We start from the raw sequence: 56,254 nt of genomic DNA, 5'->3' as shown, positions 1-56,254 counted from the left end.
AGTGCGAAGCAAACGCTGGCGCAGGTGCTGGAAGACCGCATCGACGCCTCCGGCCCCGACGACGACCCGCTCGGCCTGCCGATCACCGTGCTCGATTCCGAGCCGAAGTTCGACACCATGGCGATCATCTATTCTGGTGACGGGGGATGGCGCGACATCGACAGGCAGATCGGCGGGGTGTTGCAGGCGCATGGCATTCCCGTGATCGGCATCGATTCGCTGCGCTATTTCTGGTCCGAACGCCAGCCACAGGAAACGGCCGACGATCTTGCCCGCATCATCGACACCTATCGCATGAAGTGGGGCGCCAAGCATGTCCTGCTCGTCGGCTACTCGTTCGGGGCGGATGTCCTCCCCCGCACCTATACCCTGCTGTCGCAGAAGGACAAGGCGCGCGTGCCTCAGATCACTCTCCTTGCCCTGTCACGGCAGGTGGACTACGAGGTTTCCGTCGAAGGCTGGCTCGGTGTTGCCGGAGCGGCGCAGTCCGGCGACCCGGTGGAGGACATCGGCAAGATCGACCCTCGCCTGGTGCAATGCATCTACGGCAAGGAGGAAGACCAGGATCCTTGCCCGATGCTCGCGGCCAAGGGTGTGGAATCCATCGGCATCGATGGCGGCCACCACTTCGACGGCGACTACGAGGCCATTGCCGGTCGCATCATCCAGTCGCTGCGGGTGCGGCTGGCAAAGTCGCAGTGACGACCGAAAGAGGCGAGATCTAAGTTCCCATCTATTTGAATAGCCTCCGAAGATAGGTGCAGGAGCGACGCCCTCCAAATGCGACCTGCACGGTAAACGCGATTGCACATCGCCGACTACCGCGATAGGTGAACACCGACCTCGGCCATGTCGATCACACGCCCTGGCATCCCTTTGCAGCGCCTCCCGGAGACAGAAATAGATGGCCGCCTTCCGACGTCGCCTCCACATAGCCGCGATCGTCAAACGGCTGATCGGCCTTGCCGTCCTGGCCTTCGCCGCCATTGCCCTTCTCGTCGGCTTGTTGTCGTACCAGTTCTGGCCGGCGGACCTGCTGACCTTCGCCTGGAGCTACGTCCTCGCCACGGGTCTGGCTATCCTGATTCTCACGCTGTGGACGCGACGGCCCGTCCTGATCGCGATCGCGGTCGCGGGGATCGCCATTTCCGCCTGGCCGATCTATGCGCTGCCGACAGCAACGGAGGCGAGCGGGCCGACAAATCTCAAGATCGTCACCGCCAATCTCTTCGTGGAGAACGCGCGGCCGCCCGCCGAGTTCGTCGCCTTCCTGCGCAGCGAAAACCCGGACATCGTCGTGCTGCAGGAAACGACGGGCGCCTGGCAGGACGCGATCGTGACGTCCGGCCTCTTCCCATATGAAAGCAGTCGCATCCTGCCGGCCCGCGACCATATGAAGGTTTTCTCCAGGCGTCCGATCCTGAGCGAAACATCGCTGACGCCCACGTCCGTGAAGGGGCGGCGCCTCAAACAGCCGCTTCGTCTGACGATAGACACGGGTGCGCGACCGCTCGTGCTCTACGCCATCCACCCCGATACGCCGCGGACGCTACGGCAATGGCACGACCGAAACGACTACCTCGCCCTGACGGCCGATTCGATCCGCAACGATCCGAAAACGTCCGACATCATTGTCGCCGGAGACTGGAACACGCCGCTCTGGTCTCCCTACTTTCGCAATTTCCTCCGCGATAGCGCTCTGGTGTCGACGGCTCGCACGCTGCTGCCGGCAATCACACGCTTTAGTCTCCGGCTGCGCAGCTATCTCTTCATCGGCGCTCCGATTGATCACGTCACCGTCTCGCCCGGCGTCGCCCTGCGATCGTGGCGAACCGGCCCCGAATTCGGATCGAACCATCTGCCGGTGTTGGTTGAGCTGGAGATCGGCCGGTAACTGCCCGGATGAGCCCGTGAGGACAAAACGCCGCCATGTGGGACTGGGCCAAATCGACATCCGAAAAGCGGTCTCTACGGAAAAATGCCTATTGCGGTCGTTATTGTCTTTTGAAACGGTTGATCCGACTGTTTCATAAAAGTATTTCTTTTGTCGACAAGAGGATTGCCGATGACTGATACCGATACTGCCACCGCTCCCGAACGCAAACGCGGCTCCGGCGTGAAGATGGTTTACGACCTTCTGCGTGACGAAATTCTGGATCTCGTTCTGCCTCCGGGCAGCCCGATCGACGAGGTTCAACTGGCGGAAAGGTTTGGAATGTCGCGCACTCCGATCCGCGAAGCGCTGGTCCGGCTTTCGGGCGAGGGATTGATCGAGACCCTGCCGAACCGCTCGACCATGGTGTCCAACATCGATTTCCTCAACCTCAACACGCTCTTCGATGCCCTGGTGCTGATGTATCGCGTCACCACGCGTCTGGCCGCGCAGTACCATCGCCCCGAGGACCTGGTGATTATTCGCGGCTTTCACGAGGACTATGCGGCCGCGGTCCAATCCCGCGACACGCTCGCGATGATCGCCACGAACGCCGCCTTCCATGCCGCGATCGCGGATGCCGGCCGCAATCCCTATTTTACCGGTCTCTTCCGCCGGCTCCTCGACGAGGCCCGGCGCATCCTGCGTCTCTACTACCAGTCCTACGAAGAGCAATTCCCGCAGCGCTTCGTGGAAGAACATGCCGAAATCATCGCCGCGATCGAGGCCCGGGACGTGGAGGCTGCGGACCGGATCGGCAAGGCGCACGCCGAACAGATCGTGCTGCAGGTCCAGAAACTTTTCAGCCGCGATGGCAGGCTCGACATCAGCCTGTGACAGTTTGTATTTTTCTTGTCGACAAATAAAATACAGAATGGTAAAACCGCTCTAGATAGTGGGGAGGCTACGTGCACCGTGCCGGCCGCCTGCCCGACTTAGAACGGCCGAAAGGAGACAGACGTGAAGGCCAAGATTTTTTCCGGTGTCATTCCCGCCCTGATGACCCCCTGCAAGGACGACCGCACGCCCGACTTCGACGCGCTGGTGCGCAAGGGCAAGGAACTGATCGAGAAGGGCATGTCCGCCGTCGTCTACTGCGGCTCGATGGGTGACTGGCCGCTCCTGACCGACGCACAGCGCATGGAAGGCGTGGAACGTCTGGTGAAGGCCGGTGTTCCGGTCATCGTCGGCACCGGCGCCGTCAACACCGCCTCCGCCGTAGCCCACGCCGCGCATGCCCAGAAGGTCGGCGCGCAGGGTCTGATGGTCATCCCGCGCGTTCTGTCCCGCGGCTCGGTCGTGGCCGCCCAGAAGAACCACTTCAAGGCGATCCTCTCGGCCGCCCCTGACCTGCCGGCCGTCATCTACAACAGCCCCTACTACGGCTTCGCCACCCGCGCTGACCTCTTCTTCGCGCTGCGCGCCGAACATCCGAACCTTGTCGGCTTCAAGGAATTCGGCGGCGCTGCCGACATGCGCTATGCGGCCGAAAACATCACCAGCCGTGATGACGGCGTCTCGCTGATGATCGGCGTCGACACCTGCGTCTTCACCGGCTTCGTCGATTGCGGCGCCGTCGGCGCCATCACCGGCATCGGCTGCGTGCTGCCGAAGGAAGTCATCCACATGTGCAACCTGGCCCAGGCTGCCGCTAAGGGCGACCCGGATGCCCGCCAGCGCGCGCTGGAACTGGAATCGGCGCTTGCCGTCCTCTCCTCCTTCGATGAAGGCCCGGACCTCGTTCTCTACTTCAAGCACATGATGGTGCTAAAGGGCGACAAGGAATACACGCTGCACTTCAACGAGACCGACGTCCTCTCCGACAGCCAGCGCGGCTATGTCGAGGCGCAGCTCAAGCTGTTCGACACCTGGTACGCCGAGTGGAGCAAGCTGCCGGGCGCCGTACAGACGTACAAGGCCTGAGCGCTGTCCAGACTTTGATCTCCTGACGAGGCCCTCCTTCGCGAGGGCCTTTTCTTTTGCCGGCGCGGACCGAAGGGGAGGGGCGTTGCCGCCCCTCCTTGTGTTCAGGCGACCGCATCAAGCCCGAGCGCCTCCAGGCGTTCGAGCTGCGCCATTTCTGCCGCCGTCAGTTCGATGCCGTCGCTCTCGGATTTCGCGCGTGCGACGTAACGGCGCTGCGAGGGTAGCCGCGCGCCTTGGCCGACGATGGCCTCGAACAGCACTTCGGCGCGCCCGAAGGGATCACCCGGCCGGCCGGCGGCGAAGGCTTCCGGCGAGAAGGCCAGAATCAATTCGCCGTGGAACGGTGCAAGCGTCGTGGTGCCGAGATAGTCGAGAACTTCGGGGCTGGTCAGGTCGCCGATCATGATGCCCGCCAGAAGCTCGATCATGGTGCCGATCGCAGACCCCTTATGGCCGCCGAAAGGCAGCATGGCGCCGGCAAGCGCGGCCTCCGGCTCGGTCGTCGGATTGCCGTCCGCGTCGATCGCCCAGCCTTCAGGCAGTTGCTTGCCGGCGCGACGATGCAGCTCGATCTCGCCGCGCGCGGCAACCGAGGTCGCGAAATCGAACACGTAGGGAGACTTTCCCGGGCGCGGCCAGCCGAATGCGAAGGGGTTGGTACCCAGCAGCGGCTTGTTGCCGCCCGTGGGCGCAACCGTCGCATAGCTCGGGCACATTACGAGCCCGGCCAGGCCCTGGTCGGTCAACGCCTCCACTTCGGGCCAGAGCGCCGAGAAATGCGTGCAGTCGTTGACCACAAGCGCCGCCAGGCCGCAACTGCGCGCCCGCTCCGCAAGGACGGGTACGCCGAGTTCGAAGGCGGGGTTCGCAAAGCCACCATTCGCATTGACCCGCACGATGGCCGACCCCGCCTGCTCGACGAGTTCGGGAATGGCATCCGCCTTCACCTTGCCCGCCTTCACGGTGCGCAACGCGCCCTCGATCCGATAGACGCCATGCGACTTGCAGGCGTCGCGCTCGCCAGCGACGATCACCCTGGCCAGTGCCCCGGCTTGCACGGCATTCAGGCCGGCCTTGCAGAAGATCGCCTCGACGCGCGCCTGCAACGCCGAGATCGTCATTTTGGTTGTCTCGCTCATCATTTGCCTCTACTGGCTGGAACCTGACCGGGGAGGGCAGGATGGTTGATGTTCTGCATACATAGAGTATACAAACTTCTGACGCGTGCAATTCGGCTTTGATACGATTCTCGCTCAAGTGCACCCGGGTACCCAAGAAAGGATCGGCATAATGGTCTTCACCCCCAAAGGAAAACATCTCGTCGCTGGCGAATGGCTCGACGGCGCGGGAACCTTCGATTCCGCACCCGCGCACGGCCCCTCCTATCCGTTCGCCGTCGGCACCGTGGATCTCGTGAACCGCGCCTGCGAAGCGGCCGAGGAAGCCTTCTGGAGCTATGGCTACTCCACGCGCGCCGAGCGCGCCGCCTTCCTGCGCGCGATCGCCGACGAGATCGAGGCACGCGCTGAGGAAATCACCGAAATCGGTAGCCAGGAGACCGGCCTTCCGGAAGCGCGCCTTCAGGGCGAGCGTGGCCGCACGACGGGGCAGTTGCGCCTGTTCGCCGACCACATCGAGAAGGGCGATTACCTCGACCGTCGCTTCGATGCGGCACTTCCCGATCGTCAGCCGGCCCCGCGCCAGGAAATCCGTCTGGTTCAGCGTCCGATCGGCCCTGTGGCCGTCTTCGGCGCGTCGAACTTCCCGCTCGCGTTCTCGACCGCTGGCGGCGATACCGCCGCGGCCCTTGCCGCCGGCTGCCCCGTGGTCGTGAAGGGCCACTCCGCCCATCCCGGTACCGGCGAGATCGTTGCCCAGGCCATCGAGGCCGCCATTCGCAAGACGGGCGTACACCCGGGCGTCTTTTCGCTCATCCAGGGCGGCAAGCGCGACGTCGGTCACGCCGTCGTCCAGCACCCGCTGATCAAGGCGGTCGGCTTCACCGGCTCGCTCGCCGGCGGTCGCGCCCTCTTCGACCTCTGCGCCGCGCGCCCGGAGCCGATCCCCTTCTTCGGCGAACTCGGATCCGTCAATCCGATGTTCCTTCTGCCTGAAGCGATGAAGGCACGCGCCGAGACGCTGGGCCAGGGCTGGGCCGGTTCGCTGACCATGGGCGCAGGCCAGTTCTGCACCAATCCCGGCATCGCTGTCGTTCTCGATGGCGCCGACGCGGACCGTTTCACCGCGGCAACCGTGGAGGCACTTGGCAAGGTCGCCCCGCAGACCATGCTGACCGATGGCATCGCCCAGGCCTACCGTGACGGGCAGGAGAGGTTCTCCACCCGTAACGCCGTGAAGCCGCTGCTGACCACGAAGTCGACCGATCGGTCCGCTTCGCCGAACCTGTTCGAGACGACGGGCGACCAGTTCCTGGCCGACCATGCGCTTGGCGAAGAGGTGTTCGGGCCGCTCGGTCTCGTCGTTCGCGTTTCCTCGGTCGACGAGATGGAGACGCTCGCCCGCGGCTTCGAAGGCCAGTTGACGGCGACCATTCATATGGACGCCGGCGACCTTGAAGACGCACGCCGTCTGCGCCCGGTTCTGGAGCGCAAGGCCGGCCGCGTGCTGGTCAACGGCTTCCCGACCGGCGTCGAGGTTGTCGATTCCATGGTTCACGGCGGCCCGTATCCGGCATCGACCAATTTCGGCGCCACGAGCGTGGGAACGATGTCGATCCGCCGCTTCCTGCGCCCGGTCTCGTACCAGAACATGCCGGAAGGGCTTCTGCCCGAGGATTTCCTCGCCTGATTCCGGTCCCGGGCCTAATATGCGAGGGCTTCCCACAAGGGGAGCCCTCGTTCATTTTCAGGCAGTTGCGCGTTTATAGAATACTTTTTGTATACTACTTGTATTTTTGAATTGATTTGTGCTCAGCAAAGCGGAATAGTGTGATCGCATGAATTGACAGACCAACTCTGGGAGAGTGAAAAATGAAAGCCTCGGTGATCGCCCTCGGCCTGCTGGCCGCAACCGCCCTGACCAGCCAGGCCCACGCCGACAAGCTGGACGACATCATCGCATCGGGTACGCTGCGCTGCGCCGTCGTTCTCGACTTCCCGCCGATGGGATCGCGCGATGAAAGCAACAACCCGATCGGCTTCGACGTAGACTACTGCAACGATCTGGCAAAGGCCCTCGGCGTCACCGCCGAAATCGTCGAGACCCCGTTCCCCGAGCGTATTCCCGCGCTGATGTCCGGCCGCGTCGATGTCGGCGTCGCCTCCACCTCCGACACGCTCGAGCGCGCCAAGACCGTGGGCATGTCGGTTCCCTACTTCGCCTTCGAGATGGCGGTGACCGCTAACGACAAGTCCGGCATCAAGTCCTTCGAGGACATGAAGGGCAAGATCGTCGGCGCCACCGCAGGCACCTTCGAGGCCATCGCGCTCGAAAAGCAGGTCAAGGAATGGGGCACGGGCGAGTTCCGTCCCTACCAGACCCAGGCAGACGTCTTCCTCGCCCTGAGCCAGGGCCAGATCGACGCCACCGTCTCCACCTCGACGGTCGCTCAGGCGAACGTCAAGACCGGCAAGTTCGCCGGCATTTCGGTCGTCGGCAAGGCACCGTTCGACGTCGATTACGTTTCCCTCTTCACGAACCGTGAAGAATACGGCCTGATCAACTACCTCAACCTGTTCATCAACCAGCAGGTTCGCACCGGCCGTTATGCCGAACTCTACGAAAAGTGGGTTGGCGGCGAACTGCCGGACCTGACGGTGAACGGCGTCTATCGCTGATCTGACCGCTTCTCCGATGGCGCGAGGCTTCTGCCTCGCGCCATTGTTCGTTTCCGAGGGGTGAAACAGCAATGTTCAACTACACCTTCCATTGGAACCAGGCCCTGCGGTCCCTGCCGCAAATGCTGGATGGCGCGCTGGTCACGCTGCAAATCGCAATCCTGTCCATGGCCATCGGCCTGGCGATCGCCATCGCGCTGACGCTGTTCCGCCTGTCCGGCAACCGCATCCTCAGCGGCTTCGCCACGACATGGGTCGAGGTCGCGCGCAACACACCGGCGCTGTTCCAGATCTACATGGCCCACTTCGGGCTCGGCAATTTCGGCATTCACCTGAGCCCGTACACGGCGCTTCTGGTCGGCATCGCCTTCAACAATGCAGGCTATCTCGCCGAAAACTTCCGCGGCGCGCTCAAGGCGATCCCGGATACGCAGACGCGCGCGGGGCGCTCGCTCGGCATGACGTCGCTGCAGGCTTTCCGCTGGATCATCATGCCGCAGATGCTGCGCATCGCCTTCCTGCCGGCAACAAACCAGATGGTCTGGGCGATCCTGATGACCTCGCTGGGCGTCACCGTCGGCATGAACACCGACCTGGCCGGCGTCACCCAGGAACTGAATGCACGCTCGTTCCGTACCTTCGAGTTCTTCGCCCTGGCCGCGGTGATATACTACGTCATTGCCAAGGCCGTCACCCTCGCTGCGCGCGCCTTCGCCTGGCGCATGTTCCGTTACTAAGGAGAGGTGAGAGATGTTCAACACCGCCCTCACCTGGAATGACCTCCTCTTCCTCGCGCAAGGCGCAGGGATGACGCTCATGGTCACCGCCGTTTCCGTGGCCGCGGGCACCGTGCTCGGGATCGTCTTCGGGCTGATCCGCGTCCAGTGCGGACCGTACTGGTCGGCACCGCTGACGTTTGCGCTCGACGTGTTCCGCTCCGTGCCGCTGCTGATCCAGCTTGTGCTCGGCAATGCGTTGCAGTCGATCATGAAGCTCGGCTGGCCACCGTTTACGACCTCCTGCGTCGTACTTTCGCTCTATACTGCGGCGTACTGCACCGAGATCGTGCGTGGCGGCATCGGCGCCGTGCCTCCCACCACACGCCGTGCGGCGCGCTCGCTCGGCATGACCTGGTGGCAAGACATGCGCTACATCGTGGCACCGCTCGCCACCCGCGTCTCGCTGCCTTCCTGGATCGGCCTGACGCTCGGCGTCATGAAGGATTCCGCGCTCGTGCTCTGGCTCGGCCTGATCGAGCTCTTGCGCGCCTCGCAGATCCTGGTCACCCGCCTGCAGGAGCCGCTTTTCATCCTGCTGATCTGCGGCGCCATCTACTTCATCATCAGCTTCCCCATCGCCCGGCTTGGCGGGTATCTCGAAAAACGGTGGTCCCCCAATGATTGAGATTGAAAACGTTCACAAATCCTTCGGCGAGTTGAAGGTTCTCAAGGGAATCGACCTCACCGTCAGCAAAGGCGAGGTGCTTACCGTCATCGGCGGTTCGGGGTCGGGCAAGTCGACCCTGCTCACCTGCATCAACGGACTGGAGCCAATCGATTCCGGGCGCATCGTCGTCGATGGCACCGATGTCCATGCCCGCGGTACCGACCTCAACAAGCTGCGGCGCAAGATCGGCATCGTGTTCCAACAGTGGAACGCCTTCCCGCACCTGACCGTACTCGAAAACGTCATGCTGGCCCCACGCAAGGTGCTCGGCCTTTCCAAGGCCGAGGCCGAGGAAACCGCCGTCAAGCAGCTGACCCATGTCGGCCTCGCCGAGAAGCTCTCGGTCTATCCGAGCCGCATGTCCGGGGGTCAGCAGCAGCGGATGGCGATCGCCCGCGCGCTAGCGATGTCGCCGGAATACATGCTGTTCGACGAGGTCACCTCGGCGCTCGATCCGATGCTCGTTGGCGAGGTCCTCGATACGTTGCGGATGCTCGCGTCGGAAGGCATGACGATGATCTGCGTCACCCACGAGATGAAGTTCGCCCGCGAGGTCTCCGACCGCGTCGCCTTCTTCCATCAGGGAATCATGGCCGAGATCGCAGCACCCGAACAGCTCTTCGACGCGCCGCAGCATCCCGAAACTAAGAAGTTCCTGGCTGCAACGCACTGAGGGCATGATGAAAGAGCAGGCTCAGACCGATGTCATCGTCATCGGTGCCGGCGTCGTGGGGCTTTCCGTGGCGATCGCAGCGCAAGCACGCGGCCTGACGGTCGTCGTTATCGACCGGGAGGGGCCGGCCGCGGGCGCATCGGCGGGGAATGCCGGTGCGTTTGCCTTCACCGACATCCTGCCGCTGGCATCGCCCGGCATCCTGAAGAAGGCGCCGAAGTGGCTGCTCGATCCGCTGGGACCGCTGACGGTGCCGCCGGCCTATGCCCTGCAGATCGCACCGTGGATGTTCCGTTTCTGGCGGGCCTGCTCGCCGCGGCGTGTTGCCCAGTCGACGACGGCACAGACCACGCTGATGGATCTGTCCAGGTCAGAACTAGAGCCGTTCCTGGCGCAGACCGGCACGATGAAGATGCTGCAGAAGAACGGCAACCTTCAGGTCTATGAAGGAGAAGGTGAGTTCAAGGCCTCCCTTCCGGGATGGAAGGCCCGCGCCGCCCACGGCATCGAGTTCCATCACCTCGACGCTGCGGGCATGGCGGAGATCCAGCCGGGCCTCGCGCCGCGCTTTACGCACGGCACCTTCACCCCCGGCTGGTATTCCATCGCCGATCCCAAGCTTTACACCCTTGCGCTGGCGGATCATTTCCAGGCCAGCGGCGGCATGATCGAGCGGGCCGAGGTGGCGGCCTTGCGGCCTTTCGACGGCGGCGTCGAAGTGAATACGGCGGATGGGCGGCTCTTGCGCGCCGCAAACGTCGTGCTTGCCGCAGGCGCATTCTCGCACCGGATCGCCCGCACAATCGGCGACATCATTCCGCTTGAGACCGAGCGCGGCTACAACACGACGCTGCCAGCAGAGGCCGTCGATCTTCGTACCCAGGTGACGTTCGGTGGCCACGGTTTCGTAGTCAGCCGCCTCTCGACCGGAATCCGGGTGGGCGGTGCGGTGGAGCTCGGCGGGTTGAAGTTGCCGCCAAACTTCCGCAGATCCGAGGCGATGCTGACCAAGGCGCAGGCTTTCCTGCCGGGACTGAAGCCGCAGGGCGGGGTCCAGTGGATGGGCTTTCGCCCGTCCTTGCCCGACAGCCTCCCGGCGATCGGGCGCGCCCGTGCCACGCCAAGGGTCGTCTATGCCTTCGGCCACGGCCATCTCGGCCTTACCCAGTCGGCAGGAACAGCGCGACTGGTCGCGGAGCTGCTGACGGGACAAAAGCCCGCCATCGATCTATCGCCCTTCTCGCCGCAGCGCTTCTGACGGAGGCGCTGCGACGGGACACTCCGCCACACAGAGGCCGCCCCGCGGCCAAAGCGTCAACTCAAGCAAGGTCGACTGACATGAGCCATTCCGGACCCGCCCGCAGCATTCTCCCCGGCACGGCCGAGGGAGAGGTGATCAGCACGCAGGAAGCGCTGAGCTTCTGGGGTGGTGTCGATCCGGCAACGGGCGCGGTGATCGATGTGCATCATCCGTTGCACGGGGTCTGTCTTACCGGCAGCATTCTCATGATGCCGTCGAGCCGCGGCTCCTGCACCGGCTCCGGCGTGCTGCTCGACCTCATCCTGACCGGCAGATCACCCGCGGCGCTGGTGTTTTCGGAAGCCGAGGACGTGCTCACGCTCGGCGCACTGATCGCGGCGGAGATGTTCGACCGGGCGATCCCGGTCCTGCGGCTTTCACCGGAGGCATTTGCAGCACTTTCTCAGGCACGGACTGCGCGGATCGGCGCCACGGCCATCGAGAGCGAGGGGCTGGTTATTCCGGTAGAGCCTCCTGCGACTGCGGCACTTGACCTCAGCGACTCCGACCGGTCCATGCTCGAGGGCGGAGAGGGTGTCGCAGTGCGCCAGGCGATGCGGATCATCTGCGCCATGGCGGCCCAGCAGGGGGCAGCCGGGCTGATCGACGTGACGCAGGGCCACATCGACGGATGCATCTATGCAAGCCCCGCCAACCTGACCTTCGCCGAAAAAATGGCCGACCTCGGCGCGCGCGTGCGCGTTCCAACGACAATGAACGCGATCTCGGTCGATCGGGCAAACTGGCAAGCTCAGGGTGTCCCGTTCGGCTTTGGCGATCCCGCGGCACGGCTGGCCGATGCCTATGTCCGCATGGGCTGTCGCCCGACCTTCACCTGTTCTCCCTACCTGCTCGACAGCGCACCGCGCGCCGGCGAAGCCATCGCCTGGGCCGAGTCAAACGCCGTGATCTTCGCCAATACCGTGCTCGGCGCGCGCACGGCGAAGCACCCGGATTTTCTAGACCTGTGCATCGCGCTGACGGGACGCGCGCCTTTGTCCGGTGTCTATCTGGACCGCCATCGCAAGGCCCGGCGTGTGATCGATGTGGAACTGCCGGAAAATGTCGACGACGCATTCTGGCCGCTGGTCGGCTATCTCGCCGGGCGGGCGGCACCGGATCGCATTCCCCTGCTTCGGGGCCTGTCGGCCGGAGGCCCCTCACGCGACGACCTCAAGGCTCTTTGCGCTGCGTTCGGCACCACATCGGCAGCACCCATGCTGCATATCGAAGGCGTCACCCCGGAAGCGGAAGCAAGTGCCGCCGAAGATGCCGACCGCGTCAGCATCACCCGCGCGGACATGGCAGCTGCCTGGTCGCTTCTGAACGAGGGGCCGGATCAGGTGGAACTCGTTGCGATCGGCAGCCCGCACGCCTCGCTCGAGGAATGTCGTGACCTTGCGGATTGTCTCGCCGGGCGAAGGCGCGCGCAAGACGTCGCCGTGATCGTGACGGCCGGCAACGACGTGATCGCAAAGGCCGAGCAGGATGGCACACTCGGCCGGCTTGCCGCGTCCGGTGTCCAGGTCTTGCCCGACCTTTGCTGGTGCTCGATCTCCGAGCCCGTCTTCCCCACGCAGACGCGCGCCGTGATGACGAATTCCGGCAAGTATGCCCACTACGGTCCAGGTCTTTCGGGACGCGCGGTCCGCTTCGGCAGCCTTGCCGATTGCGTCACCGCCGCACTGACCGGTCGCGTACCGGCGAAGCTTCCGGCCTGGCTTTCCTGAGGAGATAGAAATGCGCAGCAGCAAAACCATCCATGTCGTTTCCGCCCATGCGGAAGGCGAAGTCGGCGACGTCATCGTCGGCGGCGTTACCCCGCCGCCCGGCGACACGATCTGGGAACAGAGCCGCTGGATCGCGCGCGACCAGACGCTGCGCAATTTTGTCCTGAACGAGCCGCGTGGCGGCGTGTTCCGCCACGTCAACCTTCTGGTGCCGCCAAAGCATCCGGAGGCGGATGCCGCCTTCATCATCATGGAGCCCGAAGACACGCCGCCGATGTCCGGCTCCAACTCGATCTGCGTATCGACCGTGCTGCTCGACAGCGGGATCCTCCCGATGCAGGAACCCGTGACGGAGATCACGCTCGAGGCTCCCGGCGGCCTCGTGCGCGTCCGGGCCGAATGCAGGGACGGCAAGGCGGAGCGCATTTTCGTGCAGAACCTGCCAAGCTTCGCCGAACGGCTGGACGCCAGGCTCGAGGTAGAGGGGCTCGGCACGCTGACCATCGATACCGCCTATGGCGGCGACAGCTTCGTCATCGTCGATGCGGCCAGCATGGGCTTCGCGCTTAAGCCAGACGAGGCGCACGACATTGCCCGGCTCGGTGTGCGGATCACGAACGCGGCCAATGCCGCACTCGGCTTCAACCACCCGGAAAATCCGGACTGGAAGCATTTTTCCTTCTGCCTCTTCGCCGGCCCGGTGGAACGGACCGCGGAAGGGCTGCGCGCGGGTGCGGCCGTTGCCATCCAGCCTGGCAAGGTCGACCGGTCGCCCACCGGGACTGCGCTTTCGGCGCGAATGGCGGTGCTGCACGCCCGCGGGCAGATGGGTCTCGAAGATCGGCTGACAGCCGTCTCGCTGATCGGCTCGACCTTCTCCGGCCGCATCCTCGGCACGACCACCGTTGGCGACCGCCCGGCCGTGTTGCCGGAAATCTCCGGCCGTGCCTGGATCACCGGCACCCATCAGCACATGCTCGATCCCAGCGACCCCTGGCCGGAAGGCTACCGCCTGACCGACACCTGGGGCGCGCGATAGAGAGCTGACCGGCGGGCCCGTTCGACCTGGATAATCGCCGCTTCCGGCAGCGGTCCCGGGCCGGTCACGCGCGATCGCGCGGTAAACGTCGCGCGCTGCAAGGCAAACGACGCACGCCTCAGCTTGAGGACGCTGGATGGCCCTGCCTCCAGCCTCTTGTCCGCGCGACGGCCTCGGCGTAACGCGCATGCTCTTGTGCGCCCACGGAGCCGTCCGGCGCAAAGATCGTGGCTGCGGCGCGTGCCGCCTCGACGTGGATCCCGCAAAGTTCAGCCAGGCCCAGCGCCGTCAGTTCGTGCATCTGCGGGACACGGATCGTGCGATTGCTTGCCGCCGCCAGGAAGGCTGCGAAATAGTCGCTCTGCGAAAGCCCGCCGTCTATCGAGATGCTGGCGCCGAGCGGAGTGACCGAGGAAGCCGCTTCGACGAGGCTCGCCGTCATCATCGCGATCCCTTCCAGGACGGCGCGCGCGAGATCGCGCTTGTCCGTCGCGTGGTCCATGCCGATGAAGAGCGGCGCGGCCTGCCGATCCCAGTACGGCGCCGCCAGTCCGGAAAGCGCGGGAACGAAGACGATGCCCCGGCTCAGTGCCGACGGTCCTTCGAAAGCGCTGAGTTCCGTCGGATCGGTGAAAAGGCCGAGCCTGCCGGCCCACTCCACAGCGGAACCGGCATCGTAGACACCCCCCTCGATGGCAAAGACCGGCCGCTCCCCCTCCCGCTGCCAGGCGACGGTCGGCAGCAGGTCAGACGCGGGCGGGCGATCGCTACCCGATACGGCCAGGAGAAACGCACCCGTACCGAAAGTGATCTTGCAATCGCCGGCCTTGCGGCAGCCATGACCATGGAGGGCCGCCTGCTGATCGACGATCGAGACCTTGACGGGCACGCCGTCGACTGCCCCGAAACCGGCGTCGACGGGACGGATCTGCGGGAGGCATTCCATCGGCACGCCATGGAGCGCGCACATCTCCTTGCTCCATCCGCCCGTTGACAGATCGAGCAGTCCGGTGCGTGACGCGGTCGCAAGATCGGTTGCAAAGGTTCCCGTCAGCCGATCCAGGAAGAAGGCGTCCGTCGTCCCGAGCCGCAAGCGACCCCGCCCATGCGCCTCGGCGACCGATGGAATGTTCTTCAACAGCCAGGCGAGCTTGCTGGCGGAGAAATAGGGATCGAGCGGAAGCCCCGAGACTTCCTTGGAACGCTGCACGGCCGAGCGATCGAGCGCTGCAAGCGCGTCGCCGGTCCGTGCGTCCTGCCAGACGATGACGGGGGAAAGGGGTTTTCCGGTTTCACCGTCCCAGGCAAGGCAGCTTTCCCCCTGGTTGGCGATCGCGATGCCATCGACCCGGCCTGCCGCCTGCAGCACGGCCTTGACGTTGGCGAGAAGTTCTTCCGCGTCGTGCTCGACCCAGCCCGGCGAAGGATGATGCTGACCGTGCCGCACGCTTGCCGCGACGTGCCAGGCGCCGCCGTCCTCCACGACGAGGCATCGCGTGGACGTAGTGCCCTGATCGATGGCGGCGACGCGCATTCAGGTCTCCTCCTGGAAGCCGAAGTGGACATGGGCGGCGAGCAGCGCGCGCGGCGGCAGCGGTGCGAGCACGCGCCGCTCCGGCTGCCAGCGCCCACGGCGGGACCAGATCGCCTGTCCGTCGAGTTCCAGCGACAGGCGGCCGACCGCACGCCTGCGAAACCGCAGCTGGAAATGCCGGAACGCACCCTCGCGCAGGTGACTGGGCCGCAGCAGGGAAGGGACCGTCAATTTCACCGGATCGTCGTAGGTGACGGGGACGAACTCCCGCGCCGCCGGATCGCGTCTCAGGTCCGCCGCCACGACGGCGCCGACCGAACGTCCTTCGCGAAAGGCCCATCCTCCCGATTCGACCGCCCTCAACACATTGCCGCCGGCGAAAAGCAGCGGATTGGCAGAGCGGCCATCCTGGTCGACCGCTGGTCCGGCGCTGCCCGCATCCACGCCGGTGTTCGACTGTAGAAAAAGCGAGGCCTCCGGGGTGAAATGTCCCGTCAGCAGAACGCCGTCGCATTCGAGCGTCCCGATTTCGCCCGCATGGCGAATCTGGACGGCCTCGACTCGTTCGCGGCCACGAATGTCCACAATTTCGGCACCGCGAAGAAAGGGAATGCCGGCAAGCGACGGAAGCCATGTGAGCGGCGCCCGCGCCAGCGCATGCGGCCCCTGCTCGAGCATCGCGACGGGACGCGCACCGTGCGCCAAACATGTCAGTATAGCCGACAGGGATACGAGTTCCGAACCGACCACGACCGGGCGGCGGAAGGGCATCAGCCCGTGAAAGGCGACATAGGACTGCAGCGTACCGGTCGTGACGACGCCGATCGGCCGGTCTCCGGAGATCAGCCGTGCCGAGCGGGGCTGCTCTCGCGCTCCGGTGCTGGTGATGACCCGGCGCGCGCGCAGGGTTTCGACGCCGTCAGGCGCGGTGACGAGCACCGAACCATCTTCTCCGAGGCGAACGACGGAATGACCGTACCGCACGTCGACTCCGGCCTGTTGCGCCTCGTGCTCCAGCCTGCGGCCATAGCCGGCACCGAAATAGACCCGGCCGAATTCGCGCATACCGAACGGGGAATGGCTGCAATGGCGTGTCGCGCCTCCGAGATGGCCCTCGCGCTCGAGGAGGATGACCTTCTCCACGCCACGACGACGCAATTCCAGCGCGGCGGCGACGCCTGCCGGTCCGCCGCCGACGACCAGAACATCTGCAAGCGTAGTCATGGTTTTCGTCCCTCGTCCACGGCGAGCGGTGTTGCGAGTCGGCCCCTTGTCATCTCCGCCAGACGCGCATTGCAGTAGAAGCCCTGGCAGCGCCCCATCCCGGCGCGTGTGCGCCGTCTCAGACCACCGAAATCGCCGGGCGGAACCGGGCTCGCCAGCGCAGCCTCGATCTCGCGTCGCGTCACAAGCTCGCAATGGCAAACGATTTCGCCATGTCCGGGCTGCTGCCAATCACGCCGGCAGGTTTCCGTCAGGTTCGGAACGCTGACCGCCGGCAACGGAGCGGGCGGAGCGAACGTGGCGCCGAAACCTTCATGCAGTCGGAGCGCATGCCGGGCCAGCCCCAGCGCGGCGCTCAGCCCCGTCGAGCGAATGCCGCCAAGCGTGATCGCGCGCTTCTCCGGCCGAGTGATCACGCGATAGGCCTTTTTCTCGGTGGCGGGGCGCAAGCCGGCATAGATGGCGGTAACGGGAATGCCGGCAAGGGCCGGAACGATCTCCGCACCGCGAGCCAGCAGCGCCTCCAGCGTCTGCATCTCGACGGTGGCGCGAACACGATCGTCCTGCTCTTCCGCCGTCGGACCGATCAGAACATTGCCAAAGGCCGTGGGGCAGACGACGACACCCTTGGTGATCTCCGTCGGGACCGGCAGGACGATACGCGGAACGTGGCGAAACGCCGCCTTGTCGAGAACGACGAACTGCCCTTTGCGCGGCTTGATCCGAAATTCGGGACCAAGGCCCAATCTCTCGTCGACGGTGTCACCGTAAAGGCCTGCTGCGTTGACGACCGCTGCAGCCTCCAGGGCGCCGGCCGACGTTTCCAATCTCCATCGCCCGTCGAATTCCCCGCGCAAGACTTCCGTCCCGCGCAAGAACACGCAGCCCAGCCCGACGGCCTGCGTAAGATAGGCGAGGGGCGCCGACCAGGGATCGATGATATGCTCGCCCGCCACTTCCAGGGCTGCCACCAGCCCGTTCGACAGCGTCGGCATAGTGGCACGGGCAGCCGCGGCGGTCATCAGGCCGAGTTCGGAGATCCCGTTCTCGCGTCCCTGTCGCGCGATATCTTCGAGCTTGTCCGCCTCACGTTCGCTCCAGGCGCAAACAAGTGCTCCGGTCCGGACCAGCGACAAGCCAAGCTGCTTGTAGATCTCAAGATATTCTTCCCGCCCGGCACGCACGAGTTCCAGCTCCAGGCTCGAAGCGGGCGCATCAAAGCCCGTGTGCAAAATCGCGCTGTTGGCCTTGGAGGCACCGGAGAGGATGTCCGCTCCCTTCTCCACCAGCGCCACCTTGGCGCCCGCCAGAGTAAACCGGCGCGCCACCGCACAGCCAACCACGCCTGCGCCGATTACGGCGACGTCGAATGACGCGTGTCCCGGCGTCGATTGAAGGGGCATCGCATCCTCATAAAATCAGGGCATGGCTGAACGTATCTCAGATATGACCGTATTTCAAATATTTTGTGCATATTATTGCCCGTTCGGTCATGCTTAGATGTGCAATCGTGCAAAATGGCAAGCAAGTTTTCCCGATCGGTCTGCGCCGCGCGGCGTCCGACAACGGTGGACCGATCCTCTACCGGCCTTCATGACGCAGGAGCAGACGCGCGGTCTGAACGACTTCGCGCGTCAGATCGGCCAGACGGTCGGCGGCGAGGCGGTTCATCTGCCAGTAGAGCGGGATGTCGAGCGGGGTCTGCGTGCGCAGTTCCACCAACCGGCCTGCCTTCAAATGCTCGCCCACCAACAGCTCCGGATTCATGCCCCACCCCATGCCGGCGAGGCTTGCATCCACAAAGCTTTGCGTCGATGGCAGCCAGTGGACGGGCCCGGCGAGTTCCCTCCCGATTATCTGGCGAATCCAACGGGCCTGCAGCCTGTCCTTCTGGTTGAAGAGGAGCGATGGCGCGCTCACCAAGGCGTCGGCAGTTACGCCGTCCGGAAAGTGCCGCGCCATGAAGTCGGGGCTTGCCGTCGCCCGATAGCGCAGCGCACCGAGCGAGAGGTGGCGGCAGCCCTGGATCGGCTTTTCGAGGCTGGTAACTGCCGCAAGGACCCGTCCCCGTTGCAGCCACTCGGCGGTGTGGTCCTCATCGTCAATGGCGACGTTCACGAGGTGATGCGACTGCTTCGTAAAGTTTGCGACGGCGGTCAGAAACCAGGTGGCGAGGCTGTCCGCATTGGTCGCGATGTGCAGTGTCACCCGCTGGCGTGCTTCGTCAGGCGCCGCAAGCGTGGGCAACTGCTTCAGCAACTCTTCTTCCAGCATGCCGACATTTTCTAGGTGCCGGCACAGCCATTCGCCCGTTTCGGTCGCCGTGCACGGGCTGCCACGGACGATTAGCACGATGCCGAGCCGTTCCTCGATCAGCTTGACACGCTGGGAGACCGCCGAGGGCGTGACGTTCAGAAGGCCGGCGGCCTTTTCGAAGCTCCCGGTCTGGATCACGGCAGCAACGGTGCGGAGGGCTGAATAGTCGAGCATGATTTAGCTTGGCTTAATTGGAGTAAGTAGCATTAACTATCCTAAATTGCCAGGCCGCGGTAGGGAATTGCGCCGCGAAGAAGGAGCACACGCCGCGCATGAGCATATCCGTCTATTTCACCGGCTTCACCATGGGCCTCAGCCTGATCGTGGCGATCGGCGCGCAAAATGCCTTCGTGCTGCGGCAAGGGGTGCGCAACGAGCACGTCTTTGCCATCTGTCTTGCCTGTGCGCTGTCTGACGCGCTGCTGATCGTTGTCGGCATAACCAGTTTCCGCCAGATCGCCGCGGTGTTGCCCTGGCTCGATGCCCTGATGCGCTATGGCGGGGCGATCTTCCTCATGTGGTACGGCGCAAGGAGCCTTCGTTCCGCCCTGCGGTCTTCAGGCGCGCTGGCGGTAGGCGAAGTTGGTGCGTCCAGCCTGCGCAAGGCGCTTCTCACCTGCCTGGCGCTCACCTGGCTCAATCCGCATGTCTATCTCGACACCGTTGTCCTGCTCGGCACGATCTCGACGGGTTTTCCAGGCCTGGAAGCATCCTTTGCCGCGGGAGCCGTGACGGCCTCGTTCCTGTTCTTCTTCTCGCTCGGTTACGGCGCAACCAAGTTGAGACCGATCTTTGCCAATCCCGCCGCCTGGCGCGTACTGGAAGGGCTCGTTGCGGTTACGATGTGGCTTATCGCCTTCAAGCTGCTGGGGGGCCTGTGATCGATAGCCGATCTCGCGCGGTGGCGTCGCCTTAACGGATTGTGCTGGGGGAAATGCAACTAGACCAGCATGACCGAGAACTGCCCAGCCATTACCGACGCCTTCGCTTTCCAGCCGAGATTATTGCCCATGCCGTGTGGCTCCTTCCGCTGCGGCGACGAGAGAGGGCGGCGCCACCCAGGAAGCCATGCTCTGGTTGAGGAAAAACTTTGCCTTGGCTGTGGACCACAGCCCAAAGCTGTCATTCAACAACAGTTGAACGTCTGTCAGAACTTCAGAAAGTGTGCATAATTGACAAACGGGAACAATCAGTTGTTGAGACTGATCGCGAAGAGGTTGGGAGCCATCTTCGTCAACGTAGCGAACTAACAATTGAATGCAGGGAGAATTTGACAACAATCCAGGGAGGAAGAGCAATGAACAAAAAGAACGTATCGCGTCGAGAGTTGCTGGGAGCGTCGACGTTCGTTGGAGTAACTGCGATGGGGGCGCTTGCAGCCCCGCCCGTGATGGCGCAGGCACCAATCGTCATTAAAATGCAAACATCCTGGCCCGCGTCGGATATCTGGATGGAATTTGCCCGCCAGTACGTCGAACGGGTCGAGCGAATGTCCGGCGGACGCCTGAAGTTCGAACTCATGCCCGCCGGTACGGTCGTCGGCGCGTTTCAGGTGCTCGACGGCGTCAATGATGGCGTGATCGACGCAGCCCACACCGTTCCCGTCTATTGGTACGGCAAGCACAAGGCAGCTTCCCTCTTCGGCACCGGGCCGGTATTTGGCGGCAGCGCAACCACCATGCTCGGATGGTTCCATCAAGGCGGAGGCAAGGATCTCTACCGGGAACTCACCCAGGACATCATGGGGCTGAACCTTTACGGCTTCTATGGCTTCCCGATGCCCGCACAGCCGTTCGGCTGGTTCAAGAATCCGGTGGCGAGTGTGAACGATGTCAACGGTCTCAAATATCGTACCGTCGGGCTTGCCGCCGATCTCATGCAGAACATGGGCATGAGCGTTGCTCAGCTTCCGGGCGGCGAGATCGTGCCGGCGATGGAGCGGGGCGTCATCGACGCCTTCGAGTTCAACAATCCATCCTCTGACATTCGGTTTGGTTCGCAGGATGTCGCCAAGAACTACATGCTTTCGTCCTACCATCAGGCGAGCGAGTCTTTCGAATTCCTGTTCAACAAGGATGTGTTTGACGACCTTCCCGACGATCTGCAGGCAATCCTCGAATATGGCGTGGAGGCCGCAAGCACGGCGAATACTGCGTCCGCGATGGACAACTATTCAAGCGACCTTCAAAAGCTTCAGACCGAACATGGCGTGACCGTGCACCGCACACCGAAGGAAATTCTGGATGCACAACTGAAGGCCTGGGATCAGATCATCCCCACGCTTGAAGCGGATGCGTTCATGAAGAAGGTGCTCGACAGTCAACGGCAGTGGGTGGAGAGGGTCGTGTACTACGAGTTGATGAACTCGGCCGATCTCGCACTCGCCTATGAGCACTATTTCCCCGGAAAGTTGAACCTCGGAAAGTAAGTGGCGAAGGCCCGGTATCCCGGGCCTCGTCATGTTCACCGGGGCTGGGGAGGCGCTTGCATGCTCCGTTACATTGCATTCGCCGACGATCTGTCGGCATGGTTCGGCAAGGTGTTCGCGTGGGGGATACTCATCATGGCCTTCGGCGTCGGCTATGAGGTAGTCGCACGCTACCTCTTCCGCGCGCCGACCCCCTGGGCCTTCGACCTGAGCTACATACTCTACGGAACGCTCTTCATGATGGCGGGAGCTTATACCCTGTCGCGTGATGGCCATGTGCGCGGCGACTTCATCTACCGGCTCTGGAAGCCGCGCACGCAGGCCAGGCTGGAACTGGTCCTGTACTTCATCTTCTTCTTTCCCGGCATAACCGCGCTCGTCTTCTCGGGCTGGAAATACGCCGAGCGCAGTTGGCGCTACCTGGAGGTCAGTTCCAACAGCCCCGCCGGCGTGCCGATCTTCCAGTTCAAGACCGTCATTGTCGCCGCCGGCATTCTCCTGTTCCTGCAAGGCGTGGCGCAGGTCTTCCGCTGCATTCTCTGCATAAAGACAGGCGAATGGCCAAAAACGGCCGAAGATGTCGAAGAACTGGAAAAGGTGCTGCTGCAAACGAAAAGCCTGGACGCCCTCAAGTCCGAGGACGAGGGCATTCTTCCGCCGCGGGAGCTTGCCGCTGGACGCGAACCACGAGATCGGGACGCCCAATGACGGATGCACACATCGCCGTCGGGATGCTGCTCATCCTGATCCTCACCATCTTCCTCGGCTTTCCGGTGGCGTTCACGCTGATGGCTCTGGGCGTCGGCTTCGGATATTACGCCTATTTCGACGCCGCCCGCATGTGGCGCGCCTATGACCGCGCGCTCGACTCCGGCGGCGATGCCTTTACGCTGGCCGAGACCTGGATCGGCGGCTTCTTCAACAACCGGATCTTCGATCTGTTCGTCAACCAGACGTACTCGGTCATCCAGAACGACGTGCTGACGGCCATCCCGCTGTTTTTGTTCATGGGCTACATCGTCGAGCGAGCCAACATCGTCGATAGGCTGTTCTCGACGCTCTACAGCGTCACGCGCCGGCTACCCGGCTCGATGGCGGTCGCCGCCTTGGTCACCTGTACGCTCTTTGCCACGGCAACCGGCATCGTCGGGGCTGTGGTGACCTTGATGGGACTGCTCGCCCTGCCGGCGATGCTGAAGGCAAGGTACGACGTGCGGTACGCGACCGGCGTGATCTGCGCGGGCGGCACGCTCGGAATCCTGATCCCGCCCTCCATTCTGCTGATCGTCTACGCGGCCACCTCCGGGATTTCAGTCGTCCGCATGTATGCGGCGGCGCTGCTACCCGGTCTCGCCCTGGCGGGGCTCTATCTCACATATGTCGTGGTGCGAGCAATCCTGCAGCCGCAACTGGCGCCGCGGCCAACGAAAGAGGAGGTCGGTGACCACACGCCGGCCCAACTCGTCTGGATGATGCTGACATCCTTCGCCCCGCTCGCCTTTCTGATCCTTGCGGTTTTAGGTGCCATTCTCTTCGGCTTGGCGACCCCTTCGGAGGCGGCCGCAATCGGCGCATTGGGCGGGCTAGCGCTTGCCGCGGCTTACAGGGCCTTGACATGGCGGCGCCTCAAGGAGTCCGTCTATCTGACGGCCCGGACAACCGCGATGGTATGCTGGCTTTTCGTTGGTTCGGCGACCTTCGCGTCGGTGTTCGCCTATCTCGGCGGGCAACAACTCATCAGTGACTTCGTGACCGGCCTGGACATGTCGCCGCTGATGTTTTTGATCATGGCCCAGATCATCATCTTCATTCTCGGCTGGCCGCTGGAATGGACCGAGATCATCGTCATCTTCATCCCGATCTTCATTCCGTTGTTGCCGCATTTCGGGATCGACCCGCTGTTCTTCGGTATCCTCGTGGCCATCAATCTGCAGACGGCCTTCCTATCACCGCCGATGGCCATGTCGGCATACTACCTGAAGGGCGTCTCGCCTTCGCATGTCAAGCTGACCGACATTTTCCGCGGCATGATGCCATATATGTTGATCGTCATTCTCTGCATGGTGGTCATCTATCTGTTCCCGGACATCGTCTACATGCTGCCGGATCTCCTCTATGGAGGACAGAGATGATGAAATGTCCGACCCATTCCGACAGGATCGACCGATGAACAGAAGCCGGTTTTTTGCAGTTTTTGCATTCGTGACGCTTGTCGCGTTCTGCGCGGTCATCCTGGCGTTTGTTCCACGGCTCGATTTGGCCGCTGCGCTGCTGATCGGGATTGTCCCTGCGGGGTACGACATCTGGGATCAACTCTTTCGCCGACGCCCGGCGAAATCATCGGGATAGACTGTGCTCAACCGGCCACCTCTTCCCGCCGATATCGACCGCCAGATCCAGCTCTAGTGTCATGCCCCAGCACTCCCCATGCTTTTGCAAGGGCCAATCGCCGGTTCATTTGACCCGCTCAGGCGATAGCGTCCGGCACCACGACCAGCTTGCCAACGAAATTCTTCTGCATGAAATCCGTCTGGGCCCGGTGGAATTCCGATAGCGGATAGACGCCGCCGACGAGCGGCCTGATTTTCTTGGCTTCGATGTAGCCGACCAAACGGCGGAAATCGGCACGACTGCCCTGGCTCGATCCGTGCAGTTCCAGCTGCTTCAGATACATGGTCCGCAGGTCGAGCTGTACCACCGGCCCCGCGATGGCGCCTGCCGTGGTATAGCGCCCCTCCGGCCTCAGGATCTTCAGGAGATCGTTGAAGATGACGCCGCCGACGAGATCGGCGACGACATCGATGGCGCGGCCTTTCGCTGCCGTTGCCACGGCCAGGAAGAGGTCGCCGGAGCCGCGCGTGACCACAGCTTCCGCCCCGATATCGAGCATGGCCTGTTCCTTGCCGGATGCAGTCAGAGCTATCGGAATGGCGCCGCGGGCGCGGGCAAGTTGGATTATACCCGATCCGACGCCGCCCGAAGCACCGGTGACAAGCACGATCTCGCCGGCAGCAAGCCGTGCGCGCTCGAGCATGCGCTCGCCGGTCAGATAGGCACAGCAGAACGTGGCAAGCTCGATATCGCTCATGTCGGTCGAGACGACATGGGCATTTTCGGCTGGCAGCGTCATATATTCCGCGTAGCCGCCGTCCCGACCATGGCCCATGTAGTCTATGTCGGCCAGGCTGTCGTCGTCGCGGTTGTAGATCGAGAAATCGACCATGACGCGCTCACCGATCCTGCCGCAGTCGACACCCTCGCCGGTCGCGACGACCCGGCCGACCGTATCGGTCCCCTGGATGCGCGGGAAGGTCAGGGTGTTGCCTTGGCGCCGCCAGGTGGAAACCGCTGCCGGATCGTCCTCTGTGCCGTAGGCGCCCTCCCGCACCCAGACATCGGTATTGTTCATGCCGCAGGCGCTGACTTTGATCAGCACTTCACCAGGCCCAGCGGAAGGGACCGGGACATCACGGCTGTAGACGAGCCTGTCAAGCCCGCCGTGCCCCAGCAGCCGCACGGCAGCCATCGTCTTCGGTACAGCATTCACCGGAAAATCTCCTATCTGCCAAGCACCGCTTCGATGGCCGCCGCCGTCGCCTTGACGACGGTGTCGGCTTCTTCGCGGGTCAGGCACAGCGGCGGTGCGAAGCCGAGGATGTCGCCCTGCGGCATGGCTCGCCCGATAACGCCGCGCTCGAGAAGCGCTGTGGAGACCTGCGGGCCAATCTTCTTTGCGGGGTCGAAGAAGACGCGATCATTCTTGTCTTCGACGAATTCGACCGCCGCCATCAGCCCGTCGCCGCGCACATCGCCGACATGCCTGTGACCGGCGACCGCCTTGGCCAGTTCGGAACGGAAGTAGGCGCCTGTGGAGCCTGCGTTCTCGACGAGACCGAGTTCATCCACCAGTTCAAGGTTGGCGACGCCCGCGGCCGCGCAGATCGGGTGGGCCGAATAGGTCCAGCCGTGGCCGATTGCTCCCATCTTGTCGGAACCCTGTACGAGAACCTGCCAGACCTTGTCGGAGACGATCGAGCCCGAAAGCGGCGCATAGGCCGAGGTCAGGCCTTTGGCGATGGTGATCAGGTCCGGCCTCATGTCGTAATGGTCGGAACCGAACATCGAGCCCAGGCGGCCGAACCCCGTCACCACCTCGTCGGCGACCAGCAGGATGTCGTATTTTTCCAGAACGGCCTGGATCTTCTGCCAATATCCCCGCGGCGGAGGCACGATGCCGCCGGTTCCGAGGATCGGTTCTCCGATGAAGGCGGCGATCGTGTCGGGGCCCTCCGCCAGGATCATCTCCTCCAGCTTGTCAGCGCAATGTTGCGAGAACTGCTCCTCGCTCATCGAGCGATCGGCACGGCGGAAGTAGTACGGCGCTTCGGTATGGAGGACCGGGGGCCGCGGAAGGTCGAAAAGGTTGTGAAACAGCTCGAGGCCCGTCAGCGAGCCGGTCATGACGCCAGAGCCGTGATAGCCGCGCCAGCGCGAAATGATCTTCTTCTTCTCCGGCCGGCCGAGGATGTTGTTGTAGTACCAGATCAGCTTGATGTTGGTCTCGTTGGCGTCCGACCCGGAAAGGCCGAAATAGACGCGCGACATGCCCTTCGGCGCCCGGTCGATGATCATCTTCGACAGCGTGATCGAGGCTTCCGTGCCATGGCCGACATAGGCGTGGTAGTAGGCGAGGCTCTTCGCCTGCTCTGCGATCGCATCGGAAATCTTCTGCCGGCCGTAACCGACATTGACGCAGTAGAGGCCGGCAAAGGCATCGAGGCTTGTCCGGCCGCCGACATCGGTCACATAGACGCCTTCGCCGCCGGCCATCACGCGCGTGGGCGTCTCGCCGCGGGCGTGCATGCCCATGTGCGTCGAGGGGTGGAAGAAGTGGTCTCGATCCCAGGCGGTGATTTCATTGCTGTACTCGGACATGTCCGGTTTTCCTTTCGTCTATGATCGGTTGCGGCACCGAAGCGGTCAGGCCGCTGTGTCGATGCAGAGGTATTTGAGTTCGCTGAACGCCTCCAGGCCGTGGCGAGAGCCTTCGCGGCCGAGACCGGATTGCTTCCAGCCGCCGAAGGGAACGGGCCCGCCGGTGATCTTCACCCGGTTGATCGCGACCATGCCGTATTCCAGCGCGCGGCCAAGCCGCATCTGGCGGGCACCGTTCTCCGTAACCACGTAGGCGACCAGTCCGTATTCGGTATCGTTGGCCCGTGCGATCACCTCGGCTTCCGTATCGAAGGCGGTCACTGCGGCCACCGGCCCGAAGGTCTCCTCGCGCATGATGAGCGCGTCCTCGGGCACGTCGACCAGAAGGGTCGGGGTGTAGAACAGCGGTCCGGCCTCGTGGAGCGTTCCGCCGGTCAGGCAGCGGCCGCCGCGCCGAACGGCATCCCTGACCTGTTCGTCGACCTTCTCAACGGCGCGAGCATGCATCAACGGGCCGATCTCGGCGTTCGGCGAAAGGCCATTGCCGACAACGAGTGCTTCGATCCGCGCCCTGAAGGCCGCGTTGAAGACCTCCAGGATGGAGCGCTGAACGAAGATGCGGTTGGCAGCCAGGCAGTCCTGGCCGGAGGTCGCAAACTTGGCGTTGACGGCTATGTCCACAGCCCTGGCGATGTCCGCGTCCTCGAAGACGATGAGCGGGGCATGTCCGCCGAGTTCCATGACCAGCCGCTTCATGCCGACGGCGCATTGCCCGGCAATCAACTTGCCGATCGCCGTAGAGCCGGTGAAGCTCAGGGCACGCACCCGCGGATCGGCGCAGAGACGCCCGACGATGGTTGCGGCATCGCCGGTGACGACGTTGAAGACCCCTGTCGGGAGGCCGGCGCGCTCGCCAAGTTCCGCCAGCGCCAACGCTGAGAGCGGCGTCTCAGAGGACGGGTGAACGACGACGGTGCAGCCGGCCGCGAGCGCGGCTGCCGCCTTGCGGGTGACCATGGCCGACGGAAAGTTCCAGGGCGTGACCAGGCCGACGACGCCCAGCGCCTCGCGACGCACGATCATTTCGGCGCCGGGCAGATGGCTGGTCACACCTTCGGCGTTGAGGCGTTTTCCCTCCTCGGCGTACCACTCGATGAAGGAGGCCGCGTAGTCGATCTCGCCACGCGATTCCGACAGCGGCTTGCCCTGTTCGAGCGTCATGATCAGGGCGAGATCGTCCTTCGCCCCGAGCATCAGTTCATACCAGCGCCGAAGGATGCAGGCGCGTTCCTGCGGCAGCAGCGCGCGCCAGGCGAAAAAGGCGGCGGCAGCCGTATCGATCGCCCGGCCCGTTTCCTCGGCGTCCAACGCGGAAACCCAGGCAAGCGGCAGGGAAGAGGCGGGATCGCGCACCTCGAAGGTTGCGTTCGCGCCGTTCGCGACCCAGCGGCCGCCGACATAGGAAAGCGATTTGAGGAGATGCTTGTCCTTCAGGCGTTCAAGCGCATCGTGGCAGTCGGGGCGTGCAAATACGGCGTTCATCTCCGGCTCCTCGTGTTCGGGTTGCCGGCAAGTTTGTCAGCATATCGGCGAGAGATGGTCTTTTGAGCAGGCGATGAAGAGAGGTTTGGTCCAAACGTTGAGGCCGTCGCAGAGGAATCGTCTAGTCCGACGCGGCATCTGCCAGAAGGATGGGCAGCGGAAGCGTCGTTTCCTCCTTCACCGTCTTCGTAACGATATAGGTGAAATAGCGCGCGATTCCGATTTCCCGATCGAGCAGGCTGTCGACGAGCCGCTGGTAGGCGTCGATGTCGGCGGCCATGATCTTGAGTATGTAGTCGACCCCGCCGCCAACCGACCAGCAGGCGACGATTTCGGGAATGCTTGCGATCGTCCGCTCGAAGCGTTCGAAATCGCCCTGTCGGTGATTTTCGAGGGTGACTTCCATCATAACGCTGGCGACGGGAGCGATGCGGCGCACCGCGACGCGGGCATGATAGCCTGCCACGATGCCCGCCTTTTCCAGCTTGCGCAGCCGCATCCAGCAGGGCGTGGGCGACAGTCCCACCTCTTCGGCAAGCGCCACCTTGGTTATCCGGCCATCCCTCTGGACCGCCTCAAGGATGCGCAGGTCGATCGCGTCGAGCTTCATGCGGTTGGTTTTCCCCTGTCAGAATCTCGGACAAGACTATGAAATTGATCTGCCGAACGCAATTTTCAGATTGTCAATTGAACTGAATTTCATCACTGTCAAATCATGACAAATTGGCGTCCCGATCCTCAGCAGCTTCGTCGCCCGGCCTATCTATCCCTCGCCGAGCAGATCGCCAATGCAATTCATGACGGCAAGCTCGTCCACGGAACACGGCTGCCGACCCATCGCAAGCTTGCCGAAGACCTCAAACTGTCGATCCAGACGGTGAGCCGCGCCTACGACGAACTGATCCGCCGCGGCATGATCTCGGGCGAAATCGGTCGTGGCTCGTTCGTGCAGACGGCGCAAAAGGAGCCGGAGCCGCCCTATCTGCCGGAACGGCTGGGCGAGGTCATTGACCTGTCGATCCTGAAGCCCGTCTGCGAGCAGATCCATCTCGACCGCATGCGAGAGGCCTTTGCCTGGCTCGGCGAGAACCTGCCCTCCAGTTCTGCGCTCTCCTTCCGGCCCAACATGGTGTTTCCCCGCCATCGCTCCGTCGCCGTCGAGTGGCTGTCTGTCTGCGGGCTCGACGTATCGCCGCTGAACGTCAACCTGACCAATGGCGCGACTTCCGCCATGACGGTTGCGCTGATGAGCGTGGCTCCGCCCGGCTCGACCGTCGTGGCGGAGGCGATCAGCCACCATACGCTTGTGCCACTGTCGAGTTATCTTGGAATTCATCTCGCGGGCATCGCAATCGACTCGGACGGCATGCTTCCCGAAGCGTTGGACGCCGCCTGCCGGGAAGGCCCTGTGCGGGCCGTATTTCTCCAGCCCTCCGTGGTCAATCCGACGGCAACGCTGATGAGTGCCGAACGGCGCGAGCAACTGGCGGCGGTGGCCGCCAGGCACGATATCGCGATCATCGAAAACGATATTCTCGGGCCGCTTGTGGCAGACCGGCCGCCGCCGCTCCAGAGCTTTGCTCCAGAGCGCACGCTCTACGTCACCAGCTTTACCAAGATCACCGTCCCCGGCCTGCGTATTGGCTATCTCGTGGCGCCCGATCGCTTCGTTGCAGCCGTCGCGAATCGCCACCTCGTCTCCAACTGGATGGCGACGCCCGCCATCGCTGAAATCGCCACGCGCTGGGTGAGCAACGGCACGGCGATGGAACTGGTCAACTGGCAAAGACGCGCCCTTGCGCGAAGACATGCGATCGCCACCGAAGCGCTCGGCGGACTGTCCTATCGCGCACACCCGCAAAGCCTGCATGTCTGGCTGCCGCTCACCGCGGCACACACGGAAGAAGGCTTCGTCGCGCAGGCCCGACTGCATGGGGTGGCCATCGCGCCGGGCGCGTCGTTCCAGACCGCAGAGCACGGCCGCGCGCCCGCGGTGCGCATCTCGCTCGGCTCCACATCGGAGGCCGAACTGCGCACCGGACTGGGAACGGTCGCGTCCCTGGCCCAGGGAAATCCGGAAGCGCTTCTGCTTGCAATCTGACGGTTCCGCCCGGCATTTGGGCAGATGCAGAATAATTGTCATGATATTATTTTGATAATTGACATGATTTTATAAGCTCGTCATCGTTGCAGGCATCGCTCGTCTCAACAGGGAGAGACATGCATGCCTTCACCCATCATTCGCATCGACAACATCACGAAGACCTACGGGCCGCTGACGGTGCTCGACGGTCTCTCGATGGATGTCATGCCGGGTGAAAAGCTGGCGCTGATCGGCCCGTCGGGCTCCGGAAAGACCACAATCCTGCGCATCCTGATGACACTCGAGACGATCAATGGCGGTCACATCGAGATCGACGGCGAGCAGCTCTACCACATGCCGAAGGCTGGCAGGCTCGTCGCCGCCGACGAGAAGCACCTGCACAAAATGCGCAAGAAGATCGGCATGGTCTTTCAGCACTTCAATCTCTTTCCGCACAAATGCGTGCTCGACAACATCACGCTCGCCCCCATGCTGACCAAGGGCGTGGCAAAGGCGGCAGCCGAAAAGCGGGCGATGGAGCTTCTCGACATGGTGGGCATGGCCGACAAGGCCCGCAGCATGCCCGCGCAATTGTCCGGCGGACAGAAGCAGCGCGTGGCCATCGCCCGCGCACTCGCTCTTTCTCCCAAGATCATGCTGTTCGACGAGGTGACCTCCGCACTCGATCCGGAGTTGGTCGAGGAAGTCCTGAACGTCATGCGCAGACTGGCCGCGGAGACGGACATGACCATGCTTCTCGTCACCCACGAGATGGGCTTTGCCCACGATTTCGCCGATCGCGTGCTCTTCTTCGACAAGGGCCGGATCGTCGAGGAAGGCAAGCCAGAGAGCATTTTCAAAAATCCCAGGCAGGAACGCACGCAAACCTTCCTGCGCAAGATAATCGCGGCGGGACACCGCGTCTGATCGCCCGGCGATCAGGCGATGCCCCGATAAAAACGGAAAAATCCAGAGGAGTAGGAACGATGACGTTGAAATATCTCATGGCGATGGCAGCCGGCGCCACGGCACTGATGTCGCTTCTTTCCGCCCCCGCAAGCGCGGACGACACCAAGCTCGAACAGCTGAAGGCCCAGGGCTTTGCGCGCATCGCAATCGCCAACGAACCGCCCTTTACCGCGGTCGGGGCAGACGGCAAGGTCTCCGGTGCTGCTCCCGACGTCGCCCGCGAGATCTTCAAGCGTCTCGGCGTTGCGGATGTGGTGGCTTCGATCTCGGAATACGGCGCCATGATCCCCGGCCTGCAAGCCGGCCGCCATGACGCCGTCACGGCCGGCCTGTTCATGAAGCCGGAACGCTGCGCGGCCGTTGCCTATTCAGAGCCGGTTCTCTGCGACGCCGAGGCCATGCTCGTCAAGAAGGGCAATCCGAAGGGCTTCAAGAGCTATGCCGATATCGCCAAGGATCAGTCGGCAACGATCGGCGCGCCGGGCGGCGGCACGGAAGAGAAGCTTGCGCTGGAAGCAGGGGTTCCGCGCGAACGCGTCATTGTGGTGCCGGATGGCCAGAGCGGCCTGAAGATGCTGCAGGACGGCCGCATCGACGCCTATTCGCTGCCGGTCCTTTCGATCAACGATCTCGTCATGAAGGCCAACGACCCGAACCTCGAGGTCGTGGCGCCGGTACAGGGAGCGCCGGTCTATTGCGATGGCGCGGCTTTCAAGAAGGGCGACGAGGCACTGCGCGACGCCTTCGATGTGGAACTGGCGAAACTGAAGGAATCCGGCGAGTTCGCGAAGATCATCGAGCCATACGGCTTCTCGGCCGCCGCCGCCATGTCGACGAGCCGGGAAAAGCTCTGCGCGGCTTCCAACTGACCGGGTGAGACTGGGGGAGGGCGGCTCCGCCCCCTCCCAACTGCCTTGGGGGAGGTCAAGGCCCGCCCCGAGGTCAAACACCAATGACTAGGAAGGCACGATGATCGACTGGTCCGGATACATAGGGCTGATATTGCAGGGCGCGCTCGTGACCATCGAGTTGACGGTTCTGGGCTCGGCCCTGGCCCTTATCATGGCTTTCGCCGCCGGGCTCGGCCGACTATCGCGTTTCGCCGCCGTTCGCACGCTTGCCACCGTCTACATCGAATTCTTCCGCGGCACGTCGATCTTCGTGCAACTGTTCTGGGTCTATTTCGTGCTGCCGTTTGCAGGCCTCACGCTGACGCCACTGCAGGCTGGCGTCCTGGCGCTGGGTCTCAACGTCGGGGCCTACGGCGCGGAAGTCGTGCGCGGCGCCGTCAGGGCCGTCGGCCGCGAGCAGCGCGAGGCCTGCGTGGCTCTTAATCTCAGTCGCTATCAGAGGATGCGCCACGTGATCCTGCCGCAGGCGTTGCCGCTGATGCTGCCGACCTTTGGCAACAATGCCATCGAACTCCTCAAGGGCACCGCTGTCGTCTCATTGATCTCCCTGACGGACATGACGTTCCAGGCCCAGGTCGTGCGGGCGCAGACCGGCAGCACGCTCATTCCCTTTGCAACCATACTCGTTCTCTATTTCGTCATGGCATCGGCCATCTCCGCGGGCATGCGATGGCTGGAACGCCGGGCCACGCGGGGCCTCGACGGTGTGAGGGCCTGAGCATGGAATGGGACTGGACATTTGTCTGGCAGATCCTGCCGACCCTCCTCCAGGGATTGAAGATCACGATCCTTGCCACGGTCCTCGGCGCGCTCGTCGCCGCCGTCTTCGGCCTTGTGCTGGCGATCGCAAGGCGTTCGCACAACGCTGTGGTTTCGCGCACGGTCGGCTTCTTCGCCGATTTTATCCGCGGCACGCCGCTGCTGGTGCAACTCTATTTCATCTTCTACGTGCTTCCGGATATCGGCATCCGGCTGTCGCCGCTGGTCGCCGGCGTGATCGGGCTCGGCATCCACTACGGCACCTATGCGGCCGAGGTCTACCGCGCCGGCATCGACAATGTGCCGCGCGGGCAATGGGAGGCGGCACGGGCCACCAATCTCACCACGCGACAGGCCTGGATCCATGTGATCCTGCCGCAGGCCATCCCGCCGATGATCCCGGCGCTCGCCAACTATTTCATTGCCATGTTCAAGGAGACGCCGCTGCTGTCGGCCATCACCGTACTGGAACTGATGAACCAGGCAAAAAGCGTCGCCAACAGCAGCTACCGCTACATCGAGCCGATGACGCTGGTCGGCGTGTTCTTCCTGGTGATCAGCCTGATCTCCGTGGTTGGGCTGCGGTTCCTCGAAAATCGTTACGCACGGGTGGATGAGCGATGATTGCGACCGACATCAGAATTGACAGCGCAAGCCGCGCGCCGCGGCTGGACGATCGCCCGCTAGCCAAGAGGGTGGGGCTGATCGTCCTAGCCACCGATCACACAACCGAGGTCGATTTCCAGCGCATGGTGGCGAGCGATCGCATCGGCGTCTATGCGACCCGCATCCCCTACGCCAATCCGGTGACACCGGAAAACCTGATGAGAATGCAGCCGGAACTCACGGCTGGCGCCTCCCTCATCCTGCCGGACGAGCCGCTCGACGTCGTCCTGTATTCCTGCACCTCGGCTTCCGTCGTCATCGGCGACGGGGCGATCGAGACGGCCGTGCAGGCGGCAAAGCCGGGGGTTCCCGTCGTCACACCGACCGCAGCCTCAGTCCGCGGGCTCAAGGCGGTGGACGCGAGGCGGATCTCGGTTCTGACGCCTTATACGGTCGAGACCAGCAGGCCGATGGCGCGCTATTTCGCAGATCGCGATTTCCAGATCGATCGCTTCACCTGCCTCGGGCTGACCGATGACCGGGAGATGGCGCGAATTTCTCATGACGAAATCACAGCCTTCGCAAAGGAAGCAATGGCGCCGGAATCCGACGCGCTGTTCATTTCCTGCACCGCGGTTCGCGCAGCCGAGGTCGCCCCGCGCATCGAGACGGCGCTTGGCAAGCCCGTGGTCAGCAGCAACCTCGCGACGGCCTGGGCATGCCTGCGCCTGTGCGGCGACGCGACCCCGCTACCGGAGCTCGGCATGCTCATGACCAAGCCCTATGCGGCAGGTTGATCCTATGTGCGCGCAACCAGCCTCCGTTTCGCTCGATGACATCCGTGCCGCATCCGCCCGTATCGCCGGGCGGGTCCTGCGGACGCCGATGGTGCAGTCCGTCGCGCTGCAGGAGATGGCCGGAGTTCCCGCCTATCTCAAACTCGAACACCATCAGACGACCGGCAGCTTCAAGCTGCGCGGGGCGACGAACGCGGTCCTGTCGCTGACACCGGCGGAGCGCGCCCGTGGCGTCGTCGCCGCCTCCACCGGCAACCATGGCCGGGCGCTGGCCCATGCGGCAAAGGCGGAAGGTGCGGTGGCGACCATCTGCATGTCGCGGCTGGTGCCGGAAAACAAGGTCGCGGAAATCCACCGGCTCGGCGCGGAGGTCCGCATCGTCGGCAGTTCGCAGGACGAGGCACAGGAGGAGGTAAACAGGCTGGTGGCGGAAAAGGGCATGGTCATGGTGCCACCCTTCGACGATGCCGCCGTCATCGCCGGGCAGGGCACGCTGGGGCTGGAAATCATGGAGCAGCTGCCCGATACCGCCACCGTGCTCGTGCCGCTTTCCGGCGGCGGGCTTGCGGCCGGCGTGGCGGCGGCCGTCAAGAGCCGGAACCCGAAGACGCGGGTGATCGGGCTTACCATGGAACGGGGTGCTGCGATGAAGGCAAGCCTCGATGCCGGGCATCCGGTCAAGGTGGACGAACTGCCAAGCCTTGCGGATTCGCTCGGCGGTGGCATCGGGCTCGACAATGCTCTGACCTTCGCCATGTGCCGAGATCTGCTCGACGATGTGCTGCTGCTTTCGGAAGTGGAGATTGCCGCGGGCATGCGGCACGCCTATGGCGTCGAACGTGAGATCCTCGAGGGAGCCGGCGCGGTCGGTATCGCCGCACTTCTTGCCGGGCGGATCCGATCGTCCGGGCCTGTCGTCGCCATTCTGTCCGGCCGCAACGTCGACATGACGCTGCATCGCAAGATCATCAACGGCGCAATGCCTGTTCAGGGAGAGGTGGCGGCATGAGCCGGATGATCATACTGACCGAGGCCGATCTGAAATCGATCGTGAAGCTGGACGCCGAGGCTGTTGCCTGCGTGCAGGATGCCTTTCACGCGCTGGCGACCAAGGCCGTCGCCATGCCGCCGATCCTTCGACTCGACATCCCCGAGCACCGCGGCGAGGTGGACGTGAAGACCGCCTATGTCCCGGGGCTGGACGGCTTCGCCATCAAGATCAGCCCCGGCTTCTTCGGCAATCCCGACATCGGCCTGCCGAGCACCAACGGCATGATGGTGCTTCTGTCGGCGAAGACCGGCCTCATCCAGGCGCTGCTGCTCGACAACGGTTATCTGACGGATGTGCGAACGGCGGCCGCCGGCGCCGTCGCCGCAAGGCAGTTGGCCCGGCCGGATGCGGCCGTTGCTGCAATCTTCGGCGCAGGCATGCAGGCACGGCTGCAATTGCAGGCACTCATGCTGGTTCGGCCGATCCGTGAGGCGCGGATATGGGCGCGTAACACCGCGAAGGCTGAAAAGCTGGCCGGCGAACTGACAGGCGCCTTCGGCATTCCGGTGACGGCAACTGCAGACCCGCAATCCGCCGTCGCCGGCGCAGACATCATTGTCACCACCACCCCTTCGGAAAAGCCCATCCTTCAGGCCAGCTGGCTGCAGCCCGGACAGCACGTCACGGCGATGGGATCGGATGCGGAGCACAAGAACGAGATCGATCCGGCAATCGTCGCGCGGGCGGATCTGTACGTCGCCGACAGCCTGAGCCAGACCCGCCGCTTGGGGGAACTGCATCATGCCATCAAGGCCGGACTGGTGGAGCCGGACGCCGGCTTCGCCGAACTTGGCGAGATCGTCGCCGGCCTGAAACCAGGGCGCAGCACTCCTGAACAGATCACGCTGGCCGACCTCACCGGAACGGGCATCCAGGACACCGCAATCGCAACGCTCGCCTTCGCGCGTGCCGGATCGGCCGGCGCGGGCACGTCATTCGACAGTTGAGACCGGCATTGCCGGAGAATGAGGGAGAAACATGACCCAACCCAACCTCAAGTTTTCCCTTGGGGAATACGAAGCGCGTCTCGCCGCGACGCGCAAGGCGATGGAGGCGAAAGGGGTCGATCTGCTGATCGTCAGCGATCCCTCGAACATGGCGTGGCTTACGGGCTACGACGGCTGGTCCTTTTACGTCCACCAGGCCGTTATCGTGCCGCCGACGGGCGAACCGATCTGGTACGGGCGAGGGCAGGACGCCAACGGCGCCAGGCTCACCGCCTATCTCAAGCACGAGAACATCATCGGCTATCCCGATCACTACGTGCAGTCCACCGAGCGCCACCCGATGGACTATCTTGCGGCCAAACTCGTCGAGCGCGGCTACGACAGGCTGACCATAGGCGTCGAAATGGACAACTACTGGTTCTCGGCCGCCGCGTTCGCTTCGCTCGTCAGGCACCTGCCGAATGCGCGGTTCGTCGATGTCACGGCCCTCGTCAACTGGCAGCGGGCCGTCAAGAGCGAGACCGAGATCAGGTATATGCGCAATGCCGCGCGCATCGTCGAAGGCATGCACCAGCGCATCTTCGACAAGATCGAGGTTGGCATGCGCAAATGCGATCTGGTGGCAGAGATCTACGATGCGGGCACGCGCGGGGTCGACGGCATCGGCGGCGACTATCCGGCCATCGTGCCGTTGTTGCCCTCGGGCGTCGAAGCTTCCGCGCCGCACCTGACCTGGGACGACCGGCCGATGAAAAGGGGCGAAGGCACCTTCTTCGAGATTGCCGGCTGCTACAACCGCTATCACGTGCCGCTGTCGCGCACGGTCTTCCTCGGCAAGCCAACCCAGGCCTTTCTCGATGCCGAAAAGGCAACGCTGGAGGGGATGGAGGCCGGGCTTGCCGTCGCCAAACCCGGCAATACCTGCGAGGACATTGCCAACGCCTTCTTCGCAGTGCTCAAGAAGTACGGCATCGTCAAGGACAACCGCACCGGCTACGGCATCGGCATCTCCTATCCGCCGGACTGGGGCGAGCGCACCATGAGCCTGCGTCCGGGCGACCGCACCGAGCTCAGGCCGGGCATGACCTTCCATTTCATGACCGGACTATGGCTTGAAGACATGGGCTTCGAGACGACGGAGAGCATCCTGATCACCGAGACCGGCGTCGAATGCCTTGCCGACGTTCCGCGCAAGCTGCTGGTCAAGGATTGAGACCGGCCATGAGCGAAACGGAACTGCGCGCATCGCCGATCGCGCCGACGGTCGACTATTCGGCAGACGGTGTCCAGCACGGCTTTCTTCGCCTGCCCTACAGCCGGGACGATTCCGCCTGGGGATCGGTGATGATCCCGATCACCGTCATCAAGAACGGGGAGGGGCCGACGGCCCTTCTCACCGGCGGCAACCACGGAGACGAGTACGAGGGGCCGATCGCCCTGTTCGATCTTGCCCGGACCCTGAAGGCGGAGGAAATCTCCGGTCGGGTCATCATCGTTCCGGCGATGAATTATCCCGCCTTTGTCGCCGCCACCCGCACGTCGCCGATCGACAAGGGCAATTTGAACCGCAGCTTTCCGGGTCGGCCCGATGGCACGGTCACGCAGAAGATCGCCGACTATTTCCAGCGCGAACTCCTGCCGCTTGCCGATGTCGTGCTTGATTTCCATTCGGGCGGCAAGACGTTGGATTTCCTGCCTTTCTGCGCCGCTCATATCGTGCCCGACAAGGTGCTGGAGGCGCGCGCCTTCTCGCTCGTACAGGCGTTTTCCGCACCCTATTCGATGAAGATGCTCGAGATCGATGCTGTCGGCATGTACGACACGGCGGCCGAGGAAATGGGCAAAGTTTTCGTCACCACCGAGCTTGGCGGCGGAGGCACGGCAACCGCAAGGAGCGCCGGCATCGCCAAGCGCGGGGTCCGGAACATGCTGCGCGAGGCCGGCATCATCGAAGGTGAGCCGGAGATCTCCGAAACACGTTGGCTCGATATGCCGGACGGCGATTGCTTCGCCTTTGCCGAGGGCGACGGGCTGATCGAGCCGATGGTCGACTTGGGGGAAACGGTCCTAAAGGGCCAGGTCGTCGCCCGCATCTATCCCTTGGGACGAACGGGCGTGGCCCCCTCGGACGTGCGCGCGAGAATGGACGGCATGCTCTGCGCAAGGCATTTTCCGGGCCTGGTCAAGGCAGGCGATTGTGTTGCGGTTTTTGCCGTGAGCGTCTAACGCTGCACCGCCTGGATCCCTGCAGAACTGGATGACGCCGTGTCGACAACGCAACTCGCCGCCACGGCACCCGCTGCCCGCAGCCGGCTGGCCTTGCTCGCACTTCTCGCGGGCGGGATCGCCATTGGCGGCTCGCCAATCTTCGTGCGCCTTTCGGAGGTGGGCCCGATGGCGACCGCCTTCTGGCGCGTCGCGTTGGCGCTGGTGCCGCTCACCCTGTACTTCCGGAGCGTTGACCAACGGCAAACGGTGAGACCGGAAGGAGTGCGGGACGCAGCCATGCTTGCCTTGCCGGGGCTGTTCCTTGCCGCCGATCTCGTGGCATGGCACGCCTCGATCCATGTAACCACGGTTGCCAATGCCACCCTCCTTGCAAATCTCGCCCCCGTCTTCGTGACCGCGATCGGCTGGCTGTTCCTTGGCGCCAGGATTACCCCGACTTTCCTCCTGGGGCTTGCCGTTGCGATGACCGGCATCGTCGTCCTGAAGGGCGGGTTCAGTGGCCTCTCCGCTGGCGACCGGGGAGGTGATGCCCTTGCGGCGCTTGCAGCCCTTTTCTATGCCGGCTACATGCTGTGCGTCGCCCGGCTGCGAAGCCGGTTCGATACGTTGCGCGTCATGCTGTGGAGCACGGCTTCGGCCGCAATCTGCCTGCTGCCGGTCGCCCTTCTGACCGAGAGCCAGCTATTCCCGGTCACGGCTTACGGATGGAGCATGCTCATCGGCCTCGCATTGATCAGCCATGCCGGCGGGCAGGTGGCGATCAGTTATGCGCTTGCCTATCTCCCGACATCCTTCTCCGCGCTCACCCTGTTGCTGCAGCCCGTCGTGGCCGCCCTTCTCGGCGTAGTCGTGCTTGGCGAAGGCATCGGCCTGACCCAGGCAATTGGCGGCGTGATCGTTTTGTGCGGCATTCTTTACGCCCGCCGCGGGTGACGAAAAGTCGGGCGGGGCTTGGACGCGCAATGGGACACGGGCGGCCTCCTCTCTGGACACGCCTTGATGGAAGGAATTATTGTCGTCTCCTCGATCAACGCGATACCGTCACATGAATATGGTCAAGCCGCCTTCGCCGTCTGAAAGCAGCCGGGAGGACAAAACCCAATCGAACCCGGTGCGGCTCGGTGCGCGTCTGAAGCTCGCTCGCCAGACGCGGGGACTGACGCTGAAGGCACTGGCGCAGGCGGCGGATTGCTCGGAAAGCCTGTTGTCGAAGATCGAGAACGGCAAGGCCTCGCCCTCGCTTCCGATGCTGCACCGTCTGGTGCAGGCGCTCGATTCCAACATCGGCTGGATGTTCGAGGAAACCGATGGCGAGGAGGGCGTGGTCTTTCGCGCCGGAACCCGTCCGCTGATCGCCCTCGACCCGTTGCGGCGCGGCGAGGGCATCTCGCTCGAGCGCATCATCCCCTATTCGCCCGGGCATCTGCTCCAGTGCAACATCCACCACATCGATGCGGGTGGCGAGAGCGCCGGGCCGATCCAGCATGTCGGCGAAGAGGTGGGATATGTGCTTGTCGGCGAGATCGAACTGATGATCGGCGACAAGTCCTTCCGCCTTTCCGCGGGCGACAGTTTCGTGTTCAATTCCGAACTTGCCCACTGGTACCGTAACATGGGCACCGAGCGCGCCTCGATCTTCTGGGTCAACACGCCGCCAACATTCTGATGTATATCGAAAATTTCCAAATCCCCACTGTTCGAGCGACAGCAATTCAAGTTGCTTGACATGAATTCAAGTAACTTGAATAATGCCTCCCGTAAATTCCGGTTGCCGCCTGAGGCTTCAAACAAGGGGAACATCAAAATGGGTCGGACCAAATATCTGCTCGGCTGCGCTGCAGCCGTCGCCATGACGCTCTCGATGGGCGCCGCCAATGCCTTCGCCGATACTTTCGCCCTCGTCACCATCAACCAGCAGGCCCTCTTCTTTAACCAGATCAACGACGGTGCCAACGAGGCTGCAAAGGCGGCTGGCGTCGACCTCGTCATCTTCAACGCCAACAACGTGCCTTCCGCCCAGAACGACGCGATCGAGACCTACATCACCCAGAAGGTCGATGGCATCATTCTGGTCGCCATCGACGTGAACGGCGTCAAGCCGGCGATCACCGCCGCCAAGAACGCCGGCATCCCGGTCATCGCCATCGACGCGCAGATCCCCGATGGCGACAACATCGCTTTCGTCGGCGTGGACAACACCGCAGCCGGCAAAGAGATCGGCAAGTTCTTCTCCGACTACGTCAAGAGCGACATGGGTGGCGCAGCCAAGGTCGGCGTCGTCGGCGCGCTCAATTCCTTCATCCAGAACCAGCGTCTCGACGGGTTCAAGGCCGCAGTCGCCGAGGGCGGCCAGAAGGTCGACTTCCTCAACACGGTCGATGGCCAGAACGTGCAGGACGTCGCACTCTCGGCTGCAGAAAACCTGATGACCGCCAATCCCGACATGAATGCGCTCTATGCTACCGGTGAGCCGGCGCTGCTTGGCGCGGTCTCCGCCGTTGCCAGCCAGGGCCGCGGCGACAGCATCAAGGTGTTTGGCTGGGACCTGACGAAATCCGCCATCGACGGCATCGACCAGGGCTTCGTCACCGCCGTGATCCAGCAGGACCCGGCCGGTGAAGGCAAGGCCGCCGTGGAAGCGCTCGTCAAGGTGAAGAAGGGCGAGAAGATCGACCCGATCATCAACGTGCCCGTGACGATCGTGACCAAGGCGAACGTCGACCAATATCGCGAAATGTTCAAGTAAGCCGAACTGCCGCCGTCGCCCAGTTTTCCGGCAATTCCAGCGAAAACGCACAGCAGTTTTGCGTCCGGAATTGCAGCATCAAGAGTAGACTGGGCGGCCGGATTTCCTGCAAGGGCCATTGAACATGACCGACACGCATGTAAGCCGCGTCCGCATGACCGGCATCTCCAAGCGCTACGGCGCTCTGCAATCGCTCGACAACGCCTCGCTCGACCTGAAGCCCGGGGAAGTCCTCGGCCTGGTAGGCGACAATGGCGCGGGCAAATCCACCATCAGCAAAGTGCTGTCAGGCGCGGTAATCCCCGACGCGGGCACGATCGAGATCGACGGCAAGCAAGTCGCCTTCACCTCGCCGGCGGATGCACGCGCCGCCCGCATCGAGATGGTCTACCAGGACCTCGCGCTCTGCGACACGATCGATGTCGCCGGCAATCTCTTTCTCGGCCGCGAGCCGAAGGCGGTTTGCGGGCGTGCCGATGCTCGACAAGAAGCTGATGCACGAGCGGGCGCGCGACATGCTTTCCAATCTCGGCATCGTCATCCCCGATACGCGCATGAAGGTCGAAAACCTCTCGGGCGGACAGCGCCAATCGATCGCGATCGGCCGCGCCGCGTCCTTCAATCCGTCCGTACTCATCATGGACGAACCGACGGCAGCGCTCGCCGTCGCCGAGGTGGAAGCGGTGCTTGAACTCATCCGCACCGTCTCGCAACGCGGCGTTTCCGTAATCCTCATCACCCATCGCCTGCAGGATCTCTTCCTCGTCTGCGACCGCATCCAGGTGATGTATGAGGGGCGCAACGTCGCCGAGCGGCGTATCGAGGACACGAATATCGAGGACGTCGTCAATCTCATCGTCGGGCGAAAGTTTGCCGCCCGGTCCGCAGGCCACAACCGGGAAAAAGGCGCCTCCGCATGAGCTCCGAACCCAACGCCTATGCCAGCCACCCGCCGCGCATGCGCGAGGCGACGATCCTCGACAAGGTCGTGGCCAATGGCGGCGTCATGTCGATCGCGCTGTTCTTCGTCGTCTGTTGCCTGTTCTTCTCGGTGACGACGGATGCCTTCCTCACGGCGCCGAACCTGCTCAACGTCATCAGGCAATCCGCCCCGCTGCTCATCGTGGCAGCCGCCATGACCTTCGTCATCACGACAGGCGGTATCGATCTCTCGGTCGGCTCCGTGCTGGCACTGACAGCCACCCTTTCGGCCGCAACCCTTCAGGCCGGCGTGCCATGGCCGCTCGCCATCCTGCTGATGCTTCTGCTCGGTGGCGTGGTCGGCGTCATCCAGGGGTATTTCATCGCCTATGAGCGGATTCCCGCCTTCATCGTGACGCTGGCCGGCCTTTCCGTCATCCGCGGCTTTGCACTGCTCATCACCGGCGGCTATTCGATCCCGATCGAACCGACGAGCCCCTTCGTGGCACTCGGCCGCGCCTGGGTGCTCGGCATTCCGGCGCCGGCGCTGATCGCCATCGTCATACTCGCCGTCGCCTATATCGCCTTCAACGAAACCCATTTCGGCCGATACGTGACGGGCGTCGGGGCGAATGCCGAGGCGACGCGGCGGGCGGGCGTAAACACGCGCCGGGTCATTCTCTGGGTCTATGTGCTCTCCGGCACGGCGGCGGCGGCGGCCGGCGTCATCCTCTCCGCCCGTCTCGGTTCCGGCTCATCGAATGCAGGGCAGGGCTTCGAGCTCGACGTCATCGCGGCCGTGGTGCTCGGTGGCACCAGCCTCTTTGGCGGACGCGGCTCGCTCACCGGCACGATCCTCGGTGCGCTGACAGTTGCCGTGCTGGCAAACGGCCTCATCCTCTCGCACCTTTCGCCTTTCTTCACGCCGATCGTCACCGGCTTCATCATCCTCGTTGCCATCTGGCTGAATTTCCGCCTGTTCCGCGGCGGGGCGAAAGGACGCTGAAGATGCTCGACGACCTCTTCACCGAAACGCCGAGGCCGCGCCATCCGATCGGCGTCAACTCAGGCACCGCCATGACCGTCACCGGCCCGGTGCAGGTGGACGAACTCGGCGTGACGCTGATGCACGAGCATATCTTTCTCGACGGCGCGACCAGCTGGATCTGCCCTTGCCATCCCGACGAGAAGGCGATAGCCGAACAGAAGGTCTCGATCGAGATCATCGGCGAACTGCGCATGAACCCGTACATGAACCGGGACAACGTCTCGCTCGATGACGGCGACCTCGCACTCGGCGAATTGAAGCGTTTCCAGGCGCTCGGCGGCTGCACGGTCGTCGAGACGACGAACTTCGGCATCGGTCGCGATGCGCCGGGCCTTGCCCGTATCGCCCGCATGTCGGGGCTCAGGATCATCATGGGCACCGGCTTCTATCTCGAACACACCCATCCCGATTGGCTCAAGGCGATGAGCGTGGAAGAGGTGACGCAGTTCATCGTCGACGATGTCGGCGGTGGCGAGCGCCAGCCAGAAATCATGGCCGGCATCATCGGCGAGGTCGGCGTCAGTCGCAACTTCACTGCCGAGGAAGAGAAGTCTCTGCGCGCTTCGGCGCGGGCGGCGCGCATCACCGGCCTGCCGCTTTCCATCCACCTGCCGGGTTGGGAGCGTCTGGCCCACCGCGTGCTTGACGTTGTGGAGGAGGAGGGGGCAGACTTGCGCCATACCGTCCTTTGCCACATGAACCCCAGCCACAACGATCTGGATTACCAGATGGCGCTCGCCCGGCGCGGGGCCTTCCTCGAATACGACATGATCGGCATGGACTACTACTACGCCGACCAGGACGCCCAGTCGCCCTCCGACGAGGAGAACGCGCGCGCCATCGCCGCCCTTGTCGACAAGGGGTTTGGCGACCGGCTGCTGCTGTCGCAGGATGTCTTCCTGAAGATCATGCTGACGCGCTACGGCGGATTCGGCTACGGCTACATCCTCAAGCACTTCCTGCCACGGCTGAAGCGCCACGGCGTCGACCAGACGGCCATCGACCAAATGCTGGTCGACAATCCGAAATCAGTCTTTTCCGCTGCGCGCTAGGCGCCGGCCAATCGTCCAAGGAGTTTTCATGACCAAGAAGAAAGTGCTGCTCGCCGGCGAATCCTGGGTTTCGACCGCGACCCACATCAAGGGCTTCGACCAGTTCCCGACCGTCACCTACCATACCGGTGCCGACGAACTGCTGAAGGCATTGAAGGACAGCCCGTTCGATGTCACCTTCATGCCGGCGCACGAGGCTCAGAAGGAATTTCCAAGCACGCTCGAAGGGCTGCAGGCCTATGACGCGATCGTGCTTTCCGACATCGGCGCCAACACGCTGCTTCTGCATCCGGACACCTGGATCCATTCCCGCCGTACGCCAAACCGCTTGAAATTGCTGCGCGAATACGTAGCCAAGGGCGGTGCTCTCCTGATGTTCGGCGGCTACTATTCCTTCCAGGGCATCAATGGCGGCGCGCGCTTCCGCAATACGGCGGTCGAAGAGGTTCTGCCGGTGGCCTGCCTTTCCATCGACGACCGCGTTGAGGTGCCGGAGGGCTTTACGCCTGTCGTCTCCGGCGATGCGTCGCATCCGATCCTTTCGGGCATCTCCGGCGAGTTCCCCTATCTGCTGGGCTTCAATGAGGTGACGCTGAAGGACGGGGCCAACCAGCTGATGACCGTTTCGTCCGAATACGGCTCGCTGCCGCTGCTCGTCACCGGCACGTATGGCGAAGGCCGCACGCTGGTCTGGACCTCCGACGTCGGACCGCATTGGCTGCCGCCGGAATTCATTGCCTGGCCGGGCTACAAGACCCTGTTCGAGCAGATGCTCGCATGGGCGACGGACTGAACGGAAGGTCCGCCACCATGACCATCCATGTCGTCGGCAATGTCTGCGTCGATACGAGTTTTCGCCTGGAGCGGTTGCCGCAGCCGGGCGAAACGCTGAACGCAGCCGCTGCCGGCGAGGGATTGGGCGGCAAGGGCGCAAACCAGGCCGTCGCAGCCGCTCGCACGGGCGCCCCGGTTACGTTCTGGGCGCCCGTCGGCAGGGATGCCGTCGGCGACAGGATGGAAGGCTTGCTTTCCGTTGAAATCCCTGAGCTGCGTCTGTCGCGCCTTGATCTGCCGTGCGATCGCTCGGTGATCCTGATCGATCGCGAGGGCGAGAACGTCATCGTCACCGCCGCCGCCTGCGCAGAGGCTTTCGACCCGCTCGCCATGAGCGCGCTCGGAGGAACCTGGCAACCCGGCGACATGCTGCTGATGCAGGGTAATCTTGGTTCCCAGGCTACGGCTGCCAGCCTGAAAGCGGGCAGGAATGCCGGGCTCTTTACGGTCCTCAATCCCAGCCCTCTTCCTGTTGAACCGCTGGATCTGACGACAGTGTCGCTTCTCGTCTGCAATCGGCCCGAGGCCGAGGCATTGACCGGCGAAGCCGATGCCGAAAGCGCAGCCGGTCGGCTCCATGCCATGGGTGCAGAAGGCGTCATCGTGACACTCGGCCCTGCAGGAGCTCTGGTGCTGGACGCATCCTCCTGCCTTCACATATCCGCCGAGAAGATCGAGGCGGTGGACACCAGTGGCGCCGGCGATTGCTTTGCAGGAACGATCGCCGGTCTTCTCGCACAGGGCGCTGCGCTCATTGACGCCGCGAAACTTGCGACACAGGCAGCGGGGATCGCGGTCGGCCGTTCCGGGACGCTCGCCTCCTTCCCCTCCCGGGCGGAACTCGCCGCCCTCACCAAGACATTGAAACTGGAAAACGTGTGATCACCATGAGCAACCCCATCGGACGGCAGGACAACGACACGCTGAAGACGCTTTTCGGGCGCGACAAGCCGGTGATCGGCGTGGTGCACCTCATGCCGCTGCCAGGCGCACCGCGCTACGACGACGAAGGCGTGGAGGCAATCTACGAACGCGGCCTTTCGGACGCGCGAGCCTATCTTTCGGGCGGCTGCGATGCCGTGATCGTTGAGAACCACGGCGACGTGCCCTTCGCCAAACCTGACGATATCGGTCACGAAACCTCCGCCCATATGGCCGTCGTCGCCGACCGAATCCGTCGCGAACTCGGCCGGCCGATCGGCATCAATGTGCTGGCCAACGCATCGATCCCCGCGCTCGCCATCGCCTCGGCTTCGTCCGCATCCTTCATCCGCGTCAACCAGTGGGCCAATGCCTACATTGCCAACGAAGGTATCGTCGAAGGTGAATCTGCGCGCGCCATGCGCTATCGCGCCCATCTTCGCGCCCGCGGCATTCGCATCTTCGCCGATGCCCACGTGAAGCACGGGGCACATGCCATTGTCGCCGACCGGCCGGTGGAAGAGCAGGTCAAGGACCTTGTTTTCTTCGACGCCGACGTCGTCATCGCCACCGGCCAGCGCACCGGCCATGCCGCAGATCTCGGTTATATTCGCATGATCAAGGAGGCGGGCTCGTTGCCGACGCTGGTCGGAAGCGGCGTCACCCACGACAACGCCAACGACATCCTGTCCGTCGCCGACGGGGTCATCATCGCAAGCGCCCTCAAATATGACGGCGTCTGGTGGAATGCAGTCGAGCCGGACCGGGTGAAGCGCTTCATCGCAGGCCTCGGCCGATGAAGACAACGCCGGAGGTCAACGCCGCGCGCCTCCTCAAGTCCGTCGCCGATTTCGCGGCGATCGGCGCAACGCCCGCCGGTGGCGTGAACCGGCAGGCATTGAGCGTCGAAGACCGTGCCGCGCGCCGGCTACTGGTCGAGCGCGCGCTTGCCCGCGGCTTCACGGTGTTCCAGGACGAGGTTGCCAATCTCTTCATCCGTCGGGAGGGTCGCGATGCGGCGCTTGCGCCGCTTCTCATAGGAAGCCATCTCGACAGCCAGCCGACCGGTGGGCGTTTCGATGGCGCGCTGGGCACGCTCACAGCCTTCGAGGCGCTGGAAGCGCTTGCTGATGCCGGCATCGAGACGGACCGGGCCATCGAGGTCGTCGCCTTCACCAACGAGGAGGGCAGCCGCTTTTCGCCGGGCTGCATGGGGTCCATGGCCTTTGCCGGTGTGGCGAATGTGACGGACTGGCATTCGGTGGCGGCAACGGATGGCGCGCGTTTTTCCGACGAACTGGCCGCAACGCTGAATGACCTGCCTGAAGCGGAAATAAGTCCGATAGGACACACCATCTCTGCTTTTGTAGAATTGCATATCGAACAAGGGCCGATCCTCGAACGCGAGGGCGTTCCCATCGGTATCGTCACCGCCGTTCAGGGTACAAAGTGGCTGGAGGTCGCCTTTTCGGGCGAAGCTGCCCATGCGGGCACCACGCCGCTCGAGTTTCGCAAGGACCCGATGGCGGCGGCGGCCGCCGCCATTGTGCGCATCCAGGGCGACATCATGCCCTCCGACCCCGATGCCCGCCTGACGGTCGGCCGGATCGCCGCCGAACCCGGCTCAATCAATGTCATACCGGGTCGGGTTTCCTTCACGGTCGATATCCGCCATCCGGACGCCACCATCCTTGCCGCGATTGAACGGCGGGTCCGCGATGAATGTCAGGCCGCAGGTGAACGATTGGGCTGCAAGACTGTCATCGAACAGCGCGTCGACATGCCGCCCGGTCGTTTCTCGCCGCATGTCGCGCAGGCTATCGAAGACGGCTGCGCTGCACAGGGCATCGCTTGCCGCCCCATGATCTCGGGCGCCTTCCACGATGCCCTCTTCGTCAACAGGATCGCGCCGTCGGCGATGATCTTCGTGCCCTGCCGCAACGGCGTCAGTCACAACGAAGCAGAGTTCGTCACCGACGACCACATCATGATCGGCGCCCGCGCCCTGCTGGGCGCGGTCGTGAAGCTGTCTTGCGAATGACGCTTATCGACTGCGGGCTGTCGGACCTTCACCCTGACCGACAAGCAGCCAGGCGATACTGACCTGCAGGATGCCCGCGAGCATGTCGAGGCGATTGGCGCGTGGCTCCGACCTGTCGTTCTCCCAGTTCGCCCACGTCTCGGCAGTGACGCCGGCGACGGCGGAAATCTCTTCCACCGTGAGGCCGGCAGCGTCGCGGGCGAGCGAGATCCTTCCGCCGGTCGTGTCGCAAGCTCCGTCGATCGGCGCATGCGGCGCAAGGGTGTCGTTCTTGTACATGTCAGATCCTTCCATTCCAGAACGGACGCCCCGCGAAGCGACCGCGGGGCGAGATTGCGACCGGATTGACGGCGTCAGCCTTCTTCCTTCTCGAGCCAGGCTTTAATCTGGTCCGGATGGTCGGCGATGTACTTGTCGACCGCCTCCTCGTACGAGGTCTCCTGCGCGTTGAACATCGCAGCCTCCAGATCGTCGATCGGCAGCTTCATGCGCGACAGGAAGGCTGCGACCTTCGGATCGTCCTTTTGGAAATCCTTGCGCGCGATCACGTCGACATGCTCCGCCTTGCCGAGCGAACCCTTCGGGTCGGCGATGTAGCGCAGCTCATACTTGCCGAACATCCAGTGCGGGCTCCAGGATGTGGCGACGAACCACTCCTTGTTGCGGATTGCGCGGTCGACGGACGTCAGCATGCCCGCCTCGCTGGAGACCTGCAGCTTGTAGTCGTCCAGCGCGTAGTCCCTGATGGCCTGTTCGGAAAGGCGCGTCAGGCCGGCACCCGGATCGATACCGTCGACCCGGCCCTTCAGCTTTTCCTTCACGTCGTCCTTGTTGAGATCTTCGATCGAGGCAATCGCGTCTTCGGGGACATAGGCCGGCACGACCCAGCCGAGTTTCGCCCCGTCATAGACAGTGCCGAGCGTCGTCACCTTGTCCTTCACCCTTTTGAAGTAGTCGGCATGCGTTTGCGGCAACCAGGCCATCATCATGGCGTCGAGGTCGCCGCGACCCACGCCCTGATATAGGGGGGCGACGTCCGTCTGGACCAGTTCGACGTCCCGGCCAAGCTCGTCCTTGATGAGCTTGGCTGCCAGCTTGGTCACGAATTCGGCGTCGGACCAGGCGGACCAGCCGATCTTCACCGGCGCCTTGTCTTCCGCGAGCGCCGCTCCAAGCGTGCCGGCGAAAACTCCGGCCGCAAGGCTGATTGTAGCGAGTGTCTTGAACATGGTTGCTCCTTCTTGAAGGTTCGCATCTGCGGCGCGAAGGCCGCCATTTCAGGCGTCAGGCCGTAGCCGGGGAGGCCAAGGGCTGTTGTGCCTGACGGTGGAAGAGCGCGCGCCAGAGCCCGGCGCGTTGCTTTCCGAGGCTCTGCGTGATCCGGTCGAGGATCACCGCGAGGATGACGACGGCGATACCGCCCTCGAAGCCGGTGCCGACATCGAGGCGCTGGATGCCGGTCAACACGGTGTTGCCGATACCGCCGGCGCCGATCATCGAGGCGATCACCACCATGGACAGCGACAGCATGATGGTCTGGTTGATGCCGGCCATGATGGAGGGCATGGCGTTGGGAAGCTGCACCTTGAAGAGCAGCTGCGTGGCGGTGCAGCCGAAGGCGTTGCCGGCCTCGATGAACTCCGCATGGACCTGTCGGATGCCGAGATTGGTGAGACGCACGACGGGCGGCATCGAAAAGATGACGGTCGCTATCGTGCCGGGAACGGCACCCAGTCCGAAGAACATTGCCGCGGGGATCAGGTAGACGAAGGCGGGCATGGTCTGCATGAGATCGAGCACCGGCCGCACGCCGGCGGCGACACGGTCGTTGCGCGCCATTGCGATGCCGAGCGGCAGGCCGATCACCATGGCGACGAGCGTCGAGGCAAGGACCAGCGACAGCGTCTCCATCATGGCGGACCAAAGGCCCATATGTTCGACGAGCCATAGCGACAGGGCCGTGAAGACCGCAAAGCCTAAGCCGACACGCCAGAGGGAAAGCAGCACGAAAATGGCAAGGCCAAGGACCATCGGCGTCGCCAGAAGCGTCGCCTGGATGCTGTTCGTCACCGCGCCGATCGCGGCCGCGATCATGTCGAGCAGGGGAGCGAAATTGTCGAGAACATAGTTGACGGCGCTGTCGACGCCGTCACCGATATCGAAAGTCATGGATTTTCTCCGGACGGGCTGGATCAGGCGCTGCGATCGAGCGTTTCGAGAAGCGCGGATTTGCTGATTGAGCCGAGGTAGCGATTGGCCTCGTCGACGACGGGCACGGGAAAGGCGCTGGCCGCCACCTTGCCGAGGACGTTGGAAAGACTTTCCGAGGCCGGGATCGGCTCGATGTCGGGCAGGAAGGCGTGCCGGTAGGGATCGCTTGCGCCGTCGCGGTTGGTCCGGATCAGCGAACTGCGGCTGACCATGCCGTGATAGCGCTTGTCACGGCCGAGGATGATGGCGACGTCGCGATCGTGGTGGTCCATGCGCTCCAGCGCAGCGGCAGCGGATACGCCCTGGCGCTCGATGATCGTCACCTGCGTCCTGCGGGCGACGTCGCCGGCGCGAAATACCTGCGAGACGTCGACATTGCGGAAGAAGGAGCGGACGTAGTCGTTGGCCGGTTTCAGCACGATCTCGTCGGGCGTTCCGACCTGGACGACCTCGCCGTTCTGCATGATGCAGATGCGATCGCCGATGCGCATGGCCTCGTCCAGGTCGTGGCTGACGAAGACGATGGTGCGGCTGTGCTCGGCCTGCAGACGTACCAGCTCGTCCTGCATTTCGGTGCGGATGAGCGGGTCGAGCGCGGAGAAGGCTTCGTCCATCAAAAGCACCGTCGGCTCATTGGCCAGAGCCCGGGCAAGTCCGACACGCTGCTTCATGCCCCCTGAAAGCTGATCGATGCGGCTTTCGTCGTGGCCATCCAGCCCGACAGCCCTGAGCGCGGCGCGGGCGCGCTGCCGGCGCTCTTCCTCGCCGATGCCTGCGACTTCCAGGCCGAAGGCGGCGTTGTCGATGACGGTGCGGTTGGGAAGCAGTGCAAACGACTGGAAGACCATGCTGATGTCGCGTCGGCGAAGGGCGATCAATTCGCTGCGCGGCATGCGCGCCACGTCGCGGCCTTCGATCTCGATCGATCCGGAAGTGGGTTCGATCAGGCGGTTGATAAGGCGCAGCATGGTGGACTTGCCGGAGCCTGAAAGCCCCATGATGACGAAGATCTCACCTGCGAGAATGTCGAAGCTCGCATCCTTGACGCCGATCGTGCAGCCCGTTGCGGCATGGATTTCCGACTTGGTCCCGCCCGCCTCGAGCAGCTCGATGGCCTTCTCCGGCCGATCGCCGAAGACCTTGAACACGTTCCTGATACTGATCTTGACCGGTCGGTCGTTCCCCGGAAGGTCGCTCTCAGTTGCATAAGCCATATTGTCTCGGGCCCGGCTCCGGAAGCGGGGCGCTCTCCTTTGTCTGTCGTAAGCCGATGAAGCAATCAGCGAGATGAAAATGTGCGCGAAGCGCCATTTCGCAAATGCGATATCGCGTCGCAATATGAACATAAATCGCACATTATTCCTCCGATGTCCAGCCAAGAAGGAAAATGGTTCCAACAAGCGCGCAATCCGGCTGCGAAACTTGGAACCGTTTTCGCATTTGAGTCGTCCTGAAAGAGCGCGGGCCACGGGGGACGCGGCAGTGTGAAACGGCGGCCCGCACTGCCCCGAATTCTCTGCCGAAAACACTGAATGGGCCCTTGGTCGCATCTGGCCGCTTGACAGCAGGTGCACGTCGCGCAAATATCGTTAAAAATAAAACGATGTTTCATTATTTGAAACGCATGGGGATTGAAACACCATGGACGACGTTTCCGGTAAGGCGGAACGCTTGGGAACGGGAACGAGCACGCTCGACATGGCGTTGCGCATCGTGGAGTTCCTCGCAGCCCAGGACCAGCCGCTGACGCTGGCCCAGATCGCCAAGGCGTTTTCCGCCAGCAAGGCCACCGTCTACCGCCACCTCGTCACGCTCCAGCGCCATGACTTCGTTCGTCAGGATAAGGAGACCAGCCGCTATGAGGCCGGCGTCAAGCTGCTGATGCTGGGCGAAGCGGTACGCAACCGCTTCGAGGTCGCCACGGCGGCGCGCGACGAGCTTTCGGGCCTGCGCGAGCGTACCGGGCAGGCCGTGACGATTTGCGGAATGGTCGATGGAAAGCTCGTCGTGCTGGATCTGTTGCACGGCCGCACCGTCATCGAATTCGGCACCCGCCCGGGAACGGAGCTGTCGATCCACGCGACCGCGCACGGAAAGGTTTGGCTGGCCTTCGCCAAGCCAGCGCTGTTTGAGCAGACGATGGCCGCACCGCTTCAGGCCTGGACGCCGAAAACCATCGTCGATCCGGCCCGTCTTCGCGAGGAGATCGACACAGTACGCGCCCAGGGGTGGGCCATGGCGGCGGACGAATTGCTGACGGCTGTCAATGCGCTTGCCGCACCCGTCTTCAACCACCGGGGCGAAATCGCCGGCTCGGTCGCAATCGTCGGCTCGACGCAATTCATCGCCGCTTCGCCGGACGGCGCGCAGATAGACGAGGTCCGTGCCACGGCGCACCGGATCTCTGAACGTTTGGGATGGAGAGAAAAAGAATGACCTATTCGCTTGCAGTCGATATCGGCGGCACATTCACCGATATCGTCCTTCGCAATTCAGACGGCCGACTGTCCGTCGACAAGACACTGACGACCCATGAAGACCTGCTCAGTGGCTTCTTCGGCGGTGTCAATGCCGTCCTCAAGAAGGCGGGCATCTCTTCGGAGGCGATTGATGGCGTGATCGTTCATGCGACGACCGTCGTCACCAACGCGCTGATCGAGCGCAAGGGGCCGCCGACGGCACTCGTCGTGACGGAGGGTTTCCGCGACGTGCTGTCGATCCGCAACGAGCACCGCTACGACATGTACGATCCGCAGATCGAGTTCCCCGAGCCGCTCGTGCCGATCGAACTGACCTTCGGCATTGCAGAACGAACGCTTGCGGACGGCACGGTCGCACAGGCACCCTCCGACGAGGCGATCGAAGCCCTGGCAGCAGACATTCGCAAGAGCGGCGCTCAGTCGGTCGCCATCTGCTTCTTGAATTCGTTCGTCAATTCGTCGAACGAGGCCTACGTCGCCGGTCGCTTGTCGCGGCTGCTGAACGATCTCTTCATCTGCACCTCGTCGGACGTCGCGCCGCAGATCAGGGAGTATCCGCGCGCCTCCACCGCGACTGTCAACGCCTATACGATGCCGATCTCGCAGCCCTATCTGCGTCGCCTCAGCGATCGGCTGCGGGACGAGGGTTTCGGCAATACGCCGCTGATCATGCTGAGTTCCGGCGGCGTCGTCGGGGCGGAGACGGCGGGGCGCAATCCCGTGCGCATGATCGAAAGCGGGCCGGCAGCCGGCGCACTCGCCGCCTGCCACTATGCGGAAGTGCTCGGCATCGAGGGGCTCCGTGGGCATTTCTACATTAATACACGCTAAGGGAATTTGAAGTTGTTTGGATTGAAGCGGTTAGCCCGGATTGGCCTGAAGCGTTCGAGGGGTCGGTCAATTTCGTTCCAGAGGTAGTCGCCGGTGAGCGCGATATGCGCCCATGGTAGTGGTGCGACCTGGGAGAGCAGCTCGTCCGGAATGATAATACCCTGACTGCTGATATAATCGACAGCACGGCTGAGATAGACAGTGTTCCACAGGATGATGGCGTTGACGACGAGGTTAAGACCGGACGCGCGGTAAGCCATGGTTTCGGCGACGCGGTTGCGCAATTCGCCGAGCTGGTGGAGGAAGATGGCGCGTGCGAGAGCATGACGGCTTTCACCCTTGTTGAGGATCGCATGCGATCTGCGGCGCAGTTTCGTATCGAGCAGCCAGTCGCAGATGAAGATCGAGCGTTCTATCCGGCCCATTTCGCGCAGGGCCTGGTTCAGCCGGTTTTGTCGCGGCGACGCTGCCAGCTTCTTGAGGATGACGGAAGGCGGCACCAAACCTGCAGCGATCGAAGCCTTCAGCCGCAAGACCTCATCCCAGTGGTGCTCGACGACATCCATGTTGACGGTTCCAGCGATCAGCGCGTCGAGCGGTTCGTAAGCCGGATCGCGATCAATGACAAAGAGCCTGCGATTGCCGAGATTGCGGATACGGGGAATGAGCCTGTAGCCAAAGGCGTGGAACATGGAGAACGTCGTTTCGGTGGCGCCAGCGGTATCGGTTGCGTGCTCATAGATTTCGACGGAGCTTTCGTTGTGAAGGAGGCCGTCGAGAACGTAGGGGGCTTCGCCCTCGGATGCCTGGATCATGCGGGAGAAGAAGGAAGCAAAACGGTTGGACAGGAAGCCATAGATCGACGCCCCCGGTCGCTTGCCGTATTTTGCATTGTAGTCGAGGCTGGCTTCGCCACGCCCGCCAGCCGGAAAGAACTGTCCGTCCGAGGAGGAGATATGGCCGTCACCCCAGATCGCGGCAAAGGGATGGGCCTGCTGCGCATCGACCAGCACGGCGGTCGCCGTGGCGTAGGTTTCCGATCGCATATGCCTGTCCACCATCAGCATCATCTGGTGGATCGTGACGCCGCGTGAGCTTTCCGCCATACGTTCGGCTCCGGCATTGGTGGCGTCGGCAAGGATCGCTGCCATCAGCGCTGCCTCGTCGTTTGCCGTCTCACCGGTACGATAATGCGTGAAGCTGTCGAGGAATTTGGTCCAGCTTTGCACCTCGGCAAGCAGGCTGGTGATCCTGATCCGTGGCACCAGAACATATAGTCGGCGGCTGAGCGCGACGATGCTGTCGCGCTCCTCCTCGCGGATCGGCGAGATCGACAGGCCCTTGTCGGAAATCGCTGCATCCGGAATAGCATTGGCAGCCGCCGCCTTTGCCAGCTCTTTCAGCTTCGCATCGAGCGTGGCGGTCCGTTCTGCTCGCCATTCGGCAAAGCTGTCGGGGAGTGCGAGCCCGAGCCGCCCCTCGGCGCGCATCAGCTCGAAGATCGGCCGAGGCAGAAGATAATCCTCGAAACTGCGCCATGCCCGGCTGCCTTCGACCCAGATGTCACCGGCCCTCAGACGCTCTCGCAGGTGAACGAGGACCGCCACTTCCCAGGCGCGCAGGTCGATATCGGCACTGTTCGGGCGCACGCAGCGTCGCCATTTGCGGGTCAGAAAGGCGAGCGGCACCTGCGCCGGCAATTTCCGGCCGCCATAGAGCGCGCGCAGATGGTCCACTGCTACAAGGATCGGATCATCAGCACGAAACGACCGGAACGAGAACGTGCGGAACATCAGTCTGCCCAGCTTGCGCAACGATTTGTGCCGCTTGATGAGCTCGTCGAATTCGTTACTGCGATCAGGGTGGACGACAGATCTGGCTGCCGCCATGCTGGCGACCAATCCGTCCCAGCCGAGGGAGGCTGCGATCGCCGATGCAAGATCGGTTTTGCTCGCACGAGCGGCCAGAAGCGCCTCGCCGAGCTTGAGATGCTCAAGCGCCACCCCATCAAGAACCTCGGCCTCTTTTAGCCGGCGTTCCGTGCGGCTGATCTCGGCCTTGCGGCGGTTGCTCCCAATCATTTTGCAGAACATGTCGATCGTCAGGTCGGTGATCGACGCCTGTCTCTCGATGACGAAGGCGGCCAGCGTGGCGTAGCGACGTTCGGATGTCAGGCGTCGTATCTCCCGGGCATGCAGAATGCGTGCATCCCTGGCGATGATGCCGTAGCGATTGGCATGGATCGTCTTGCGACGGTCGTCGGGAATGGCGGCTGAGCGCAATACCTCGAGGCGGGCGATCAAGCCTTTGAGGTTCTTCAGCTTCGCCCCTTCAGGTGCTTCCGCAATCCAGCCAAGGTGGCTCCGATCGCCGGCCCGCTCAGCGAGGAGCTGATCAAGCGCCTCGATCGAAGGCTGCTCCAGATCCCGGATCAATTCGCGATAGGCTTGTCGACGCGCCGCCGCCCGGCCGGCCAGTGCCAGACGGATCAGCAGCTCCGGCATAGGAACGAGCAACTTTCGTTCCTTCAAGGCTTCGATCACGGCCTTGGCGATCGGCGCACCTTGTTCAGTGGCCGCCGCCTCGCGTGCCGCCGCCGTTATCAACTCGCGATAGTCACTCGTCCGGACAGGCTGAAGCTCCAGTGCAGAGACGATCTCGCGCGCGTGTTCCCGGCGCGTTTCGTCGCGCTGGGCGTAGAACTCGAACACTGCAGGGTCGATGCCCAGCTGGTCGGCGACAACAGAGACAACCGCCTGAGGTGGAACTTCGCCTATTCGCAGCAGACGGCCCAGATCACGCACCAGTGCGAGTTGGATCGCAAAGCCAAGCCGATTATGCGACCGGCGATGCTCCTTGACGAAGACAATATCCTCGGAAGTCAGTGCATAGCGCGCTTGCGCATCTTCATAAGCTTCGGGTGGTTCGAATAAAACGGCACGCGATTGCTCATCGAGAAACGCCATCAGCCACGGTCACTCGTCAAACTACGGT

The 56,254-nt window shown here is 63.3% G+C and carries 52 protein-coding genes and 1 pseudogene (1 of these 53 cut by a window edge); 39 read left to right on the top strand and 14 right to left on the bottom strand.

Going from position 1 to position 56,254, the window contains the following annotated elements:
- From CRO48_RS24370 to CRO48_RS24355, 4 genes are all read left to right on the top strand, one after another.
- On the top strand, positions 1-702 hold the 3' portion of the coding sequence (locus tag CRO48_RS24370; protein ID WP_097142369.1) for a virulence factor family protein. The gene continues 657 nt to the left of window position 1, outside the view; the window shows 702 of its 1,359 coding nt (coding positions 658-1,359); its start codon lies off the left edge, out of view; its stop codon occupies positions 700-702.
- Positions 703-904: 202 nt separating this feature from the next.
- A complete protein-coding gene (locus CRO48_RS24365; protein ID WP_097142368.1) occupies positions 905-1,894 on the top strand; it encodes an endonuclease/exonuclease/phosphatase family protein in 990 nt (329 codons plus the stop codon).
- A 171-nt stretch (positions 1,895-2,065) separates the two neighbouring features.
- Entirely contained in the window at positions 2,066-2,770 is a 705-nt protein-coding gene (locus CRO48_RS24360) for a GntR family transcriptional regulator (protein ID WP_097142367.1), read from the top strand.
- Between the two features lie 123 nt (positions 2,771-2,893).
- Positions 2,894-3,856, top strand: a complete 963-nt coding sequence (locus CRO48_RS24355; protein ID WP_097142366.1) for a dihydrodipicolinate synthase family protein — start codon at positions 2,894-2,896, stop codon at positions 3,854-3,856.
- A 104-nt stretch (positions 3,857-3,960) separates the two neighbouring features.
- On the opposite strand, the gene CRO48_RS24350 is transcribed toward CRO48_RS24355, so the two are convergent.
- A complete protein-coding gene (locus CRO48_RS24350) occupies positions 3,961-4,998 on the bottom strand; it encodes an Ldh family oxidoreductase (protein ID WP_097142365.1) in 1,038 nt (345 codons plus the stop codon).
- A gap of 151 nt (positions 4,999-5,149) precedes the next feature.
- On the opposite strand from CRO48_RS24350, the gene CRO48_RS24345 reads away from it, so the two are divergent.
- The 8 genes from CRO48_RS24345 to CRO48_RS24310 all read left to right on the top strand — a co-directional run bounded on the left by CRO48_RS24345 (position 5,150) and on the right by CRO48_RS24310 (position 13,844).
- Positions 5,150-6,667, top strand: a complete 1,518-nt coding sequence (locus CRO48_RS24345) for an aldehyde dehydrogenase (NADP(+)) (RefSeq protein WP_097142364.1) — start codon at positions 5,150-5,152, stop codon at positions 6,665-6,667.
- Positions 6,668-6,849: 182 nt separating this feature from the next.
- Positions 6,850-7,656, top strand: coding sequence for an ABC transporter substrate-binding protein (locus CRO48_RS24340; RefSeq protein ID WP_097142363.1), 807 nt, complete (start codon positions 6,850-6,852; stop codon positions 7,654-7,656).
- Positions 7,657-7,727: 71 nt separating this feature from the next.
- Positions 7,728-8,393, top strand: coding sequence for an amino acid ABC transporter permease (locus CRO48_RS24335; protein WP_097142362.1), 666 nt, complete (start codon positions 7,728-7,730; stop codon positions 8,391-8,393).
- Between the two features lie 13 nt (positions 8,394-8,406).
- On the top strand, positions 8,407-9,060 hold the full coding sequence (locus CRO48_RS24330; RefSeq protein ID WP_097142361.1) for an amino acid ABC transporter permease: 654 nt from the start codon (positions 8,407-8,409) through the stop codon (positions 9,058-9,060).
- Positions 9,053-9,775, top strand: a complete 723-nt coding sequence (locus CRO48_RS24325) for an amino acid ABC transporter ATP-binding protein (RefSeq protein WP_097142360.1) — start codon at positions 9,053-9,055, stop codon at positions 9,773-9,775. Before CRO48_RS24330 ends, CRO48_RS24325 begins: the two co-directional genes overlap by 8 nt.
- Positions 9,776-9,782: 7 nt before the next feature.
- Entirely contained in the window at positions 9,783-11,033 is a 1,251-nt protein-coding gene (locus CRO48_RS24320) for an NAD(P)/FAD-dependent oxidoreductase (RefSeq protein WP_097142359.1), read from the top strand.
- 80 nt (positions 11,034-11,113) lie between these two features.
- Entirely contained in the window at positions 11,114-12,805 is a 1,692-nt protein-coding gene (gene lhpI / locus CRO48_RS24315) for a cis-3-hydroxy-L-proline dehydratase (RefSeq protein WP_097142358.1), read from the top strand.
- A gap of 10 nt (positions 12,806-12,815) precedes the next feature.
- Entirely contained in the window at positions 12,816-13,844 is a 1,029-nt protein-coding gene (locus CRO48_RS24310; protein WP_097142357.1) for a trans-3-hydroxy-L-proline dehydratase, read from the top strand.
- 118 nt (positions 13,845-13,962) lie between these two features.
- Here the strand turns inward: CRO48_RS24310 and CRO48_RS24305 are convergent, their stop codons facing one another.
- The 4 genes from CRO48_RS24305 to CRO48_RS24290 form a co-directional block, all read right to left on the bottom strand.
- Positions 13,963-15,378 carry an FGGY family carbohydrate kinase gene (locus tag CRO48_RS24305; RefSeq protein ID WP_097142356.1) on the bottom strand — a complete coding sequence of 472 codons (1,416 nt, stop codon included), beginning with the start codon at positions 15,376-15,378 and terminating at the stop codon, positions 13,963-13,965.
- A complete protein-coding gene (locus CRO48_RS24300; RefSeq protein ID WP_097142355.1) occupies positions 15,379-16,602 on the bottom strand; it encodes an NAD(P)/FAD-dependent oxidoreductase in 1,224 nt (407 codons plus the stop codon). It lies immediately after the preceding gene.
- On the bottom strand, positions 16,599-18,005 hold the full coding sequence (locus CRO48_RS24295) for an NAD(P)/FAD-dependent oxidoreductase (protein ID WP_097142354.1): 1,407 nt from the start codon (positions 18,003-18,005) through the stop codon (positions 16,599-16,601). The genes CRO48_RS24300 and CRO48_RS24295 overlap by 4 nt, the downstream gene beginning before the upstream one ends.
- Before the next feature lie 178 nt (positions 18,006-18,183).
- A complete protein-coding gene (locus CRO48_RS24290; RefSeq protein WP_097142353.1) occupies positions 18,184-19,092 on the bottom strand; it encodes a LysR family transcriptional regulator ArgP in 909 nt (302 codons plus the stop codon).
- A 98-nt stretch (positions 19,093-19,190) separates the two neighbouring features.
- Between CRO48_RS24290 and CRO48_RS24285 the strand changes: the two genes are divergently transcribed.
- The 5 genes from CRO48_RS24285 to CRO48_RS24265 all read left to right on the top strand — a co-directional run bounded on the left by CRO48_RS24285 (position 19,191) and on the right by CRO48_RS24265 (position 23,695).
- Complete coding sequence (locus tag CRO48_RS24285) at positions 19,191-19,799, top strand: LysE/ArgO family amino acid transporter (protein ID WP_097142352.1); 609 nt, start codon at positions 19,191-19,193, stop codon at positions 19,797-19,799.
- Between the two features lie 416 nt (positions 19,800-20,215).
- Positions 20,216-21,346 (top strand): TRAP transporter substrate-binding protein, encoded by a 1,131-nt coding sequence (locus tag CRO48_RS24280; protein ID WP_097142351.1) that lies wholly within the window; start codon positions 20,216-20,218, stop codon positions 21,344-21,346.
- A gap of 60 nt (positions 21,347-21,406) precedes the next feature.
- Positions 21,407-22,054, top strand: coding sequence for a TRAP transporter small permease subunit (locus CRO48_RS24275; RefSeq protein ID WP_097142350.1), 648 nt, complete (start codon positions 21,407-21,409; stop codon positions 22,052-22,054).
- A complete protein-coding gene (locus CRO48_RS24270; RefSeq protein WP_097142349.1) occupies positions 22,051-23,478 on the top strand; it encodes a TRAP transporter large permease in 1,428 nt (475 codons plus the stop codon). Before CRO48_RS24275 ends, CRO48_RS24270 begins: the two co-directional genes overlap by 4 nt.
- Positions 23,479-23,512: 34 nt before the next feature.
- On the top strand, positions 23,513-23,695 hold the full coding sequence (locus CRO48_RS24265; protein ID WP_097142348.1) for a hypothetical protein: 183 nt from the start codon (positions 23,513-23,515) through the stop codon (positions 23,693-23,695).
- Positions 23,696-23,813: 118 nt separating this feature from the next.
- Here the strand turns inward: CRO48_RS24265 and CRO48_RS24260 are convergent, their stop codons facing one another.
- The 4 genes from CRO48_RS24260 to CRO48_RS24245 form a co-directional block, all read right to left on the bottom strand.
- Positions 23,814-24,872 (bottom strand): alcohol dehydrogenase family protein, encoded by a 1,059-nt coding sequence (locus tag CRO48_RS24260; protein WP_097142347.1) that lies wholly within the window; start codon positions 24,870-24,872, stop codon positions 23,814-23,816.
- A gap of 32 nt (positions 24,873-24,904) precedes the next feature.
- Positions 24,905-26,281 (bottom strand): aspartate aminotransferase family protein, encoded by a 1,377-nt coding sequence (locus CRO48_RS24255; protein ID WP_097142346.1) that lies wholly within the window; start codon positions 26,279-26,281, stop codon positions 24,905-24,907.
- Positions 26,282-26,326: 45 nt separating this feature from the next.
- Entirely contained in the window at positions 26,327-27,823 is a 1,497-nt protein-coding gene (locus CRO48_RS24250) for an NAD-dependent succinate-semialdehyde dehydrogenase (protein ID WP_097142345.1), read from the bottom strand.
- A gap of 121 nt (positions 27,824-27,944) precedes the next feature.
- Positions 27,945-28,433, bottom strand: coding sequence for an Lrp/AsnC family transcriptional regulator (locus tag CRO48_RS24245; protein ID WP_097142344.1), 489 nt, complete (start codon positions 28,431-28,433; stop codon positions 27,945-27,947).
- A 105-nt stretch (positions 28,434-28,538) separates the two neighbouring features.
- On the opposite strand from CRO48_RS24245, the gene ehuR reads away from it, so the two are divergent.
- The 20 genes and pseudogenes from ehuR to CRO48_RS24145 all read left to right on the top strand — a co-directional run bounded on the left by ehuR (position 28,539) and on the right by CRO48_RS24145 (position 47,738).
- Complete coding sequence (ehuR, locus tag CRO48_RS24240; protein WP_097142343.1) at positions 28,539-29,924, top strand: MocR-like ectoine utilization transcription factor EhuR; 1,386 nt, start codon at positions 28,539-28,541, stop codon at positions 29,922-29,924.
- 123 nt (positions 29,925-30,047) lie between these two features.
- Positions 30,048-30,833, top strand: coding sequence for an ectoine/hydroxyectoine ABC transporter ATP-binding protein EhuA (ehuA, locus tag CRO48_RS24235; protein ID WP_097142342.1), 786 nt, complete (start codon positions 30,048-30,050; stop codon positions 30,831-30,833).
- Positions 30,834-30,892: 59 nt separating this feature from the next.
- Positions 30,893-31,744: an ectoine/hydroxyectoine ABC transporter substrate-binding protein EhuB gene (gene ehuB / locus CRO48_RS24230; protein WP_097142341.1), complete on the top strand. Its 852-nt coding sequence runs from the start codon at positions 30,893-30,895 to the stop codon at positions 31,742-31,744.
- A 100-nt stretch (positions 31,745-31,844) separates the two neighbouring features.
- Positions 31,845-32,504: an ectoine/hydroxyectoine ABC transporter permease subunit EhuC gene (gene ehuC / locus CRO48_RS24225; protein ID WP_097142340.1), complete on the top strand. Its 660-nt coding sequence runs from the start codon at positions 31,845-31,847 to the stop codon at positions 32,502-32,504.
- A gap of 2 nt (positions 32,505-32,506) precedes the next feature.
- On the top strand, positions 32,507-33,169 hold the full coding sequence (gene ehuD, locus CRO48_RS24220; RefSeq protein WP_097142339.1) for an ectoine/hydroxyectoine ABC transporter permease subunit EhuD: 663 nt from the start codon (positions 32,507-32,509) through the stop codon (positions 33,167-33,169).
- Positions 33,166-33,948: an ectoine utilization protein EutA gene (eutA, locus tag CRO48_RS24215; protein WP_097142338.1), complete on the top strand. Its 783-nt coding sequence runs from the start codon at positions 33,166-33,168 to the stop codon at positions 33,946-33,948. The genes ehuD and eutA overlap by 4 nt, the downstream gene beginning before the upstream one ends.
- Positions 33,949-33,952: 4 nt before the next feature.
- Positions 33,953-34,957, top strand: coding sequence for a hydroxyectoine utilization dehydratase EutB (eutB, locus tag CRO48_RS24210; RefSeq protein WP_097142337.1), 1,005 nt, complete (start codon positions 33,953-33,955; stop codon positions 34,955-34,957).
- Positions 34,954-35,946 carry an ectoine utilization protein EutC gene (eutC, locus tag CRO48_RS24205; protein ID WP_097142336.1) on the top strand — a complete coding sequence of 331 codons (993 nt, stop codon included), beginning with the start codon at positions 34,954-34,956 and terminating at the stop codon, positions 35,944-35,946. The genes eutB and eutC overlap by 4 nt, the downstream gene beginning before the upstream one ends.
- Before the next feature lie 31 nt (positions 35,947-35,977).
- Positions 35,978-37,159 carry an ectoine hydrolase DoeA gene (gene doeA / locus CRO48_RS24200; RefSeq protein ID WP_097142335.1) on the top strand — a complete coding sequence of 394 codons (1,182 nt, stop codon included), beginning with the start codon at positions 35,978-35,980 and terminating at the stop codon, positions 37,157-37,159.
- A gap of 8 nt (positions 37,160-37,167) precedes the next feature.
- The gene (gene doeB / locus CRO48_RS24195) at positions 37,168-38,172 is read left to right on the top strand and encodes a N(2)-acetyl-L-2,4-diaminobutanoate deacetylase DoeB (protein ID WP_097142334.1); all 1,005 of its coding nucleotides are present in this window, start codon (positions 37,168-37,170) and stop codon (positions 38,170-38,172) included.
- A 39-nt stretch (positions 38,173-38,211) separates the two neighbouring features.
- Positions 38,212-39,108: a DMT family transporter gene (locus tag CRO48_RS24190; RefSeq protein WP_245423649.1), complete on the top strand. Its 897-nt coding sequence runs from the start codon at positions 38,212-38,214 to the stop codon at positions 39,106-39,108.
- A 118-nt stretch (positions 39,109-39,226) separates the two neighbouring features.
- Entirely contained in the window at positions 39,227-39,841 is a 615-nt protein-coding gene (locus CRO48_RS24185; RefSeq protein WP_407071953.1) for a cupin domain-containing protein, read from the top strand.
- A gap of 138 nt (positions 39,842-39,979) precedes the next feature.
- Entirely contained in the window at positions 39,980-40,921 is a 942-nt protein-coding gene (locus CRO48_RS24180) for an ABC transporter substrate-binding protein (protein ID WP_097142332.1), read from the top strand.
- A 124-nt stretch (positions 40,922-41,045) separates the two neighbouring features.
- Positions 41,046-41,841, top strand: a pseudogene (locus tag CRO48_RS24175) (ATP-binding cassette domain-containing protein).
- Positions 41,838-42,848 (top strand): ABC transporter permease, encoded by a 1,011-nt coding sequence (locus CRO48_RS24170; RefSeq protein WP_097142331.1) that lies wholly within the window; start codon positions 41,838-41,840, stop codon positions 42,846-42,848. The pseudogene CRO48_RS24175 and the gene CRO48_RS24170 overlap by 4 nt, the downstream one beginning before the upstream one ends.
- 2 nt (positions 42,849-42,850) lie before the next feature.
- Positions 42,851-43,942 carry a phosphotriesterase family protein gene (locus tag CRO48_RS24165; RefSeq protein ID WP_097142330.1) on the top strand — a complete coding sequence of 364 codons (1,092 nt, stop codon included), beginning with the start codon at positions 42,851-42,853 and terminating at the stop codon, positions 43,940-43,942.
- Between the two features lie 28 nt (positions 43,943-43,970).
- Positions 43,971-44,735, top strand: a complete 765-nt coding sequence (locus CRO48_RS24160; protein ID WP_097142329.1) for a glutamine amidotransferase — start codon at positions 43,971-43,973, stop codon at positions 44,733-44,735.
- Complete coding sequence (locus CRO48_RS24155; RefSeq protein WP_342588289.1) at positions 44,720-45,658, top strand: PfkB family carbohydrate kinase; 939 nt, start codon at positions 44,720-44,722, stop codon at positions 45,656-45,658. Before CRO48_RS24160 ends, CRO48_RS24155 begins: the two co-directional genes overlap by 16 nt.
- Positions 45,659-45,663: 5 nt before the next feature.
- The gene (locus CRO48_RS24150; protein ID WP_097142408.1) at positions 45,664-46,497 is read left to right on the top strand and encodes a BtpA/SgcQ family protein; all 834 of its coding nucleotides are present in this window, start codon (positions 45,664-45,666) and stop codon (positions 46,495-46,497) included.
- Positions 46,494-47,738: a Zn-dependent hydrolase gene (locus CRO48_RS24145; RefSeq protein WP_097142328.1), complete on the top strand. Its 1,245-nt coding sequence runs from the start codon at positions 46,494-46,496 to the stop codon at positions 47,736-47,738. Before CRO48_RS24150 ends, CRO48_RS24145 begins: the two co-directional genes overlap by 4 nt.
- 3 nt (positions 47,739-47,741) lie before the next feature.
- Here CRO48_RS24145 and CRO48_RS24140 read toward each other — a convergent pair whose 3' ends face one another.
- From CRO48_RS24140 to proV, 4 genes are all read right to left on the bottom strand, one after another.
- Positions 47,742-48,017: a helix-turn-helix domain-containing protein gene (locus CRO48_RS24140; RefSeq protein WP_097142327.1), complete on the bottom strand. Its 276-nt coding sequence runs from the start codon at positions 48,015-48,017 to the stop codon at positions 47,742-47,744.
- Positions 48,018-48,091: 74 nt separating this feature from the next.
- The gene (locus CRO48_RS24135) at positions 48,092-48,967 is read right to left on the bottom strand and encodes a glycine betaine ABC transporter substrate-binding protein (protein ID WP_097142326.1); all 876 of its coding nucleotides are present in this window, start codon (positions 48,965-48,967) and stop codon (positions 48,092-48,094) included.
- A gap of 55 nt (positions 48,968-49,022) precedes the next feature.
- Complete coding sequence (locus tag CRO48_RS24130; protein ID WP_097142325.1) at positions 49,023-49,907, bottom strand: ABC transporter permease; 885 nt, start codon at positions 49,905-49,907, stop codon at positions 49,023-49,025.
- A 23-nt stretch (positions 49,908-49,930) separates the two neighbouring features.
- Positions 49,931-51,163, bottom strand: a complete 1,233-nt coding sequence (gene proV / locus CRO48_RS24125) for a glycine betaine/L-proline ABC transporter ATP-binding protein ProV (RefSeq protein WP_097142324.1) — start codon at positions 51,161-51,163, stop codon at positions 49,931-49,933.
- A gap of 427 nt (positions 51,164-51,590) precedes the next feature.
- On the opposite strand from proV, the gene CRO48_RS24120 reads away from it, so the two are divergent.
- Together CRO48_RS24120 and CRO48_RS24115 are read left to right on the top strand one after the other, a co-directional pair.
- On the top strand, positions 51,591-52,385 hold the full coding sequence (locus CRO48_RS24120; RefSeq protein ID WP_097142323.1) for an IclR family transcriptional regulator: 795 nt from the start codon (positions 51,591-51,593) through the stop codon (positions 52,383-52,385).
- A complete protein-coding gene (locus CRO48_RS24115; protein WP_176526872.1) occupies positions 52,382-53,260 on the top strand; it encodes a hydantoinase/oxoprolinase N-terminal domain-containing protein in 879 nt (292 codons plus the stop codon). The genes CRO48_RS24120 and CRO48_RS24115 overlap by 4 nt, the downstream gene beginning before the upstream one ends.
- Here the strand turns inward: CRO48_RS24115 and CRO48_RS24110 are convergent.
- Entirely contained in the window at positions 53,257-56,226 is a 2,970-nt protein-coding gene (locus CRO48_RS24110; protein ID WP_003501156.1) for a Tn3 family transposase, read from the bottom strand. The genes CRO48_RS24115 and CRO48_RS24110 overlap by 4 nt on opposite strands.
- Positions 56,227-56,254: the final 28 nt, after the last annotated feature.

The organism is Rhizobium subbaraonis (assembly GCF_900220975.1).
In the GTDB taxonomy this organism is placed as follows: domain Bacteria; phylum Pseudomonadota; class Alphaproteobacteria; order Rhizobiales; family Rhizobiaceae; genus Mycoplana; species Mycoplana subbaraonis.
This window is presented reverse-complemented; position numbering and strand designations above follow the sequence as displayed.

What these genes read in the sequence shown, in the direction of transcription:
- CRO48_RS24185 (WP_407071953.1), top strand. Translation starts at nt 39,227, where the DNA reads ATGGTCAAGCCGCCTTCGCCGTCTGAAAGCAGCCGGGAGGACAAAACC.
- CRO48_RS24335 (WP_097142362.1), top strand. Translation starts at nt 7,728, where the DNA reads ATGTTCAACTACACCTTCCATTGGAACCAGGCCCTGCGGTCCCTGCCG.
- CRO48_RS24255 (WP_097142346.1), bottom strand. Translation starts at nt 26,281, where the DNA reads ATGTCCGAGTACAGCAATGAAATCACCGCCTGGGATCGAGACCACTTC.
- eutA (WP_097142338.1), top strand. Translation starts at nt 33,166, where the DNA reads ATGATTGCGACCGACATCAGAATTGACAGCGCAAGCCGCGCGCCGCGG.
- CRO48_RS24270 (WP_097142349.1), top strand. Translation starts at nt 22,051, where the DNA reads ATGACGGATGCACACATCGCCGTCGGGATGCTGCTCATCCTGATCCTC.
- CRO48_RS24170 (WP_097142331.1), top strand. Translation starts at nt 41,838, where the DNA reads ATGAGCTCCGAACCCAACGCCTATGCCAGCCACCCGCCGCGCATGCGC.
- CRO48_RS24340 (WP_097142363.1), top strand. Translation starts at nt 6,850, where the DNA reads ATGAAAGCCTCGGTGATCGCCCTCGGCCTGCTGGCCGCAACCGCCCTG.
- CRO48_RS24275 (WP_097142350.1), top strand. Translation starts at nt 21,407, where the DNA reads ATGCTCCGTTACATTGCATTCGCCGACGATCTGTCGGCATGGTTCGGC.
- CRO48_RS24180 (WP_097142332.1), top strand. Translation starts at nt 39,980, where the DNA reads ATGGGTCGGACCAAATATCTGCTCGGCTGCGCTGCAGCCGTCGCCATG.
- CRO48_RS24160 (WP_097142329.1), top strand. Translation starts at nt 43,971, where the DNA reads ATGACCAAGAAGAAAGTGCTGCTCGCCGGCGAATCCTGGGTTTCGACC.
- CRO48_RS24250 (WP_097142345.1), bottom strand. Translation starts at nt 27,823, where the DNA reads ATGAACGCCGTATTTGCACGCCCCGACTGCCACGATGCGCTTGAACGC.
- doeA (WP_097142335.1), top strand. Translation starts at nt 35,978, where the DNA reads ATGACCCAACCCAACCTCAAGTTTTCCCTTGGGGAATACGAAGCGCGT.
- CRO48_RS24310 (WP_097142357.1), top strand. Translation starts at nt 12,816, where the DNA reads ATGCGCAGCAGCAAAACCATCCATGTCGTTTCCGCCCATGCGGAAGGC.
- CRO48_RS24245 (WP_097142344.1), bottom strand. Translation starts at nt 28,433, where the DNA reads ATGAAGCTCGACGCGATCGACCTGCGCATCCTTGAGGCGGTCCAGAGG.
- CRO48_RS24280 (WP_097142351.1), top strand. Translation starts at nt 20,216, where the DNA reads ATGAACAAAAAGAACGTATCGCGTCGAGAGTTGCTGGGAGCGTCGACG.
- CRO48_RS24260 (WP_097142347.1), bottom strand. Translation starts at nt 24,872, where the DNA reads ATGGCTGCCGTGCGGCTGCTGGGGCACGGCGGGCTTGACAGGCTCGTC.
- CRO48_RS24130 (WP_097142325.1), bottom strand. Translation starts at nt 49,907, where the DNA reads ATGACTTTCGATATCGGTGACGGCGTCGACAGCGCCGTCAACTATGTT.
- CRO48_RS24135 (WP_097142326.1), bottom strand. Translation starts at nt 48,967, where the DNA reads ATGTTCAAGACACTCGCTACAATCAGCCTTGCGGCCGGAGTTTTCGCC.
- CRO48_RS24120 (WP_097142323.1), top strand. Translation starts at nt 51,591, where the DNA reads ATGGACGACGTTTCCGGTAAGGCGGAACGCTTGGGAACGGGAACGAGC.
- ehuA (WP_097142342.1), top strand. Translation starts at nt 30,048, where the DNA reads ATGCCTTCACCCATCATTCGCATCGACAACATCACGAAGACCTACGGG.
- CRO48_RS24140 (WP_097142327.1), bottom strand. Translation starts at nt 48,017, where the DNA reads ATGTACAAGAACGACACCCTTGCGCCGCATGCGCCGATCGACGGAGCT.
- CRO48_RS24325 (WP_097142360.1), top strand. Translation starts at nt 9,053, where the DNA reads ATGATTGAGATTGAAAACGTTCACAAATCCTTCGGCGAGTTGAAGGTT.
- CRO48_RS24165 (WP_097142330.1), top strand. Translation starts at nt 42,851, where the DNA reads ATGCTCGACGACCTCTTCACCGAAACGCCGAGGCCGCGCCATCCGATC.
- doeB (WP_097142334.1), top strand. Translation starts at nt 37,168, where the DNA reads ATGAGCGAAACGGAACTGCGCGCATCGCCGATCGCGCCGACGGTCGAC.
- CRO48_RS24155 (WP_342588289.1), top strand. Translation starts at nt 44,720, where the DNA reads ATGGGCGACGGACTGAACGGAAGGTCCGCCACCATGACCATCCATGTC.
- ehuC (WP_097142340.1), top strand. Translation starts at nt 31,845, where the DNA reads ATGATCGACTGGTCCGGATACATAGGGCTGATATTGCAGGGCGCGCTC.
- lhpI (WP_097142358.1), top strand. Translation starts at nt 11,114, where the DNA reads ATGAGCCATTCCGGACCCGCCCGCAGCATTCTCCCCGGCACGGCCGAG.
- proV (WP_097142324.1), bottom strand. Translation starts at nt 51,163, where the DNA reads ATGGCTTATGCAACTGAGAGCGACCTTCCGGGGAACGACCGACCGGTC.
- CRO48_RS24345 (WP_097142364.1), top strand. Translation starts at nt 5,150, where the DNA reads ATGGTCTTCACCCCCAAAGGAAAACATCTCGTCGCTGGCGAATGGCTC.
- CRO48_RS24350 (WP_097142365.1), bottom strand. Translation starts at nt 4,998, where the DNA reads ATGAGCGAGACAACCAAAATGACGATCTCGGCGTTGCAGGCGCGCGTC.
- CRO48_RS24330 (WP_097142361.1), top strand. Translation starts at nt 8,407, where the DNA reads ATGTTCAACACCGCCCTCACCTGGAATGACCTCCTCTTCCTCGCGCAA.
- CRO48_RS24290 (WP_097142353.1), bottom strand. Translation starts at nt 19,092, where the DNA reads ATGCTCGACTATTCAGCCCTCCGCACCGTTGCTGCCGTGATCCAGACC.
- CRO48_RS24300 (WP_097142355.1), bottom strand. Translation starts at nt 16,602, where the DNA reads ATGACTACGCTTGCAGATGTTCTGGTCGTCGGCGGCGGACCGGCAGGC.
- CRO48_RS24320 (WP_097142359.1), top strand. Translation starts at nt 9,783, where the DNA reads ATGAAAGAGCAGGCTCAGACCGATGTCATCGTCATCGGTGCCGGCGTC.
- ehuR (WP_097142343.1), top strand. Translation starts at nt 28,539, where the DNA reads ATGACAAATTGGCGTCCCGATCCTCAGCAGCTTCGTCGCCCGGCCTAT.
- CRO48_RS24285 (WP_097142352.1), top strand. Translation starts at nt 19,191, where the DNA reads ATGAGCATATCCGTCTATTTCACCGGCTTCACCATGGGCCTCAGCCTG.
- ehuD (WP_097142339.1), top strand. Translation starts at nt 32,507, where the DNA reads ATGGAATGGGACTGGACATTTGTCTGGCAGATCCTGCCGACCCTCCTC.
- CRO48_RS24150 (WP_097142408.1), top strand. Translation starts at nt 45,664, where the DNA reads ATGAGCAACCCCATCGGACGGCAGGACAACGACACGCTGAAGACGCTT.
- CRO48_RS24305 (WP_097142356.1), bottom strand. Translation starts at nt 15,378, where the DNA reads ATGCGCGTCGCCGCCATCGATCAGGGCACTACGTCCACGCGATGCCTC.
- ehuB (WP_097142341.1), top strand. Translation starts at nt 30,893, where the DNA reads ATGACGTTGAAATATCTCATGGCGATGGCAGCCGGCGCCACGGCACTG.
- eutB (WP_097142337.1), top strand. Translation starts at nt 33,953, where the DNA reads ATGTGCGCGCAACCAGCCTCCGTTTCGCTCGATGACATCCGTGCCGCA.
- CRO48_RS24110 (WP_003501156.1), bottom strand. Translation starts at nt 56,226, where the DNA reads ATGGCGTTTCTCGATGAGCAATCGCGTGCCGTTTTATTCGAACCACCC.
- CRO48_RS24360 (WP_097142367.1), top strand. Translation starts at nt 2,066, where the DNA reads ATGACTGATACCGATACTGCCACCGCTCCCGAACGCAAACGCGGCTCC.
- CRO48_RS24265 (WP_097142348.1), top strand. Translation starts at nt 23,513, where the DNA reads ATGAACAGAAGCCGGTTTTTTGCAGTTTTTGCATTCGTGACGCTTGTC.
- eutC (WP_097142336.1), top strand. Translation starts at nt 34,954, where the DNA reads ATGAGCCGGATGATCATACTGACCGAGGCCGATCTGAAATCGATCGTG.
- CRO48_RS24365 (WP_097142368.1), top strand. Translation starts at nt 905, where the DNA reads ATGGCCGCCTTCCGACGTCGCCTCCACATAGCCGCGATCGTCAAACGG.
- CRO48_RS24115 (WP_176526872.1), top strand. Translation starts at nt 52,382, where the DNA reads ATGACCTATTCGCTTGCAGTCGATATCGGCGGCACATTCACCGATATC.
- CRO48_RS24295 (WP_097142354.1), bottom strand. Translation starts at nt 18,005, where the DNA reads ATGCCCCTTCAATCGACGCCGGGACACGCGTCATTCGACGTCGCCGTA.
- CRO48_RS24145 (WP_097142328.1), top strand. Translation starts at nt 46,494, where the DNA reads ATGAAGACAACGCCGGAGGTCAACGCCGCGCGCCTCCTCAAGTCCGTC.